The organism is Saccharothrix stipae, from assembly GCF_054781895.1.
In genome coordinates, this window is sequence record NZ_BAAGTN010000009.1 from 1 (window position 1) to 55,869 (window position 55,869).

Sequence of the window (55,869 nt, forward strand, 5' to 3'; positions counted from 1 at the left end):
TCCACCCCCACCCCATCCACCCCCACCCCATCCGCTCCGCTCCGCACCTTTCCGCTCCCCACCCTTCCGCTCTCCGCCCCTCGCCACTGCCATCGCCCATCCACCTCCGCCCGGCCCTACCCGCCGCGCCCACCCGGCCCACCTGGCCAACCTGCCACGCCCAACTCGCACCACACCGCACCCACCCCGCCACCGCTCGCCTGACACCGCCAGCCCGACACCGCTGGGCCGACCCGACGGGGCGTGCCGACCGGCCCGCCCGGATCCGGCCCTGCCCGACCTGCCTGGCTCGCCCGACCTGCCTGGCCCGCCTGGCCTGGTCCGACCCGCCTGGTCCGACCCGCTTGGCCCGCTTAGCCCGCCCGGCCCGGCGCTGTTCGGCCGCCCTGCCTGACCCGGCCCTGCCCGGCCCTGCGCGACCCGGCCCTGCCCGACCCGCCGGGCCAGGTCCGGCCCGCCTGGCCTGGCCCGCCCGGTTCGCCCGACCCTGACCCGCCTCGCCTGACTTGGTCCCGCCTGGCCCGTTTGGCCTGGCCCGCCTGGGCCGACCCGCTTGGGTGAGGCGCCTCGGGCCGCGCGATCTCGCCTGAACGGTCCGGCCGGACCCGCGCGAGTCCGCGTGGACGGGCTGCTCAACGCGCGAATTCGCCTGAGTTGGCCGACCGCCGGGTGAATCGGGCCGGAACAGCGCGAATCCGCGCGAATTCGTTGCCGAGACGGCGCGACGCGCGCGATACCGTCGGACGTCGGGCGTGTTCGACTTTGGCTTTTGCCTGGCCCGCGATTTGCAAGACCCGGCTTTGCACGACCCCGGCTTGCCCGGCCACCGAGGATCTGGAGCTGATCACGTGCTCATCGCCCACCTGAGCGACCCGCACCTGAGGACCGATGCCCTGGCCGCCGAGCCGGCCGCCTCGTTGCGCCGCGCGTTGGGGCGGGTGCTGGCGGTGGATCCGCGGCCGGATTGTGTGGTGATCACCGGCGATCTCACGGAGTTCGGGCAGGTTGACGCTTATGCGCAGTTGCGTGACCTGATCGGGGCTTTTCCGGTGCCCCTGCACTTGACCACCGGTAACCACGATGACCCGGCGGCGTTGCTGGAAGTGTTCGGTGGGACGCCGTTCGTCGGCGGTGGGGTGTCGGCGCACTACGCCGTGGCCCACCCCGGGTTCACCATCGTCGCGTTGAACTCGTGGCGGCCGGACGGGCCGGCCGGACGCCTCGGGGACGAGCAGTTGTCGTGGCTCGACGCCGTGCTCGCCCAGAGGCCCGACGTGCCGGCTTTCGTGTGCCTGCACCACCCGCCGGTCGCCGTCGGCATCCCGTACCTCGACGGCATGCGGCTGGCGGACGGCCCGGCGTTGGGCGCTGTCCTCGCCAACCACGGCAACGTCGCCCGCGTCCTGGCCGGGCACGTGCACCGCGCGATCAGCGTGCCGTTCGCGGGCACGGCGGTGTCCGTCGCACCCAGCACCTACCGGCAGACCTCGCTGACGCTGCGCGCCGACCAGCAGGTCGGGTACCTCGCCGAGCCGACCGGGTTCCTGCTGCACGTCGCCACCGAGTCCGGGTTCGCCACGCACACCGTGCCGGTCAGTGACGCCGGCGGGTTGATCGGCGCGTTCTGATCGCCGACTGCCCACGAACGGGTCAGGCGCCGAAGCACACGAACGGGCGGCGCAGGGGGTCGGCGGCGGTCGCCTCGGCCAGGGCGTGGGACAGCGGTTTGCCGTCGGCCAGCAGTTTGTGGAACGTCCCCATGGTCATCGCGGCGGCGCGGTCGCCCACCTGGTTGACGGCGGCGACGACCGTGCGCGAACCGCCGGCCAGCAGCGCGCCCGCGAAGCCCAGTGCCTCGTCACCCGGTCTGATGTGACTCAGCGCCAGGGAACAGGCGGCGAGAATCACCTGTTCGGGCGCGGTGTGGAGGCGGGCCGTGTCGTGGGCGAACAGCGGGCCGTCGATCAGCTCCAGGCGCGAGAACAAGGCGTTGTCGGCGACGTGCTCGCCGTGCGCCGCGATGTGCGCCAACCGGGCGCCGTCCAGCGCGGCCAGCACGTCGCCCACCGTCTCCGCCATCACCGCATCGGGGTACGTGCCGCGCAGGTCGCTCACCTCGGCGACCACCTCTGGCAGGTTCGGCCCACCCACCAGCACGACCCGCGTCGCCGCCGTCCGCGCCGAGATCGCGTTCAGCCACGCTGTCGCCGATGGGGTGACCACGATCGGGCGGCCGCGGAGCGACGGCAGGGCGTTCCACGGCACCGCGTACAGGTCACCGGTCGGCACGACGACCAACTCGCGCTCGCCGACGAGCCCCGCCAACGGCCCGATCAACACCTCGTCCAACCGCTCCGCCCGCCGCCCGGCCGACGCCGCCACGGCCGCGGCGGGCAGCGGCGACAGGTGGTCGGGCGCGAGCACGTCCACGTCGGCGTGCAACTGCCGGGCCGACTCGAACACCGCCTCGGTCGCGCCCAGTCGCACCAGGGTCGCGTCACCCGCCACCAGCACCACGGCCGACAGCACGCCACCGTGCGTCACGAAGCTCACCATCGCGCGATCGCCCAATGAGGTCCGCACGTCGGTGACCCCGCACACCGGTCGCGGCCGGCCCCACACGCTCGTGTGCCAACCGAGCCGCGCCACCTCCCGCTGCAACGCGTCCAGCCGATCCTCCAGCTCCGCCGCCGGCCGACCGTCCAACCGCGCCTGCTGCACCGCCCGCGCCAACGACCGCGCCTGCGCCACCCGCCGCGCCAGCACCGGGTCGTCGATCGCGGGCAACGGCTCGTACCGGTACACCTGCGCCCGCGTCCGCTCCAGCCAGTCGAACGCCGCCTCCGCGTCACCGCCGTGGTCCAGCACCAGCCCGATGGCCAGTTCGCCCAGCTCACGGCCGTGCACGGCGGTGCCGCACAGCAGGTCCAGACCACCCATCCGATCGCGGACGCGGCCCAGCTCGGCGAGCCCCTCCTCGGCCTCGCGCAACGCCGCACCAGGGTCGCCCACCGCCACCGCCAGCTCGGCACGGCACAGCCGCAGCAGCATCCGGTGGTCGATCGGCGTGATCGGACCGGGCGCCGGAACCTGTTCCAGCAACGCCCGGGCGGGCGTCAGGTGGCCGCGACGAATTGCCATCCGCACGGCGAGCAGCCGCGCGACGGCGGCCTCGTCGGTCAACCCCACGGCGGTCAACCGCTCGGCCAGCCTGGTCGCGCGAGCAGGGGTGATCCGGGTCGGCGCACGCCTCGCAACGGCCACCAAGGCCACGTCCGAGCGCGATTGAGCGGGGACGAACAGCCCTTCGACGGTCGCGGCGGCGCCGGACTCCACGCTGACGGCAGGAACGGGCACGGCGCCGGAGACGGCGGAAATGGCAGAGGCAGAAGTGGCGGCGGCCAAAGCGGCAGAGGCGGAAGTGGCGGAGGCGGGAGCGGCGGAGGCGGGAGCGGCGGAGGCCGGAACAGAGGGCGGAGTGGCAGAGGGCGGAGTGACGGTGGGGGGAGCGGCGGTGGGGGAGATGGCAGGAGGTGGGGTAGCAGGCGGGGCGGTGGCGGTGGCGAATTCGGCTCGCATGCGCATCAACGCCGCCAGTTCGGCCCACGACTTGCTGCCCCGCCGACGGAAGCGGCGTTGGGCTTGGGCGGACAGGCGGGCCGCGGTGGTCGGGTCGCCTTGCAGCAACGCCGCGGCGGCGCGTGCCAGTTCCGCCTCCGCCAGGTCCTGCCCCACCCGACGTCGCCGCAGCACGACCAGCGCCTCGTCCAGGTGCTTGGCCGCCTCGTCCGCCAACCCGCCGGCCAGCATCACCCGCGCCCGGTCGATCCGGGTGCGCGCCACCAGGTCCGGCGCGAGCACGCGGAACGCCCGCTCCGCCTGCTCGTGGTAGGCCAACGACCGGGGCACGTCACCGGTCAGGTGGGCGATGTCGCCGAGGTTCCCCAGCGCCTTCGCCTTCAGCAGCGGCAGGTCTTCGGCCTCGGCCAGGTCGATCGCGCGCCGCACGTCGCGCTCCGCCGCCTCGGGCAGGCCGAACGCGATGGTGGTCAAGCCGCGGTTCATCAGCGCGGTCGCCAGCGTGGCCGCGCCGACCACCCCGGCCGCCCACCCGGCCTCCAACTGGCGCACCGACTCGTCGTACAGGGCGATGGCCTCGGCGGTCCGCCCGGCCCGGTGCAGGATCAGGGCCTGCTGGTCCTTCACGATGGCCCGCAGCCCCACCGCGTCCGGCCCGTCGGGCAGCGTGGTGATCAGCTCGCCCGCCGTCAGCAGCCGCGCCAAGCCGCCCTCGACCGACTCGGTCTCCGCCTCGCCGTACGACAGGGTGATCAGGATGCGAATGCGGACAGTGGTCGACTCGACGCTCGGCGACGTCACCGGCAGTACCCGCAACGCCCGCCGCAGCAGGGTCACCGCATCCGCCGGACGGCCGCCCGACGCCGCCCGGAACGCCTTTTTGTGCAGGTCGACGGCCAGATCGACATCAGGGGAGGCAGGCGGGGAGACCGGCAAGGCGGCACGAGGCGCGGACACACCCTCAATGCCAGCACACAGAACGTGTCCGAGAAGCCGTCTTGTGGATGCTATCCGTGCGCCGAACGGGTTACTCTCCGTGAGTGCGCGGCCGGACGGCCCACCGGCCGGCTACAACATGATCGTCGGTGTCACGACCGTCCGCCCCGGCTCGCCCCGTGAGTTCACCAGGTGCACCACGATCTGCGTGGTGCCCGCGGGTACGTCGGACAGCACGAACCGGCCGCCGTCGTCGGCCTTGGTGGTGCTCGACTCGTGCTCGGCCACCCTCACCTCGACGGTGTGCTCACCCGCGGGCACGAGCCAGCCGTCGATGCGGTGCCGTGCGCCGGTCGACGTGAAGTTCACCATCAACGTCAGGTTGTCCACCGTGAACGTGATGGTGCCGGGGCTGCCACCCCGCACCCCCGCGAACGAGCCCGCGCGTTCCCAGCGGGCCACCTCGACGTCCAGGTTCTCCAAAGCCACCGCGAACTGGATGCGTTCGACGAGCCCCGCCGGGGGCGCGTCCAACTCGTACACCAGGCGGTTCAGTTCCGTGAGGACAGCGGTGTCCTCTTGGCCTCTGCGGTCATCGCGCGGGTCGATGTCGTTCACCGCGATCCTCCTTCCGCGTCGAGATGTGTGCGCAACATGGTCAGGCACCGACCCCGGGTGGGGCCGATGCTGCCGCGCGGCATGGACAGTGCTTCGGCGACCGCGCGGTACTCCGCCCGGCCGGCCAGCACGGTGAGTCGCAGGAGCTCCTGGCACTTCTGCGACAAACGGCCGAAAGCCCGCCACAGCCGGTGGTCCCGGTCGTCGACCAGGGCGGCGTCCTCGGGCAGGCCGTACTCGCTTTCCAGTTGGTCCGCCAGCTCGTCGCTCAGCGCCGCTTCGCGACGAGCCGGTGTCCAGGTCCGTTGGGCCTCGCGGCGCGTCGCGACGACGAGCCACCCGGCCAGGGCGCGGGGCTCGACCAGCCGGTCGAGGTGCCGCAGCAACGCGAGCCAGACCGTCTGCACCACGTCCTCCGCCGTGCTGCGGTCCAGCCCGTGCCCGCGCGCCACGTGCCACACCAGCGGCGTCAAGTCGGCGACCAGCACGTCCAGTGCGCGCCGGTCGCCGTCGCGTGCGGCGACGACGCAGGCCGCGTGCCGGTCCGTCCCGTCGAGACCCTCCCACGGTGGTCGCTCACCGGCCGTGCGCAGTTCTCCCACGTCGTCACCTCCTCCTCGACATCCCCCAGCCGGAGCTGATCGTCACACACCGCGGCCGTGCTCGGCGCGGCGGCGGTCCGCGATGCCCCCCTCGCACCGCGGACCGCCTCCCCCCAACTGCGATGACACCCGGTCGGCACCCCTCGAAGCCGACCGACCGCCACCTTCCTCCCCCCAGAGGTTCAGTTGCCGGTCACGGACGTGCTGTCGGTGCCCACCGGGTCGCCGTGCGTCTGGTGGTGGCCCTCCGGCGTGGCCGGCGGCGGGTCCTGCGGGTCGTCCTCCTGGTCGAGCTCGACGGTCGCCCCCTCGACGGCGGCGAACCGCTGCTCCAGCTCGGCGGTGTCGAGGTCGGCGGGGTCGAGCTCTTCGACGCCGGGCGGAGTGGCGCTCATGCGGCCTCCTCAGTCGGGGTTGAGGATCGGTCACTAGGTAAGGAGTGAGTAGTTCTACGGTGGATACATGCCGCGGTTTTAACAGTTCACGGTTGAGGCACGGGGGCTCACCGAGCGTGAGTATGGTCTAGACCATGCTTGAGGTCATCGCACTGGACGCCACCGACGCCGAGGCCGCGCAGGCCGGCGGCGCGGATCGGCTGGAACTCACCGTCGACATGGCCGCGGACGGGCTGACGCCGCCGGTCACCGTGCTGCGCGACGTGCTGTCCGCGACCGACCTGCCGGTCCGGGTCATGCTGCGCGACGCGCGCGGCTTCGCGCCCGGCGACCTCGACGGCCTGCGGCGCGACGCCGCGGCGCTGCGCGAGGCGGGGGCGTCGGAGTTCGTGTTCGGCTTCCTCGACGCCCACGGGTGGGTGGACGAGGCGGCGTGCGCGGCGCTGATCGCGGAGTTGGACGGGTGCGCGTGGACGTTCCACCGCGCGCTGGACAACTCGGCGGACCCCGAGGCGGCGTGGACCGCGGTCGGCGGGCTCGGCTGCGACACGGTGCTCGCGGCCGGCAGCGCACGCGGAGTCGCCGACGGGTTCGGCGTGCTGGAACGGCTGGCCGCACGCCAGGGCGCGGTGCGGCTGCTGGTCGGCGGCGGGCTCAAGGCCGAGCAGGTCGCGCCGTTGCGGGCGGTCGGCGTCACCGGGTTCCACGTCGGGAGCGCCGTGCGGCCAGGCGGGTGGGACGCCCCGCTCTCCGCCGACGCCGTCCGGACCTGGGCGAATTTGGTCTAGACCGCTTGCCGGTGCGGACATTAGCATCGCCGTTGCTTCCCGTGAAATAACTGTTGCGCCTGACGCAACGGTTCCTGGGTGTGACACACCTGAAGGGTGGGCGAGATGCGGTTCGCGGTAGCAGCGGTCGTGGGCGCCGTCGTGCTGGCCGGGTGCGCCCCGGTCCAGTCCGGCTCGGCGCCCGTCGGTGGTGACGAGCAGACCGGGCAACTCCGGGTCTGGCTGTTCGACGAGGTCAACCGGGGCCCGAAGGAGGCGGTCGTCAAGGAGGCGATCACCGGGTTCGAGCAGGCACACCAAGGCGTCACCGTCGACGTCCAGTACATCCAGGTGCAGACCCGCGCCGAGCGGTTCAAGGCCGCGTTCAGCGACCCCGAGAGCGCGCCCGACGTGGCCGAGTTCGGCAACACCGACCTGGCGGGCTACGTCGCGGGCGGCGGGTTCGCCGACCTCGACCTCGCCGGCTGGCCGGAGGCGAAGGACCTGCTGCCCGCCGTCCTCGACACCGGCAAGGTGGACGGCAAGGTCTACGGCGTGCCCTGGTACGTCGGCGTGCGCGCGCTCTACTACCGCACCGACATCTTCCAGGAGCTGAACCTCCGGCCACCGGCCACGTTGGACGAGATCGCGCCGCTCGCCCGCCGGATCCGCGCCGCCAAGCCGGACCTGCTCGGCATCTCCGCGGGCGGCAAGTACACCTACGGCGCGATGCCGTTCGTGTGGGCCAACGGCGGCGACATCGCCCGCGAGGACGGCGGCAGGTACGTGGCCACGATCGACAGCGCCGAGTCCAAGGCGGGCCTGCGCCAGTACACCGAGCTGATCGCGGACGACATCTGCCCGCCCGCCCAGTGCGCGGGCAACGGCGGCGACGCCAGCGTCGAGGCGTTCCGCGCGGGCAAGGCGGCGATGGTCGTGGGCGGTGACTTCAACCGCAAGTCGGTCGACGCCTCCACCGCCGCGGGCAAGTACGCGGTCGTGCCGCTGCCCGGCAAGAAGGCCGGCGAGATCGCGCCCGCCTTCGCGGGCGGCAACCTGCTCGGCGTGCTGAAGGGCAGCGAGCGCAAGACGCTGGCCAACGAGTTCGTTCGGTTGTTGGGCGGCAAGGAGTACCAGCGCAAGATGTTCGAGGCGATGGGCAACCTGCCGACGTTCGGCGACGTGCAGGACGAGGTGGCGAAGGCCAACCCGGTGCTGGAGCCGTTCATCGAGACGCTGGAGGCGGGCACGCGGTTCGTGCCGGTCACCCCGAACTGGGCCAAGATCGACGCCCAGGCCGTGCTGCCGACGTTGTTGCAGCAGGTCGCCGCCGGTGGCGAGGACCTCGACAAGGCCGCCAAGGACGCCGCCGACCAGATGAACGCCGCCTTCGGCTCATGACCACGCGGACGGCCAAGGGCGACGGGCGGATCGCGTCCGCCTACCTCGCCCCGGCGCTGCTGGTGCTGGTCGGGCTGATGGGCTACCCGATCTACCAGCTCGTGCTGATCTCCCTGTTCGACTACGGCCAGGAGCAGGTCAGCGGTGGCGCGCCGCTGACGTTCCTGGGCCTGGCGAACTACACGACCCTGCTGGCCGACGCGCGGTTCTGGGCCGTGCTCGGGCAGACGGTCGGGTTCGCCGCGGTCTGCGTGGTGGGCACCCTGCTGGTCGGCGCCGCGCTGGCGGTGCTGGCCACCAGGGTGCGCACGTGGGCGCGGATGACGTTGTTCCTGGCCGCGCTGGGCGCGTGGGCGACGCCCGCGGTGGCCGGGTCGACCATCTGGCTGTTCCTGTTCGACGCCGACTTCGGGTTCGTCAACGAGGTGCTGGGCACCACCGGGTTCTCCTGGACCTACGACAGGTGGGTGGCGTTCGGGCTGGTCGCGGCGCAGGTGGTCTGGTGCTCGTTCCCGTTCGTCATGGTCACCCTGTACGCGGGGATCAAGGCGATCCCGGGGGAGGTGCTGGAGGCCGCCGCGCTGGACGGCGCGGGCACGGCGAGGACCGCGACCAGCGTGATCCTGCCGCTGCTGCGGCCGTTGCTGGTCGTGGTGACGATCCAGTCGATCATCTGGGACTTCAAGGTGTTCACCCAGGTCTACATCATCACCAACGGCGGCGGCATCGCCGGCCGCAACCTGGTGCTCAACGTCTACGCCTACCAGCAGGCGTTCGCCGCCTCCGAGTACGGGCTCGGCGCGACCATCGGCGTGGTGATGACGGTGTTGCTGCTGCTCGTCACCGCCGGCTACCTGCGGGCGTTGCGGCGCGGCGGGGAGGTGCTGTGAACCGGCGGGTGTCGCGGGGTGTCGCCGAAGCGGTCACGGTCGGCATCGCGGCCGTGGTGGCGTTCCCCCTGTACTGGATGGTGTTGACGGCGTTCAAGCCGCAGGCGGAGGTCATCTCGGTCGACCCGCGGCCGTGGACGCTCGCGCCGACTGTCGACAGCTTCGTGCGCGCGCTGACCGTGCAGAGCTTCGGCCGCTACCTGCTCAACAGCGTGGTGGTGGCGGTCGCGGTGGTGGCGCTGAGCCTGCTGATCTCGTTCCTGGCGGCGACCGCGCTGACCCGGTTCCGGTTCCGCGGCCGCACCACGCTGCTGGTCATGCTGCTCGTGGTGCAGATGGTGCCGGTCGAGGCGTTGACCATCCCGCTGTTCTTCCTGATGCGGTCGGTGCGGGACGTGGCACCGGTGTTCGGGCTCAACCACCTGGGCTCGCTGGTGCTGGTGCACCTCGCGTTCAGCCTGCCGTTCGCGATCTGGATGCTGCGCGGTTTCGTCGCGGCCGTGCCGGTGGAGCTGGAGGAGGCGGCGACGCTGGACGGCGCGTCCCGGTTCCGGTTCCTGTGGCAGGTGCTGTTCCCGCTGGTGGCGCCCGGTCTGGTGGCGACGAGCGTGCTGTCGTTCATCCACGCCTGGAACGACTTCCTGTTCGCCAAGACGTTCATCATCTCGGCGGCGGAGAACCAGACGCTGCCGCTGGCGTTGCAGGTGTTCGTGAAACCCGACCAGAACGACTGGGGCGCGATCATGGCAGGATCGACGTTGATGACGATCCCGGTGCTGATCTTCTTCATCCTGGTGCAGCGGCGCCTGGTCGCGGGCCTGGCCGGGGCGGTGAAGTCGTGATGGCGGTGAGGTCGTGATCCTGCCCCGTCCGGTGTCGTTCACCCGGGGTGACGGCGAGGTGCCGTTCGACGGCACGTTCCAGGTCGAGCGCGTGGCCGGGCCCGCCGAGGGCTACCGGCTGTCGGTGTCGGCCGACGGCGTGCGGGTCCAGGCGTCCGACGACGCGGGCGAGTTCTACGCGCGGCAGACGTTGCGGCAGTTGAGCGGGCCCGCGGCGTTCCGGGCGGTGCCGCCGGGGGCGGTCACGCTGCCGGTGTGCTCGGTCGAGGACCACCCGCGGTTCGCGTGGCGCGGCGTGATGCTCGACGTGGCGCGGCACTTCCTGCCCAAGCACGACCTGCTGCGGTACGTCGACCTGCTGGCCGTGCACAAGCTGAACGTGCTGCACCTGCACCTGACCGACGACCAGGGCTGGCGGTTCGAGTCCCGCGCGTTCCCCCGGCTGCACGAGGTCGGCGGGTGGCGGCCCGACTCGCGGTTGGGCGACCGGCGGTCCGGCGGGATGGCCGGGCGACCGCACGGCGGCTACTACACCCAGGACGACCTGCGGGAAGTCGTGGCGTACGCGGCCGGGCGGCACATCACGGTGGTGCCGGAGATCGACGTGCCGGGGCACAGCCAGGCGGCCATCGCGGCGTACCCGGAACTCGGCGTGTCGGGTGGCGGCGTGTGGACGGACTGGGGGATCAACCCGAACGTCCTGCGGGCCGACGAGTCCACAGTGGACTTCTACCGGCAGGTGTTCGACGAGCTGCTGGACGTGTTCCCGTCCGAGGTGGTCGGGCTGGGCGGTGACGAGGCGGAGGGCGGCGACGGCCGGTTCGTCCGCCGCATCGCCCAACACCTGCACCGGCGCGGGCGGCGGCCGTTCGGGTGGGACGAGGTGCTCGGCGTCGGACCGCTGCCGACCCGCACGATCGTCGCGTCGTGGCGCGGCGAGGACGCCGGCCTGACCGCGCTGGACCGCGGCCACGACGTGGTGATGTGCCCGGAGGAGCACCTGTACCTGGACTACCGGCAGTCCGACCACCCCGGCGAGCCGATCCCGGTCGGGACCGTCACGACGCTTCAGGACGTGTACCGGTACGAGCCCGCCGCGGCGGACCGGGTGCTCGGCGCGCAGGCGAACCTGTGGACCGAACACCTCGATTCACCCAGGCGGCTCGACTACGCCGCCTTCCCCAGGTTGAGCGCGTTCGCCGAGGTGGTGTGGAGCCCCGCCGAACGCGACGAGGCGGAGTTCCTGGCCCGGCTGGCCGAGCACCACCTGCCGCGGCTCGACGCGCTGGGCGTCGAGTACCGCCCCCTCGACGGTCCCCGGCCGTGGCAGGTGTTGCCGGGCGTGCCCGGCTTCCCCCGGTAGGCCTCTTCGGGCCTCGTCAGGCCTCTTCGGGCATGAGGATCCAGCAGGCGAGGTAGAGGATCGCGCCGGCGCCGAACCCGAAGAGGGTGGCGGCGACCAGCAGGATGCGGACCAGTGCCGCGTCCACGCCGAGCAGCTTGGCGACGCCGCCGCACACACCCGCGACCATCTTGTCGGTCCGGCTGCGGCGGAGCTTCTTGACCTTGTCGGTGGCTTGGTTGAGCACGTCGTTCGTCATGTCCCAAGAGTGCTCCGCCAGGGCTTTCGGGACATCGGGGACGCACCCTGACTTCCCCCGGAGCGCCGTTCTCAGGGTTTCACGGCGTCACGAGGACCTTGCCCCTGAGGTCTCCGGCCTCGGCGCGGCGGTGGATCTCCGGCAGGGCGGCGAGGTCGTGCCGCTCGGACACGTCGACCACGACCACGCCCCGGTCGACCAGGTCGACCAACGCGGTGAGCTGGGTGGCGTCGAAGCGGGTGACGAAGTGGGCGGCGGGGGCGTCGCACAGGGTGGCCGAGACGACGACGCCGCCCAGCCGTGCCACCGGGGCGTCCGGGACGAGGTTGAGCACGACGTCGAACCGCCCGGTGGGGTCGTAGCCGACGACGTCGTCCGCGCCCAGTGCCCGGACCGCGTCGGCGCTGCGGGGGGATGCGGTGGCGGTGACGTGCGCGCCCGCGTGCTTGGCCAGCTGCACGGCGAACCCGCCGATGCCGCCGCCCGCGCCGTTGACCAGGACCCGGTGGCCCGGTCGGACGTGGCCGTGCTCGAACACCATCTGCCACGCGCTGAGACCGGCCAGGGGCAGGGCGGCGGCGTCGGCCAACGGGATCCGCCGGGGTGCCGGGACGAGCCGTCCGGCCGGTGCGACGGCGTACTCGGCCGCCGCGCCGTCGATCCAGCCGACCACCGGGTCACCGTCGACCGTGCCGGCCACGTCCCAGCCCAACGTGTGCGGCAGGGGCAGGTCGAACCGGCCCGACCGCACCGCCACCTCCGTCGGGTTGAACGACGTCGCCGCCACCTTCACCAGCACCTCGCCGGGTCCGGGCGTCGGGATCGGGACGTCGTCGGCGATGTCGATTACATACGGTCCACCGTATACAAAAACCCGCGCGCTTCTCACCTGGTCGAATGTATGCAGTCTGCTGAAGACGATCCATGCTCCCGGATCCTGCATTCATGTTTAATCGTCTCGTGGACGTGCTGAGCGACTTGATCGCCGTCATGCGCACCGGACAGCCGCTCGCCGCACGGGTGGCGTGGGAGAAGCCCTGGGGTCAGCGGTTCGCGCCGGTGCCGGGCGCGTCGGGGTTCCAGGTCGTGCTGGAGGGCACGTGCTGGCTCATCCGCGACGACGCCGACCCGGTCGAACTGCACGCGGGCGACGTCGTGTTCATGCCGGACGGCTGCGGCAGCGGCCACGCCCTCGCCGACAGCCCCACGACCCCGTTGACGGACCAGGCGTGCGACCCGCACGGCCCGGAGTTCGCCGTCGACCACCCCGCGCCCGAGCACCCGACCACCGTCACGCTGTGCGGCGCCTACGAGTTGGCGCACGTGCACCCGTTGCTGCGCGACCTGCCGGACACGGTGCTCGTCTCCGGCCCGGAACTGCGCTCCGCCGTCACCCTCCTGGCGGACGAGCTCCAACACCCGCGCCTCGGCTCGGACACCCTCGTGCCCGCCCTGCTCGACACGTTCCTGCTGTACCTGCTGCGCACCTGGTTCACCGGAGGAGACCAGGCCGCGGGGTGGGCCGCCGCGCTCAACGACCCGGTCACCGCCACCGCCCTGCACCACATCCACCGCGACCCCGCGCACCCGTGGACGGTGGCGAGCCTGGCCGCGACCACCGGCCTGTCCCGCGCGCCGTTCGCCAAGCGCTTCACCGCGCTCGTCGGCCAACCACCGCTGACCTACCTGACCTGGTGGCGGATGACCACCGCCGCCCGCCTCCTGCGCGACACCAACGCGCCCCTGGCCACCATCGCCCCCCAGGTCGGCTACACCTCGGAATTCGCCTTCGCGACCGCCTTCAAACGCGCCCACGGCACCGCCCCCGGCCACTACCGCCGCTCTCCCCGCGAAACCACTCCGACCACCCGCACCTGATCCGCCCCGACCGACTTCCGGGCGATCGAGCCGCCGTGTGCGGAGCAGCGGCAATATGACCCGGTGACCCAAGAGCTCGCCGCCCAGTTGGACCGCGTCGGCTACCTGCCCGACCGGGGCATCGCGACCGCCGCCTACCTGGCCCTGCACATGCGCCGCCCGCTGTTCTGCGAGGGCGAGCCGGGCACCGGCAAGACGTCCCTGGCCGTCGCGCTCGCCCAAGCCCTCGACCTGCCCCTGATCCGGCTCCAGTGCCACGAGGGCATCGACGTCAGCCAGGCCCTCTACGACTGGGACTTCCCCCGCCAGCTGCTGCACCTGCGCGCGCTCGAAGCCGCGGGCCCGGTCGACGTCGAGCAGGCCGAGGCCTCCCTCTACACCCGCCGCTTCCTGCTCGCCCGCCCGCTGCTCCGAGCCCTGGAGACCGCGCCGTGCGTGCTGCTGATCGACGAGGTGGACCGGGCGGACGACGAGTTCGAGGCGTTCCTGCTCGAAGTGCTGGGCGAGAACTCGGTGACGATCCCCGAACTGGGCCGCATCACCGCGAAGACCCCGCCGCTGGTCGTGCTCACCTCCAACCGCACCCGCGAGGTGCACGACGCCCTCAAGCGCCGTTGCCTCTACCACTGGCTGGAACACCCCGACCTGGCCCGCGAGGTCGCCATCCTCCGCCGCAGGCTGCCCGGCGTCACCGAACGCCTCGCCCACCAGGTCTCCTCCGCCGTGCGGCGGTTGCGCGACCTGGACCTGATCAAACCGCCGGGCGTGGCGGAGTCGCTCGACTGGGCCGAGGCCCTGCTCACCCTGGGCCGCACCGAACTGGACGCGGACACGGCGGCGATCACGCTCGGTGCCGTCCTCAAGTACCGCGAGGACGCCCAGCGCGCCCTTTCCGCCGGTGTGCTGACGGGGGTACCCGAGAGCACAATCGGGGGATGACCGCAGCCGGTGCGTCGACCGGGCTCGTGGGGTTCGCCCGCGCGCTGCGGCACGGCGGCGTCGCGTGCGGGCCTGACAGGGTGCACGCGTTCGTCGCGGCGGTCGACCGGCTGGGGCTCGGGCGGCGCGAGGACGTGTACTGGGCCGGGCGGTTGACGTTGTGCGGGGAGCCGGACGACCTGCCCCGCTACGACGCGGCGTTCGCGGCCTGGTTCGGGGGGATGCCGCCGGAGCCGCCTCGCCGGCGCGCCCGGCGGACCAGTCACCTGGCCGCGCTCGGCGACGGCACGACGGGGCACGACGGGCGGGCGTCGACGCTCAGGGTCGCCGCCAGTGACGTGGAAGTGCTGCGGCGCAAGGACATCGCCACGCTCAGCCCGGCCGAGAAGCGGCACCTGGACGACCTGCTGGCCCAGCTCCGGCCGGTGCCGCCCACGCGGCGCACCCGGCGCCGGGCACCCGCGCGCAGAGGCGCGATCGACCCGCGCGGGACGCTCAAGGACATGCTCGCCACCGGCGAACCGGTGCGGCCGCGCCACCGCCGCCGCACCACCCGCCCGCGCAAGGTCGTGCTGCTGGTCGACGTCTCCGGCTCGATGAAGCCCTACGCCGACGCGCTCCTCCGGTTCGCGCACGTCCTCACCCGCCACATGCCGGTCGAGGTCTGCACCCTCGGCACCCGGCTGACCCGCGTCACCCGCCAACTCCGCCACCGCGACCCCGGGCAGGCCCTGGCCGCCGCCGCCCGCGCCGTGCCCGACTACGAGGGCGGCACGCGGCTGGGCGAGACGCTCAAGGTCTTCCTGGACCGCTGGGGGCAACGCGGCGCCGCGCGCGGGGCCGTGGTGGTCATCTGCTCCGACGGCTGGGAACGCGGCGACCCCGCCCTGCTCGCCGAGCAGGCCCGGCGCCTGCGCCGACTCGCGCACAAGGTCGTCTGGGTCAACCCGCACGCGGGCCACGACGGGTACCGGCCGGTGCAGTCCGGGATCGCCGCCGCCCTGCCGCACCTGGACCGGCTGCTCGCCGGGCACAGCCTCGCCACCCTGCACGCCCTGCTGGAGGAGGTACGACTTGCGTGACGTTCTCGCCGACCTGGTCCACCGCGTCGACCGAGGGGAAACCGTCGGTGTCGGCACGGTGGTCGCCACGTTCAGCTCCGCGCCCCGCCCGCCCGGCGCGGCGATGCTGGTCGGCGCGGACGGCGCCGTCGTGGGCAGCGTGTCCGGCGGCTGCGTGGAGGGCGCGGTCTACGAGCTGGCGCAGGAAGTGGTCCGCAGCGGCCAACCGGTGCTCCAGCGGTACGGCGTGAGCGACGACGACGCGTTCGCGGTAGGCCTGACCTGCGGCGGGATCATCGACGTCTACGTGGAGCCGGTCGACCGGACCACCTTCCCCGAGCTGCCCGAGGTCCTGGAAGCGGTCCGGGCCCAGGAGCCGGTGGCCATCGCCACGGTCGTGGAACACCCCGAGTGGGTCGGCCGACGGGTGATCGTCCGGCCCGACCGCGCCACCGGCGACATCCCGTCCGCCCGGGCCGTGGACGCGATCACCGACGACGCGCGCGGCCTGCTCGCCGCCGGGCGCAGCGGCACCCTGCACTACGGGCCCGACGGCCAGCGGCGCGGCGAGGGCATGGCGGTGTTCGTGAACTCGTTCGAGCCGCCGCCCCGGATGCTGGTGTTCGGCGCGATCGACTTCGCGGCCGCCCTGGCGAGGCTCGGCGCGTTCCTCGGCTACCGCGTCACGGTGTGCGACGCGCGTCCGGTCTTCGCCACCGGCACTCGGTTTCCCGAAGCCGACGAGGTGGTCGTGGACTGGCCGCACCGCTACCTCGCCGCGCAGGCCGACGAGGGCCGGGTGGACGAGCGGACGGTGGTCGCCGTGCTCACCCACGACCCCAAGTTCGACGTGCCGCTGCTGGAGGTCGCGCTGCGGCTCAAGGTCGGTTACGTGGGCGCCATGGGCTCCCGCCGCACCCACGACGACCGGCTGCGCAGGCTGCGCGAGGCGGGCGTGACCGAGGGCGAGCTGGCGAGGCTCGCGTCCCCGATCGGCCTGGACCTCGGTGCCCGCACGCCCGAGGAGACGGCGGTGTCGATCGCCGCCGAGATCATCGCCCTGCGGTGGGGCGGGCAGGGCCGGCGCCTGGCCCGCACGGAGGGCGCGATCCACAAGTGAGGGGGTTGTCCGCCAGGACAACCGGGAGCAGGCTCGCTGTGACCCCCATCACCACCACTTCTGGAGGGTTCATGCGGATAACGGTCACCGTCGACGGGGTGGACTACAGCGACGACGTGGAACCGCGCACGCTCTTGGTGCACCACCTGCGCGAACGGCTCGGGAAGACCGGCACGGTCGTGGGCTGCGACACCAGCAACTGCGGCGCGTGCACGGTCCACCTCGACGGCCGCAGCGTGAAGTCCTGCGCCGTGCTCGCGGTGCAGGCCGACGGCCGCGAGGTCACCACCGTCGAGGGACTGGCCCGGGACGGGCGATTACACCCGGTGCAGCAGGCGTTCCACGCCAACCACGCGTTGCAGTGCGGGTTCTGCACCCCCGGCATGATCATGCAGGCCATCGACCTGCTCGCGGACAACCCCGACCCCGACGAGGACGAGGTGCGGCACGGCCTGGAGGGCAACCTCTGCCGCTGCACCGGGTACCAGAACATCGTGCGCGCCGTCCGTGACGCCGCCCGCGGGGGTGCGCGATGACCGCCACCGCCGAACCCGGAGCCACCACCGCCGAACCCGCGGCCGCCGAACCGGAAGCCGGCACCAGGGAGATCGGCCGGGCGCGAAGGCGCAAGGAGGACGCCCGGCTGATCACCGGCGCGACCCGCTGGACCGACAACATGCAGCTCACCGGGATGCTGCACATGGCGTTGCTGCGCAGCCCCGCGGCGCACGCCCGGATCACCTCGATCGACGTCACCGCGGCCGCGCGGATGCCCGGCGTGCTGCTCGTGCTCACCGGCCGGGACGTGGCCGCCGAACAGGGCAGCCTGCCGTGCGCGTGGCCGATCACCGAGGACATGGTGGCGCCGCCCGCGCCGTCGTTGGCCGTGGACCGGGTGAACTTCGCCGGCGAGGCGGTCGCCCTGGTGGTGGCCCGCACCGCGGCCGAGGCGCACGACGCGCTGCCCCTGATCGACGTCGACTACGAGGACCTGCCGGTCGTGCTCGACATGGCCCGCGCGATCGAGGACGGCGCCGACCTCGTGCACCCCGACCTGGGCACGAACAAGAGCGCCACCTGGGTGTACGACTCCGCCGAGGCGGGCAGCGGGTCCGATGTGGACCGTGCGATCGCCGAGGCGGAGGTGGTGGTCGAGCGCACGTTCCGCCAGCAGCGGCTGATCCCGGCGTTCATGGAGCCGCGCTCGGTTGTGGTCGACGCGTCGCCGGACTCGGTGACCATGTGGTCGTCCACGCAGGTGCCGCACATCCTGCGGTGGATGCTGGCGGCCGTGCTCGGCATCCCCGAGCAGCGGATCCGGGTCATCGCGCCGGACGTCGGCGGCGGCTTCGGCGGCAAGCTCCAGGTCACGCCCGAGGAGGTGCTGACCCTGCTGGCCGCGCGCCGGCTCGGCAAGCCGGTCAAGTGGACCGAGACCCGCACCGAGTCGATGCTGTCCGGCCACCACGGCCGCGACCAGGTGCAGCGGATCACCATCGCGGCCCGCCGGGACGGCACGGTCACCGGCCTGAAGGTGGACCTGCTCGCCGACATGGGCGCCTACCTGCGCCTGGTCACGCCGGGCGTGCCGATCCTGGGCGCGTTCATGTACAACGCGATCTACAAGTTCCAGGCCTACCGGTTCACCTGCACGAACGTGTTCACCACCAAGGTGCCGACCGACGCCTACCGGGGCGCCGGGCGGCCCGAGGCCACGTTCGCCATCGAGCGGATCATGGACGAGCTGGCCGCCGAACTGGGCGTCGACCCGCTGGAGCTGCGCCGGCGGAACTGGATCGAGCACGAGGAGTTCCCGTTCACCACGGTCGCGGGCCTCACCTACGACTCCGGCGACTACGAGGCCGCCACCGCCCGGGCCACCGAGTTGTTCGGCTACCAGGAGCTGCGCCGGGAGCAGGCCGAGCGGCGCGCCAACGGCGACGCGGTGCAGCTGGGCATCGGCATCTCCACCTACACCGAGATGTGCGGGCTCGCGCCGTCACGCGTGCTCGGCGCGCTGCGGTACGCGGCGGGCGGCTGGGAGCACGCGGCGATCCGGATGCTGCCCACCGGCAAGGTCGAGCTGATCACCGGCACCTCGCCGCACGGCCAGGGCCACGTGACGGCGTGGAGCCAGATCGTGGCCGACCGCCTCGGCGTGCCGTTCGAGGACGTCGAGGTGCTGCACGGCGACACGCGCGTCTCGCACCGCGGCATGGACAGCTACGGCTCCCGGTCGCTGGCCGTCGGCGGCGTGGCCGTGGTGGTGGCGGCCGACAAGGTGCTCGCCAAGGCCCGCGCGGTCGCCGCGCACCTCATGGAGGTCGCCGAGGACGACGTCGAGTTCACCGCCGGCACGTTCGCCGTGCGCGGCACGTCCACCACCATGGCGCTCGGTGACGTCGTGGTCGCCGCGCACGTCGCGCACAACCTGCCCGACGGCGTGGAACCCGGCCTCGACGCCGAGGCCACCTTCGACCCGGAGAACTTCTCCTACCCGCACGGCACGCACCTGTGCGCGACCGAGGTCGACACGCGCACCGGCGCGGTGAAGATCCGCTCGTACGTCTGCGTCGACGACGTCGGCAAGGTGGTCAATCCCCTGATCGTGGAGGGCCAGGTGCACGGCGGCCTGGCGCAGGGCATCGCGCAGGCCCTCTACGAGGAGGCCGTGCACGACGAGAGCGGCACGCTCACCACCGCCACCCTCGCCGACTACCTGCTGCCGTCCGCGGTCGACCTGCCGCACTTCACCACCGACCGCACCGAGACACCCGCCACCAGCAACCCGCTCGGCGTGAAGGGCGTCGGCGAGGCGGGCACGATCGCCTCCACACCGGCCGTGGTCAACTCGGTCGTCGACGCCGTGCGGCACATGGGCGTCTCCGACGTGGAGATGCCGTGCACCCCGATGCGGGTCTGGAAGGCCATCAACCGCGGGACGCCCGCAGGCGGAGCCGGCAATCGGACGACCGCGGGCGGAGCCGGCAATCGGACGACCGCGGACCTGCCGACCACGCCGGGCGCCGGCGGCGGTCTGGGCTCCATCGACTCGCGGGGAGGTGGCGCATGATCCCGGCCGCGTTCGACTACGTCGCACCCACCTCCGTGGAGGAGGCGGTGCGCGCCCTGGCCGAGGGCGGCGAGGACGCCAAGGTGATGGCCGGCGGGCAGAGCCTCATCCCGGTGCTGCGGATGCGGCTGGCCGTGCCGACCCTGGTGGTCGACCTGTCCGGGCTGACCGACCTCGCCGGCGTGCACGACGACGGCGACTCGCTCCGCATCGGGGCCATGACCACGCACCACGAGGTGCAGCGCGACCCGCTGGTGGGCGAGCACGCGCGGCTGCTGCGCCTGGCCACCGACACCGTCGCCGACCCGCAGGTGCGGCACCGGGGCACGTTCGGCGGCTCCCTCGCCCACGCCGACCCGGCGGGCGACCTGCTCGCGCCCGCGTTGGCGCTGGACGCGGTGATGGTCTGCACGGGGCCGGGCGGCACGCGGGAGATCGCGGCGGCGGAGTTCTTCGTCGACTACTTCACCACCGCGTTGGCGCCCGACGAGCTGCTCACCCACATCAGGGTGCCCAAGCTGACCGGCTGGGGCGCGCGCTACGAGAAGTTCAACCGGGTCGCCCAGGCCTGGTCGATCGTGGCGGTCGCGGCCGCGGTGCGCGTCTCCGACGGCCGGATCACCGACGCCCGGGTGGCCCTGACCAACATGGGGCCCACCCCGGTGCGGGCGCGCGGCGTGGAGGAGGCGCTGGTCGGGCGACCCGCGACGGCCGAGGCGATCACCGCGGCGGCCACCCGTGCCGCGGAGGGCACCGACCCGCCGGCTGACCACAACGCCGACGCCGAGTACCGGTCGCACCTGGCCCGCGTGCTCACCGAGCGCGCGGTGACGGCCGCGGTGAGCGCATGAAGCTGGAACACCGGTTCACCGTGCCCGCGCCCGTGCCGGACGTGTGGGCGGCGCTGCTCGACCCGCGGCAGGTGGCGCCGTGCATGCCGGGCGCCACCCTCACCGGGGCCGAGGGGCGGAGGTTCACCGGCACGGTCAAGGTCAAGCTCGGCCCCGTCACGCTGCTCTACCGGGGCAGCGGCGAGTTCACGTCCGTGGACGACCGGGTGCACGCGGCCGTGCTCAAGGCGTCGGGCAAGGACACCAGGGGCAACGGCACCGCCTCCGCGACCGTGTCGATCGCCCTGACCCGCGCGGCCGACGACGCCTCGGCGGGCACCGCGGGCACCCCGGCCGGCACCGAGGTGTCCGTGGTCACCGACCTGGCCGTCACCGGCCGTCCCGCCCAGTTCGGCCGGGGGTTGATCGCCGAGGTCGGCGGCCGGGTGATCGGCGAGTTCGCCGAATGCCTGGCGACGCGGCTCGCGCCGGCGGAAGCTGAGGAGGTGACTTCCACGGAGACCACCGCCAGGCCGCACCTGCGCGCCGTGCCGGACGAGCCGATCGACCTGGTCGGCACCGCGGGCGTGCCCGTGCTCAAGCGGGTGCTGCCGATCGTCGCCGGGCTGCTGGCGGTGGCGCTGCTGGTGCGCGGGCTCCGCGGGCGGCACCGCTGAACGCGCGTGGCGGGCGGCCGGTCCTCGGGCTGGTCGCCTGCCTCTGCCTGCTGGTGGCCTGCACCGGGTCGCCGGTGGTGATCACCACGGCCCGGCAGCCGGCCACCACGACCTCGTCGGCGGCGCCCGAGCCGCCGTCGTTCACGTTGGCCGCGGGCGGTGACATCCTGATCCACCCGGCGTTGACCGAGCAGGCCGACGCCGACGGCGCGCGCAACTTCGTGCCGCTGCTGGAAGGCCTGCGCGAGGCGATCGCCGCCGACGTGTCGATCTGCCACCTGGAGACGCCGCTGTCCGCGCCCGGCGCCCCGACCTACGGCTACCCGGCGTTCAGCGCGCCGCCCGAGGTCGCGTCGGCGTTGAAGGAGATCGGCTACGACAGCTGCTCCACCTCGTCCAACCACACCCTCGACCGGGGCGCGCCGGCGATCAGGACGACGCTGGACGTGCTGGACGCGGCCGGGTTGAAGCACACCGGCTCGTTCCGCTCGCCCGAGGAGTCGGCCACACCGCTGCTGCTGGACGTGCGCGGGGTGAAGGTCGGGCACATCGCGTTCACCTACGGGTTCAACGGCATCCCGCTGCCGCAGCCGTGGATGGCGAACCAGTTGACCACCGAGGGCGTGCTGGCGGCGGCGCGCGCGGCGAAGGCGGCCGGCGCCGAGGTCGTGGTGGCCAGCCTGCACTGGGGCAACGAGTACCAGCACGAGGCCACGCCGCAGCAGCGCGAGATGGCACGCGCCGTGCTCGCCGACCCGGCGGTCGACCTGATCATCGGCACGCACGTGCACGCCGTGCAGCCGATCGAGCAGGTCGGCGGCAAGTGGGTCGTCTACGGCATGGGCAACGAGGTGGCCCGCCACTCCGAGCCGCGCGGCATCACCGAGGAGGGCATCGTCACCCGGTTCAAGTTCGTGAAGGGACCGTCCGGGTGGGCCGTGCAGGAGGCGTCCTACGTGCCGACCCTGGTCGAGCTCGGCCCCCCGATCCGCGTGGTCGACCTGACCCGGGTGCCCGCCAACCCCCGCCGCACCGAAGCCCTCAACCGCACCGACGGCATCGTGCGCAGCCTCGGCGCGACCATCGCGCACCCCTGAGCGATTCCTTTCCGGTCGGTCGCCGGTCTGCACTCCCGACACCACTGATCGAGGAGGCAGGGCGATGGCGAGCAAGCAGTCGGCTGCGGTGCGCGCGATGTACGAGCGGTGGACGGCGGACCGGCTCAACGGGCGGCCGGTGGACCCCGAGAGCTGGGGCGACCTGACCGCCGAGCCGCGCGGCGTCGACTACGTCGAGACCACCGAGCCGGGCACGCCCGCGATGTGGCTGCTGCCGCACGGCGCCGCGCCCGATCGCGTGCTGCTGTGCATGCACGGCGGCGGGTTCGTGGCCGGGTCGACGTACACGCACCGCAAGCTGTACGGGCACCTGGCCAAGGCCGTGGGCGCGCGGGCGCTGCTGTTCCGGTACCCGTTCGCGCCCGAGCACGTCCACCCGGCGCAGGTCGAGGCGGCCACCGCCGTGCACCGGTGGCTGCTGCGGTCGTTCGCGCCGGAGCACATCGCGTTCGCCGGCGACTCGGCCGGCGGCGGCCTCACCATCACCACGCAGCTCAACGCCCGCGCGGCCGGCCTGCCGCTGCCCGCGGCGGTGATGGCGCTCTCGCCGTGGGTGGACATGGAGGTGGCCGGTGAGTCGTTCCGCACCAACGCGCTGACCGACGGCTTCTTCTACCGGGACCTCGTCGACGGGCTCGCGGCCGGCTTCCTGGGGCCGGCCGGCTCCCGCCGCGACCCGCTGGCCAACCCCCTGCACGCCGACCTGACCGGTCTCGCGCCGCTGTTCGTGCAGGTCGGGTCGCACGAGACGCTGTTGGACGAGGGTCGGGCGCTGGCCGACCGGGTCAGGGAGGCGGGGGTCGACGTGCGGTTGGACGTGTTCGACGAGCAGGTGCACACGTTCCAGATGGCCGCCGGGAGGTCCCCGGAGGCCGACGACGCCATCGCCCGGTTCGGCGCGTGGGCGCGACCGCTGCTGGGGCTGGCGTGATCGACTTCACCTGGACCGCCGAGCCGTTCCGGCAGGAGCTGCTGGCGCACTGCTACCGGATGCTCGGGTCGCGGCACGACGCCGAGGACCTCGTGCAGGAGACGTACCTGCGGGCGTGGCGGTCGTTCGACCGCTTCGAGGGACGCTCGTCGGTGCGGGTGTGGCTGTACCGGATCGCCACCAACGCCTGCCTGAACGCCCTGGAGGGCCGCCGTCGCCGCGCCCTGCCGTCCGCGCCGCTGGACCCCGACCTGCCGGGCGAGGCGTGGCTGGAGCCGATGCCCGACGCGCTGGTCACCCCGGAGTCCGCGGACCCGGCGGCCGTGGTCACCTCCCGCCACGACCTGCGCCTGGCGTTGATCGCGGGCCTGCAACACCTGCCGCCGCGGCAGCGGGCCGTGCTGATCCTGCGCGAGGTGCTGGACATCCCGGCCGCCGAGGTCGCGCAGATGCTCGACACGACGGTGGCGTCGGTGAAGAGCGCCCTGCAACGCGCGCGGGCCCGCCTGGCCGAGGTCGCGCCGACCGCCGACGACGTGGTCGAGCCGACGTCACCGCAGGCGCGGGCGCTGCTGTCGGAGTACATCGCGGGGTTCGAGAACTCGGACCTCTCGGCGTTGGAACGGGCGTTGCGCGCCGACGCGGCCCTGGAGGTGGCCGGCTCACCGACGTGGTTCGACGGCCGCGAGAAGTGCCTGGCGTTCCTGGCCACCGTCATCGGCTCACCCGGGGACTGGCGGATGACGCCCATCGTCGCCAACAACCAGCCGGCCGTCCGCGCCCACCACCACGGCGTTCCGTTCGGCGTGGCCGTGCTGACCACGACCACCACCGGCGTCTCGCGCCTGACCGTGTTCCCCGACCCGCGCCGTCCCGGAGCCGATCTTCAGAGCAATCGTGGAGAAGCGCCGGCCCGCCGTTTGCTGAAGCCTGCGAGTGAGTCCGAAAAGCGGTAGGGGAGAGACGTGCCCGCAGCGGCGGTGGTTCCGCCGGAGGAACACCGGTACGGGGGTGCCGGGAACCGCGCTGTGGTTCGGGCCGACATCGCGCGAAAGGACGGCTCTGCCCTGGATTTCCGCCTCGGTCTGCGAAATCCACTCCCGGTCGAGTTGTGCGGCGTCGTGGACGCCCGGCCGGGTTCCTCTGAGACGGAGCTGATGACGGATGACGGACCTGACGAACGGCGCCCCGACCAGACGCACGATCCTGAAGCAGATCACGGTCGGCGCCGCGGTGGTCGGCTGGAGCGCCGCGAGCGGGTCGTGGGCGCCCGCCGGCGCCGACACCGCCGGGGTGGCCGCGCTGCCCCGGCTGGACGGCACGCTGACGATCGCCCCGGAAGTGCTGGCCAAGTTCGGCAAGGACTGGGGCAACCTGAAGTCGGGCGCCCCCAAGGCCGTGCTGCGCCCCGGTTCCGTGCGCGACATCGTCGCGATGGTCCGGTACGCGCGGGCCAACAAGCTGAAGATAGCCATGAACGGCCACGGTGGCAGCGGCCCCGCGGCCGACCACGAGTCGCACTCGAACTACGGCCAGGCCCTGGTGCCGGGCGGTATCGCGATCGACTCGAAGGGACTGTCCACAATCCACAGCATCGGCACGACCAGCGCGTGGGTCGACGCCGGCGTGACGTGGGCGCAGCTGGTCGACGCGACGCTCGCGCGGGGCCGGACGCCCGCGGCGCACACCGGCTACCAGCACCTGTCGGTCGGCGGCACGGCCAGCATCGGCGGCATCGGCGGCATGGTGCAGAAGCAGGGCCTCCAGATCGACACGATCACCGAGATCGAGATCGTCACCGGCGAGGGCTACGTGGTCCGCGCCTCGGCCACCGAGCGGCCGGACCTGTTCAACGCCGCGCTCGGCGGCGGCGGCCAGGTCGGCATCATCACCAAGGCCAGGGTGAAGCTGGTGCCGGCGCCCGCGCGGGTGGCCGTGTTCACCCTGGTCTACCAGGACCTGGCGACGTTCGTGGCCGACAGCGAGATGCTGATGCGCGACGGCCGGTTCGACGCCCAGGACAGCGGTCCGCGGCTCAAGACCGACGGCACCGGGTGGTACTACCGCATCGACGGCGTCGCCTTCTACAACCCGGGCAGCCCGCCGGACCGGGCCGCGCTGCTCGCCGGGCTGCACGACGACCAGGCGTCGCGGGAGTTCGGCGACCTGCCGTTCCGCGACTGGTCGTTCCGGCTCGACGCGTTCGAGGTGTCGGCGAAGGAGGGCGGGTTCTGGTACCAGCCGCACCCGTGGCTGTCGCTGCTGATCCCCGGCTCCAAGATCGTCGAGTTCGCCCGGACGGTGCTCGGCCAGACCACCGCCGCCGACATGGGCATCGGGTTCTCCCTGATGTACCCGTTCTCCTCGGCGAAGCTGACCCGGCCGCTGTACAAGCTGCCGAACGAGCCGGTGGTGTACCTGTTCGACCTGCTGCGGATGCCGTACCCGAACGACCCGAACGTGCCCTCGATGATGGCGCAGAACCGGAAGATCTACGACCTCGCCGTCTCCATCGGGGGCAAGCGGTACATCATGGGCGCGATCCCGGGCATGACCGCGGAGGACTGGCGCCGCCACTTCGGCTCCGACTGGGACCGCCTGGTCGCGGCCAAGCGCCGCTACGACCCCGACCACGTCCTGACGCCCGGCCAGGGCTTCTTCGGCTAGGTCGCGCTCAGCGGCCCGAGCCGGACCGCTCCAGCACACCTCGGACCCGGTCGAGACGGGCGAGCCACCGGCTCGTCGTCGCCTCGTCGGCGGCGAAGTCGGCGAACCGACCGGGTACCGGGGCGTGCGCGAGCACGGGCAGCCTGCCGTCCACCGGGCGCAGGGAGTCGGCGGCCACGTCGCCGTCCAGCAGCGGCAGGGTGCCCAGCCCGCACGCGAAGTCCAGCTCGGGCAACGCGCCCGCCAACGCCAACCCGGCGGCCATCCCGACGGACGTCTCCACCGCCGAGGACACCACGCACGGCAACCCGCAGGCCTGGGCCACCGCCAACGCCCGCCGCACACCGCCCAGCGGCGCGACCTTGATCACCGCCACGTCCGCGGCGCCGGCCACGGCCACCCTCAACGGGTCCTCGGCCCGGCGGATCGACTCGTCCGCCGCGATCCGCACGTCGACCCGCCGCCGCACCGCCGCCAACTCCTCGATCGACGGGCACGGCTGCTCGACGTACTCCAACCCGCCCGCCGCCCGCTCCAGCTCGCGGATCGCCTTGACCGCGGTGTCGACGTCCCACGCCATGTTCGCGTCGACCCGGATCGCCCCGGACGGCCCCAACGCGTCCCGCACCGCCTCGACCCGCGCCAGGTCGTCGGCCGGCGGCGTGCCCGGATCGGCCACCTTCACCTTCGCCGTGGCGCAGCCCGACCGGGCGACGATGTCGTGCGCGCGTTCCGGCGACACCACGGGCACCGTGCAGTTGACCGGGATCGTGTCCCGCACCGGCGCGGGCCAGCCCTGCTCGGCGGCCTCCAGCGCGCACGCCAACCAGGGCGCGCACTCGTCGTCGGAGTAGTCGAGGAACGCGCAGAACTCACCCCACCCGGCGGGCCCTTCCAGCAGCACGCCCTCGCGCACCGTGATGCCGCGGAACCGGTTGCGCATCGGGATCGAGTAGACCAGCACCGGGCCAGCCTAGAGCGGGTCGAACGCGGCGACCCGGCGCAGCCCGCGGTCGGCCAGCTCCGGGTCCGACTCCTCCACCACGATCCGCAGCGCCGCCTCGAACTGGTCGAGGCGGCGGTCCAGCTCGGCCAGCTCCCGGGTCGGCTCGGCGATCTCGGCGGCCAACCCGGGCCGGTTCCGCGCCCGCCGCAACGACTCGCGCACCGCCTGGCTGGCCCGCAACGCCACCAGCGCCCGCCACAGCAACCGCTCGACGTGCGCGACCCGACGTGCCTCCAACCCGCGCACCGCGGCGAAGTGCGCGCACAACCGCCCGGCGCGCCGCCGCTGCACGGGATCGGTGAACTGCCCGCCGTGCACCACGTCCCGCTCGCCGGCCGCCGACACCACGTCCCACTCCGCCAACCGCACCGGCAGCACCGCGATCAGCACCACCACCAGCAGCGGGACGCAGGCCAACCCCGCCGACCACCACGGCGTCGGCGCGAGCACCGCCAACGCCGCCGCCAGGACCGCGGCCACCACCACGACCGGCCGCAGCCGGTCCCGCCTGGCCCGCCGTGCGGCGACGCGCCGGACCGTGCCCACGTCGAACTCCGGACGCCACAGCCACCAGCGGGACAACGGCACCACCCGGTTCATGTCCACCCGAATCGTCGCAACCGCAGAGGCCGTCAACCTATCGGCGCCCACCGACAACCGTGCCGACCGACAGCCGTGCCGACCGCAGCGCACGACGGGCCGGCTCAGCCGACCTCGGGCAGCTTCGGGCCGAGCAGGTCGTCGGCGTCCACGATCTTGTACGCGTAACCCTGCTCCGCGAGGAAGCGCTGGCGGTGCGCCGCGTAGTCGGTGTCCAACGTGTCCCGCGACACGACCGAGTAGAAGTGCGCCTGCCGCCCGTCACCCTTGGGCCGCAACAACCTCCCGAGCCGCTGCGCCTCTTCCTGCCGCGACCCGAACGTGCCCGACACCTGCACGGCCACCGACGCCTCGGGCAGGTCGATGGAGAAGTTCGCCACCTTCGACACCACCAGCGTGCGCAGCTCACCGCGCCGGAACCGGTCGAACAGCTCCTCGCGCTCCCTGTTCTTCGTCGAACCCTGGATGATCGGCGCGTCCAGCGCCTCGCCCAGCGACTCCAGCTGGTCCAGGTACGCCCCGATCACCAACGTCGGCTCGTCCGGGTGCCGGTCCAGGATGGCCTTCACCACCGGCAGCTTCGTCCGCGCCGTGGAGCACAGCTTGTACCGCTCCTCCGGCTCGGCGGTCGCGTACTCCAGCCGCTCGTGGTCGGTCAACGTCACCCGCACCTCGGTGCACTCGGCCGGCGCGATCCAGCCCTGCGCCTCGATGTCGCGCCACGGCACGTCGTACCGCTTCGGCCCGATCAGCGAGAACACGTCGCCCTCCTGGCCGTCCTCGCGCACCAGCGTGGCGGTCAGGCCGAGCCGACGCCGCGACTGGAGGTCCGCGGTCATCCGGAACACCGGCGCGGGCAGCAGGTGCACCTCGTCGTAGACGATCAGGCCCCAGTCCCGCGAGTCGAACAGCTCCAGGTGCTTGTACTCGCCCTTCGACTTGCGGGTGATCACCTGGTAGGTCGCGATCGTGACCGGCCTGATCTCCTTGCGCTCGCCGGAGTACTCGCCGATCTCGTCCTCGGTCAACGTGGTCCGCGCGACCAGCTCCCGCTTCCACTGCCTGCCCGCCACGGTGTTCGTGACCAGGATCAACGTGGTCGCGCCCGCCTCGGCCATCGCCGCCGCGCCGACCAGCGTCTTGCCCGCGCCGCACGGCAGCACCACCACGCCCGAGCCGCCCGCCCAGAACGCCCGCGCGGCCATCCGCTGGTAGTCGCGCAGCTGCCAGCCGTCCTCGACCAGGTCGATCGGGTGCGCCTCGCCGTCGACGTACCCGGCCAGGTCCTCCGCCGGCCACCCGATCTTGAGCAGCATCTGCTTGAGCCGACCGCGCTCGCTCGGGTGCACGACCACGGTGTCGTCGTCGATCCGCGCGCCCATCATCGGCTTGATCTTCTTGTGCCGGAGCACCTCCTCCAGCACCGCGCGGTCCAGCGAGTTCAGCACCAGGCCGTGCACCGGGTGGTTGGCCAGCTGGAGCCGGCCGAACCGGCCCATCGTGTCCACCACGTCCACCAGCAGCGGCTGCGGCACGGGGTAGCGGGAGAACCGGACCAGCGCGTCGACCACCTGCTCGGCGTCGTGGCCCGCGGCACGCGCGTTCCACAGCGCCAGCGGCGTGATGCGGTAGGTGTGGACGTGCTCGGGGGCGCGTTCGAGCTCGGCGAACGGCGCGATGGCGGTGCGCGCGTCGTCCGACAGCGGGTGCTCGACCTCCAGCAGCAGGGTCTTGTCCGACTGGACGATCAAAGGGCCGTCGGTCACGGGTGCGCGCTCCTGTCGCTTGGTGTCCTTCAAGTGTGCATACCCCGGGCAAATCGGTAGCGGGCGGTACTCGGCCGCGCACGCAACGCTTACGGACTCGGTTCGGTAAAGCCGTGTACGCCGGTGTTGCGCAGTCGATAGCTTCCCTGCGCCCCACCACGCGACCCTACGCGCGGACGTCAGGGGCTTCCCGGATGAAGAAGGTCCATGATGAGCACGGACATGCCCGCGTCCGCCCCGCAGTACCAGAACGGCCCCCAGCACCCCGGCGGCCCGCAGTACCCGGGCAACCCGCAGTACCAGAACGCGCCGCAGGCCCAGCAGATTCCACCGGCGCCGAAGAAGAAGCGCGGCGTCGTCGCGACCGTCGTGTCGGTGGTCGTCGGTCTCGCCCTGTTCGGCGCCGTGGGCTACGGGATCAACTACCTCACCAGTGACGCGGCGAAGTCCGAGGCCGGCCAGTGCGCCAGCCTGACCGGTACCACGTCCAAGCCCGACTTCAAGACCGTCGACTGCGGCTCGACCGAGGCGAACTACACCATCGGCAAGGTGCTCGGCTCCACCAGCGAGTCCTGCGGCGGCTACTACGACGAGTACACCGAGACCGGCCGCGGCCCCGACTCGAAGATCTGCCTGGTGCCGAACATGGTCGAGGGCAGCTGCTACGAGCTCGAGGGCAACCAGATGGGCTACCCGGTCGTGGACTGCGCCAAGTCCGGCGCCTTCAAGCTGGTCAAGCAGGTGAAGGGCAGCGAGGACGAGAGCGCCTGCACCGACGGCGCGCCGCTGACCTTCCCCGAGCCGAAGATGACCCTCTGCTTCGCGCCGGGCGAGAACGCCTGATCCGCCTCGCGGGTGCGCGTGGCGCTACCTTGCCCTGGCGCTACATTCCCAGGGCGGTCACGCGCACCCGTCCAGCGAGGATGATCATGAGCAACGAGCCGAGTCGACCCGGGGACGAGGCGCCTACCGGCGCCGCAGGCGATCCCGCCCGCCCCGTCGTGCCGCCCGCCGACGCCGAGCGCATCGCGGCGGCCCGGGACGCCGCCGCGTCCACCGGTGACCAGGACCTCTCCACGCCGGCGTCGTCCGGCCTCGGCTCCGGCGCCACCGAGCCCGACGCCACCCCCGAGCCGGGCGGCGGCGCCCGGGACCAACCGGTCGCGGGCAACGAGCCCACCACGCCCGCGGGCCCCACCGCCGTGCCCGGCGCCCGTCCGGTGCCCGCCGCCGACCCCACCGCCGCCGACCCCGTCGCGGGCGGACCGGCCTCCCAGGCGCCGGAGGAGGGGACGACCGCCGCGGGCCGCGGGAGCAGGTCGAGCGGCCGGGTGATCCTCATCATCGTGCTGGTGCTGCTGCTGGCGGGCGTCGTCGTCTACGGCCTGTGGCGGCTCACCAGCGGTCCCGCCAACGCCGAGGTCGGCGACTGCGTCAGCGTCACCGCCGAGGGCGACGACCCCGACCGGAACCGCGCGCAGGTCGACACCGTCGACTGCGACGCCGACAAGGCCTCGTACAAGGTCGGCAAGGTGCTCGACGCGGCCGACGCCACCTGCCCCGAGGAAGGCCTGTACACCGAGATCGCGCCCACGGTCGGCGACGGCTACAAGCTGTGCCTGCTGCCGAACATGGTCGAGGCCGCCTGCTACAAGCCCGACGAGGGCACCGGGTTCGTCAAGACCGAGTGCACCGGCCCGGAGACCATCAAGGTCACCAAGGTCATCCAGAACTCCACCGACCTGGAGGCCTGCCCGGACGGCGCGGGCATGGCCTACCCGGAACCGCCCGTCACGTACTGCCTGGCGCCCGCCGAGATGTGAACCCGTGCGGGTGAACCCGCTCAACCCGGCGCGCGGCCGTGCCGATGCCCTGATCCATGCGGAGGATCGGGTTGGGCGTCGGTGCGGTCGCGGTCGTGGTGGCCGGCGCGTTCGCGTTCACGCTGATCGGCGGGGGTCCCACCAGCCCCGAGCCAGGTGTCTGCGCGCACATCGAACGGGTCGACGAGGGTGCCCGGTACCGGGCGTTGGACTGCGGGTCCGAGCACGCCAACGTGCGCGTGGCCAAGGTGGTCGAGGACGGTTCGCAGTGCCCCAAGGGCGGCGCGCCGTACACCATCTTCACCCGCTCGGCCACGCTGTGCCTGATCCCCAACTTCGTCGAGGGCGCCTGCTACCAGGGCGACCGCACGGCGGGGATGCGCCGGGTCGACTGCACCACCGCCCAGGCGGTCCGCGTCGCCAGCGCCGCCCGTGAGCCCGCCGAGTGCGCGAACGGCCGCAAGGTGACCTACCCCGAGCCCGCCGTCACGTTCTGCCTGGTCCCCGCCGACATGCGCTGACACCGCCGCGCCCCGGGCACGGTCGCGTTGCCGCCACCGCCGCGCCGTGAAATCGCTGCGCCCGCTCGACGCCCGGGGGTAGGTTCCGCTCGCCGAAGTCGAGAGGAACGCCAGGTGACCACGCCCCCCAACCAGCCGCCCCACGGCCAACCGCAGGACCCTCCGCCTCCCCAGCAGCCGGGCTGGGGGCCGCCGTCGTCGCCGCAGGGGTTCCCGGCCCCGCCACCCGGCCAGCCCTACCCGCAGCAGCCCTACCCGCAACCCGGCTACCCGCAGCAGCCCGGCTATCAGCCGATGCCCGGCTACCAGGGCCAACCGCCGCAGTACGCCCAGCCGCAGTACGCCCAGCCCCAGTACCAGCAACCCCAGTACCAGCAGCAGGGCTTCCCGCAGCCGGGCCGGCAACAGCCGGGTTACCAGCAGCCCGGCTACCCCACCGGCCAGCCCGGTCACCCGCAGCAGCAGTTCCCACCGCCGCCGGCCAAGGGCACGTCCCGCGGTGCGAAAGCGCTGGTCGCCGTGGTCGCGCTGGGCATCGTGGGCATCGTCATCGCGGGCATCATCGCCAACGTCACCGGCCCCTCGGGCGCCGAGGCGGGCGACTGCATCAAGGTCATCTCGGCGAGCGTGGCCGACGCCGACGTGGAGAAGGTCGAGTGCTCGTCGCCGGACGCGGCCTTCAAGGTGGCCGCCAACCTCGACAGCAGCACCGACGCCTGCCCGGACGGCGACTACGCCGAGTACTCCGACAGTGGCGGACGGCGCAGTGACGGCTTCAAGCTGTGCCTGATGCTCAACGCCGCCGAAGGTGAGTGCTTCAAGCAGGAGGGCTCGATTGTCGCGGGCAAAACCACCAAGGTGACCTGCGATTCGAGTGCGACCTACAAGGTGGCCAAGGTCATCGCGGGCCGTGCGGACGAGAACGGGTGCGAGAGCGGCGACACCGTGTCCGTTTACTCACAGCCCGCTACCACGATCTGCTTGAGCGAGGTCTGATCGAAAGAAATGGGGGCCTTCCGCAATGGGAAGGCCCCCGAAGTCGAGCGGCTTCTCGCTAACGGTGAGTCAGTTCGTGGTTCCAGGCGGCAACAACCCGCCGACGTCCAACCGCTCGGGAAGCACCTCTTCGGTGTCCATCATGTCCGCGACCCGTTGCAACCGGACCGGGTTGAGCGACAGCGGGAACGTGCCGACCGACACCAGCGCGGCGGTCTGCTGGTCCACGTCCATGTAACCGGTCAGCGCGTTCTGCACGGACAGCTTGTCGTTGGACGCCGCCTCCTGCGCGTCCCGCAGGACCTGCCGGAACAGGGCCAGCGTGCGCGGGTTGCCGTCGGCGAACTTCTTGCTCGACGCGTACCCGGACATGGGGAAGTCCTTGGTCGGGCCGACCGCGGTGTCGGTGAGGATGCGGGCGCCGGTGCCGCTCTGCGCCTGGGTGATGTACGGCTCGGTCATCCACGCCGCGTCGACCTGCTTGGCCTGCATCGCGGTGACCATCTGCTCGAACGGCATCTCGACCGGCCGGATCAGCTGCTTCTCCACGCCGGCGGTCTTGAGCACGGCCTTCGTGGTCAGCGCGCCGACGTCGCCGGTGGACGGCACGGCGATGCGCGGGTTCTTGATCTTGCCGGGGCTGTCGTAGTTCTGGTCGAGCGTGACCAACGCCATCGTGTTCGCGCCCGCCTGGTACGCCTCGCCCTGCAACTGCAGCTGGGTGCCCTCGGCGAAGCTGCGGAACAGCGTGACGTGCGTCGCCCAGGTCAGGTCCAGCGTCGTGTCGAGCTGCTTGACGCCCTCGGCCTCGTTGTTCAGCGGGACGAGCTGCACCTGCAGGCCGGCCTTCTCGAACAGCTTGTTGTTGAACGCGAGGCGTAGCGGTGCCACGTCGACGACCGGCAGCACGCCGATGCGCAGTGTGTTGCGTTCCACTTGAGGGCGGGTGTTCCCGTCCGTTCCGGGGATCAGTCCGCACGCCGTCAAGGTCGCGGCGCAGGCGAACAACGCTGCCGCACGTCGCAGAACACGCGCTGGGGTAGGCATGGCACCTCTCGCCGGGATGACCTCGAGAGCGGGGTCTTTTTGATCAACGAATTTTTCGACGCAGTTGTCGATGCGGGGGATGGTAACCACCCAGAGGTATGAAACGACAGCCCTGCTCCGATACGGTGAGTGCTTCCGGAGTCTTCCCCGGGGCTGGTGTCGAGCACTACGCTCCCCGCCTGGTGGCACAGGTCGTCGCAGACCGTCGTGTCCCTGCGCGGGGTGGGGTGACTAGCCGGCACCACTGCTCCTGTGCTGCAATTCGGCCCGATTTCGTGTCCATGCTTCGGTCCGCGGGGGAGAGGCCGGGGAACACTGCTGCCGGAAGAGGAAGCCCAGGGTGGCCCGTCGAGAGAGAGGTCCCAGCCAGTCAGGCGTGGGGATTCCACCGCGCTCCGAAAGGCCCGGAACGGGTGACGGATTGGCTGCGCTGAGTGATGGAACTGTGACCGAGTCAACGGGGCCGACCAAGGCCGGATCGACCGCGACCGGACGGGTCCAGCAGACCCGCACGGCCGGCTGGCGGCTGCGCAACTGGCGGCTGCCCACCAAGCTGACCGCCGTCCTGCTGATCCCCACCATCGCCGCGGTCGCCCTCGGCGGCCTGCGGGTCAACTCGGACCTGGCCGACGCGGCCGACCTCAACCGCCTGGCCAACCAGATCCAGCTGGAGTCGGCGGTCGCCGACCTGGTGCAGCAGTTGCAGCGCGAGCGCGACCTGAGCGCGAGCCACGTGGCGTCCGGCAAGCAGCTCGACCGCGTGGTGCTGGACCGCCAGCTGCGCCGCGTCGAGGACACCGTGCAGGCGCTCAACGCCAAGATCGCCGACCTCAGCGCCGACCTGGACGACGAGGTGGTGACCCGGTTCCGGCGGGCGTCCAGCCAGCTCGACCGGCTCAACAGCCTGCGCAACGCGGTCCGCGAGACGCAGTACCCGTCCGACGCGGTGATGCGCACCTACTCCGAGTCGGTGGAGAGCCTCCTCGACCTCGGTGAGCAGGCCATCGCCGGCATCAACGAGCCCGAGCTGGTGCGGCTGCACCTGGCCACCAACGCGATCGCCCGCATCAAGGAGCAGGAGTCGCGCAAGCGCGGCATCATGCTCGACGTCTTCCAGGGCGGCGGCTTCGGACCGGGCCAGGAGCGCCAGCTGCTGGCCGCGAACGCCGAGCTGGACGCGGCGCGCAACGACTTCCGCAAGTCCGCGACCGCCGACCAGGCCAAGATCTACGACGACACCGTCACCGGCCTGATCGTCGACACCGCGAACGACATGCAGGAGACGGCGCTGAACCTGGCCGCAGCCGGTGCGCCGCTGACCTCGTTGCGCCCGGAGAAGTGGGACATCGCGTCCACGCTGACGGTGAACCTCACCCGTGACGTGGAGAACCTGCTGCTGGAGCAGCTGCAGAACCGGACCGACGAGCTGACCGGCGTGGCCCGGGCCGCCGCGTTCCGCGACTCCGGCATCGTGCTGGGCGCGTTGCTGCTGGCCATGCTGATGGCGTTGTTCGTGGCCCGCTCGATCCTCAACCCGCTGCGCACGCTGCGCCGCGCCGCGCTCGAGGTCGCCGACCGCGGCCTGCCCGATGCGGTCAACCGGATCCTCGCCGACCCGAACCCGCAGGAAGCGGCCAAGACGGCCATCGCGCCGGTGCCGATCACCACGCGTGAAGAGGTCGGCCAGGTGGCGCGGGCGTTCGACGCGGTGCACGGCGAGGCCGTGCGGCTGGCCGCCGAGCAGGCGCTGCTGCGCGACAACGTCAACTCGATGTTCGTCAACCTGTCCCGCCGCTCGCAGGCCCTGGTCGAGCGCCAGCTGAACCTGATCGACCGGCTGGAGCAGGACGAGCAGGACCCCGACCAGCTGGCCAGCCTGTTCGAGCTCGACCACCTCGCCACCCGGATGCGGCGCAACAGCGAGAACCTGCTGGTGCTGTCCGGCACGGACCTGTCCCGGCGGCTGACCCGCCCGGTCCCGGCGGCCGAGGTGCTCGGCGCCGCGGTGTCCGAGGTCGAGCAGTACGCCCGCGTGCAGGTCGGCCAGACCCCGGAGCTCACCGTCCAGGGCCGCGCGGTCAACGACCTCGTGCACCTGATCGCGGAGCTGCTGGACAACGCGACCGCGTTCTCCGACCCGGTGACCAAGGTCACCGTGCGCACCGCCCGCACCCGCAAGGGCGAGCTGGCGATCGAGATCCAGGACCGCGGCGTCGGCATGGGCGAGCAGGAGATCAACGACGCCAACCAGCGGCTGGCCGACCCGCCGGACGTGGACGTCGCGGTGTCCCGCCGGATGGGCCTGTACGTGGTCGCGCGGCTGGCCAAGCGGCACGACATCAAGGTGCGCCTGCGGTCGAACGAGGACATCGAGGGCGGCACCACCGCGCTCGTGCTGGTGCCCGACACGCTGGTCGCCTCGCCCGGCTCGATGGGGTCCCCGACCGGCGGCGAGCCCGCCACCGCGTTCGGCGACTCGGGCTTCGGCGACTCCGGGTTCGGTGACCCGGGCTTCGGCGACTCGGCCTTCGGGTCGACGGCGCAGCGGGCGTCCGGCATCGCCGGCGCGTTCGGCACCGGCACCATGTCCCGCCTCGACGAGGACACCAGCTTCCCGAGCATGCCCCGCATCGAGGACGAGCCGGCGTTCCCGGTGAGCTTCGTGCAGGGCCAAGGCGAGCAGGACCCGGCCAGGGTGCCCGCGTTCGGCGAGACGCCGACGTTCGGGCAGCCGCCCGCGGAGACGTCCGCCGAGGTGTCGCAGCCGTGGATGCGGGTCGAGGACGAGCGCGACGTCGAGCGCGAGCCGGAGGGCTCGTTCGGCGAGCCGACCCTGTTCACCGCCTACGAGGACCGTCCCGAGCAGGACAGCGACCACGAGCACGGCTTCGAGACGACGCAGTTCGCGCCCGCGCTGGACAGCGGCTTCGTCGTCGACCCGGAGCCGGTGCCCGCGCACCGCAACGGCTCGGTCCCGCCCGCCGCGCCCGCGGCCAGGGAGGTCGAGCACGACTTGGACGCCCCGACCGAGCGGCTGCCGATCTACGAGGCGGTCCTCTCGCAGTGGTTCCAGGCCGTGGGCAGCGAGACGTCGGCGGCGACCGCCCAGGCGGTGCCGCCCGCGCCGGAGCAGGCCGCGCCTGCGGAGTCCGGGCCGGTCGAGTCCGGGTTGCCGACCCGCAGGCCGCGTCCGATCCCGCCGATCGCGCCCACCACGTCCGACGACCCGCTGCCGCAGCGCGGGCTGCTCGACTCCGGTCCGAACCCCCTGCCCAGGCGCGAGCCCGAGGGCGCTTCGCTGCCCCAGCGGGGCGAGGCGGCGTCCGCGCGCGCCGAGGGCACTAGTCTGACCGAGGGCGGGCTGCCCAAGCGGCAGCCCGGTTCGCCCAACAACCTGCCCAAGCGCGCCGCGGAGGTGCCCCGCGTGACCGAGCCCGAACCGGTCGCCGAACCCGAGCAGGCCGAGCCCGCCGAGTCGGTGTGGGAGTCACCCGCCGACGCCGGGTGGCAGGCGGCACAGGCCTTGCTCAGCAAGGAACCAGAGACCACGACACAGGCGGGGTTGCCCAAGCGGGTGCCCAAGGCTCAGCTTGTGCCGGGATCCGCCGCACCGAAGCCGACGGCGACGGAGCGGCAACCGCAGCGGCCCCCGCTGCCACCACGATCGGCTGACGCGATCCGTGGACGCATGTCGAGTCTTCAGCAGGGCGTCCGTCGAGGGCGACACGCTTTGATCGACGCTTACGCTGGTGACATGTCGAGCCGGCAAGACGAGGAGCAGGAGTGACGACCGCAGCTCAGCCAGGCAGCTTTGGTTGGCTTATCACCGACTTCGTGCGCCGGGTTCCCGGTGTGGCACATTCCGTGGTCGTGTCGGCGGACGGGCTGCTGCTCGCCGGCTCCCAGGGCCTGCCCCGCGACCGCGCCGAACAGCTTTCCGCAGTGGCGTCCGGGCTCGTCAGCCTCACGGCGGGCGCGGCGCGGTGCTTCGAGGCGGGCACGGTCAACCAGACCGTGGTCGAGATGGAGCGGGGTTACCTGTTCCTGATGTCCATCAGCGACGGGTCGTGCCTCGCGGTGCTCGCGGCCCCGAACTGCGACATCGGCCTCGTCGCGTACGAGATGACGCTCCTGGTCGAGCGCGTGGGCCAGCAGCTCACCCCGGAGCTGCGCGCGCAGCTCCAGGGCGTGGTTCGGCGGTAGATCCTCATGAGATCGTGGGGGTGAAGGTAAATGGCTGAACGATCTGGCGCCGGCGGTCGACGCTTCGGTAGGAACTTCAACTACCAGGAGTGGGCGGCCGGGGGTTTCCAATTCGCTGAGCCGGATGCCGACCCCGCACAGCACGAGGAAGCCGAGGACGCACCCAACTCGTGGCCGGGCCGCCGGGCGGAACAGGCGCCGGGACCGCGGGTCGAAGGCACAGGGCAGGGGCAAGGCGATATGTCTCAGCGTGAGGTTGACGACTCGTCGTACGACTACGACGACGTTCCCAACCGGTTCGACATCGACGGGTACGGCAGCGGCCTGTTCGGAGGTCCGGGCGCCGACCTCTTCGGTAGCCACGGGCTGCCCGACAGCGTGCCGGAGCAGGTGCCCTACACGACCGGCCCGCAGCCGGTCGTGCGGCGCGAGGAGAACCCCGCGGCCGAGTCGGGTTCACTGGTCCGCCCGTACACCCGGACCGGCGGACGTACTCGACCCGACTACGACCTCGCGATCGAGGCACTGATCTCCACCAGCGAGAAGGGCATGGACCGGGACGCGGCGGTGCTCCCCGAGCACCGGTCGATCTGCGGGTTGTGCACCGACACCAGGTCGGTGGCCGAAGTCGCCGCTCACCTCCGGCTCCCGCTGGGCGTGGCCCGGGTGTTGATCGGCGACATGGCGAGCATGGGTTTGGTTTTGATTCACCAGGGTGGCTTGGTCGTGGGGGACCGGCCGTCCATTGATTTCCTTGAGAGGGTGCTCAGTGGGCTTCGCAGGCTCTAGCCCCAACGCGGCCGAAGGCGCCAAGAAGCCGACGACCTCCGCGAAGATCGTGGTGGCCGGTGGCTTCGGCGTGGGCAAGACGACGTTCGTCGGTTCCGTGTCGGAGATCGTTCCGCTGACCACCGAAGCGGTGATGACCGAGGCGAGTGCCGGGGTCGACGACCTCTCGGCGACGCCGAACAAGGTCACCACGACGGTGGCCATGGACTTCGGCCGGGTGTCGCTGGACCAGGACCTGATCCTGTACCTGTTCGGCACACCGGGTCAGCACAGGTTCTGGTTCATGTGGGACGACCTGGTGCGCGGTGCCATCGGCGCGATCGTGCTGGTCGACACCCGGCGGTTGGCGGACGCGTTCGCCTCGATCGACTTCTTCGACGACCGGCAGCTGCCGTACGTGGTCGGGGTCAACTGCTTCGACGGCCTGCTGCACCACCGCATCGAGGACGTCCGCGAGGCGCTCACGATCGACCAGTCCGTGCCGATAGTGACTTGCGACGCGCGCAACCGGCAGTCGACCAAGCAGACGCTCATCACGCTGGTCGAGCACGCCATGCGCCAATGGATGTCGGTCCGCGCGGGCTGATCGACCTCTCGGTCGACCGCTGCGCGCGCTGACGCGACGGCTTTCGCGCCGAAGGGCGGCCTCCTCGTAGGAGGCCGCCCTTCGGCGTGCGGTCGATCAAGCCGTGGCCGTGCTCCGGTCGTCGCCGCGGTCGACCTCGTTGGCCGACACCGTCACGTCGTGGTCGTCGAAGTCGGCCACCACCCGCAGGTGCCCACCCAAGGCGGCGATGTACCGGTGCAGCGTCTCGACCACCAACTGGTCGACCTCGCCACGTTCCAACTGGCTCACCCGCGGCTGGCTGATGCCCATCCGTGCGGCGACCTGGCTCTGTGAGAGCCCTCGCTGCTCGCGAAGTCGGGCCAGGCGAAAACCGAGGATGAAGGCCTGCGTGTGGGTGCGCGCGTCTTCTCGGGCCCGCGCCACGTCGCGGCCTGCTTCGACATCATGGCGAGCCTTGTCCGCCTTGACGTCCTTCCACGAACGAGTCATCGGTCAGTCCCTCCTCGTGTGCATGCCCAGCCCGGCGAGGTGCTCGTCGAACCGTCGGTCGGCCACCGGGACGTTGCGCTCGTACCAGCCCTGCCAATCGCCGGACTTGTCTCCTGCGACCAGGAGGATCGCCTGCCGCAGCGGATCGAACGCGAAAAGGATCCGCACCTCGCTCGACCCAGCCGATGCGGGCCTGAGCTCCTTCATGTGGTGGTGGCGTGATCCCCGGATCCGGTCCACCAGCGGTCGTCCCAGTCGTGGCCCTTCCCGGGCGAGGTAGTCGATCGCCTCCTCCACCAGGTCGGCGCTCTGCGGATCTTCCTTGCACAGTTGCGAGAACCACGCGTCGACGTCGGTGTGTAGTTGCACGTCCCAGTCTGCCATGGGGGACACCATAATGATAGCGTTATATCCGCAGGCGGCTGGCCTGACTCGTCGTTGAGTTTCAATCACGTTGCGTTATCGGATGGCGAGTGGGTAGATGTCGGATACTTGTCGACGGCTTTCGCGCCGAAGGGCGGCCTCCTCGTAGGAGGCCGCCCTTCGGCGTGCCCGAACGGTTGGGGTTCACCCGGCCGTTCGACGCCCGCGTGTGTTGCGGTGCGGCGGTGGGGCGCCGCACCTTGACGTTAAGGCGTGACAGGGGCACCGATCAGGTGATCAACGGTGCGGACGGGTGATCACGCGCCGTCGCCCTCGACCAGGGCGGCGGAGGTGATGCGGTGCAGGGGGAACCGGCGGACCTCGCCGTAGCTGACGTCGACGCCCTCCAGCACCCCGCCGCCCACGACCTGGGGCGTGATCACGCGGCGGGCGGCGGTGCCGTGGCCGTCCACGAAGTCGACCAGGACGCTGCGGCCCTCCCGCGCGGCCCGTTGCAGCAGCGCCAGCGTCGCCGACGGCCCCGCGCCCAGGTGACCCGGCACGGACACCCGCGCACCACCGGTGGTCGTCGCCGCCCGGTCGCCCGCCCGGACCAGCCGCACCAGCTCGCCCAGCTGCTCGTCCGACGGCGTGCTCGGCTGGGCCGGCCTGCGCCGCCCCTTGCCCGCGATCCGACGGCCACCGGCCCGCAGGTCGAGCACGTGGCCGTCCGGCCCCTCGGCGGCGGGCGCGAACCCGGCCGCGCGCAGCCCGTCCAGCACCTCCGCCAGCGGCAACGGGCTGACCAGCACGGTCGGCGCGATCTTGCGCAACCCCAGCCGCTCCGCCGCCGCGTGCACCATCACCTCGGTGATCAGCACCGGGTCGTCGCAGCGCAGGAACGACCCGGCCGCACCACCGCGCAGCCGACCGTGCCTGCGCGCCGCGTCGTCGATCAGGTAGGTCAACGACTGGGGCACCGGCGTGCGCGACCGGGCCCGGAACAGCTCGTGCAGGTCGGCGGCGCTGCGACCGGCGTCGAACGCGCGCCGCACCGAGCCCTCGCGCACCCGGTAGACCGTCGCGCTGCCCGCCGACTCGACGTCGGCCACCAGCGCGATCTCGTCGGCCAGCTCCGGGTCGAGCCGGCCGGGGGCGACGACGGTCAGGTCGGCCTGCACCAGCACGTGGTCGACCGGCGCGGGCAACGCGTCGCCGAGCCGCTTCGCCGCCGCGCCCGGCCCCTCGGTGAGCAGCGTGCGGCCCTGGGCGGTGATCGCGTTGTGCGCGAGGACGCCGACCTGCGTGCCCTCCACCACGGTCCAGCGCACCAGCTCGTCCCGCAGCCGCCCGCCACGCCGGGGCGCCCGCCACGCCAGCACGGCGGCCAGCTCGTCCGGGTCGGTCACGGCGGTGCCCGGCTCCAGCGCGGCCAGGGCTTCGAGGATGCGCTTGCGGTCACGGGGCGCGCCCGGCCGGTTCAGCTCGGGCGCGAGCGGGTTGAGCAGCCGGTCGCGGTCGTCGCGCTGCCCGATCAGACCGGGCAACCGGGGCAGGTCGAGCCACGCCTGGGCCAGCGTCGCCCACCGGTGCTCGGGCGCGGCGAGCAGCCACGCGTCGGTCTGCGTGGTCGGCACCCACTCGGGTTCGACGCCCTCGGTGTCGGCGACCAGGCCCGCGTTCACCACCAGCTCCACCAGCAGCGCGGCCCGGCGCTCGTCCACGTCGAGGTCCTTGGCGAGCTTGCGCAGCTCGCGCACGCCGACACCACCCGACCGCAGCACCGCGGGCGGCTCCTCCGACCAGCTCTTGAGCAGCGCTTCCACGTGCCGGGACAGCTCCAGCGCCTCGCCACCGCCGGTGTGGTCGACGTCGGAGGGGTCGCGGCGGAACGTGGTCAGCGGTGGTTCGGTGGTCTGGATCGCGCCCAGCGGCCGGTCGCCCCGGACCTTCAGGCCGATCTCCCGGGGCAGCTCGACGGTCTGCGCGTCCCGTCGCACCAGCAGGCCGCGGGCCAGCAGCTGCTGGATCGGCGTCTTGGCGTTGGCCAGCGAGACGACGTGCGCGGCGTCCTTGGTCTGCCCGACCGGCGGGCCCGCCGCGAGGGTGTGCAGCACGCGGTGCTCGTCGGGCCCCAGCTCGGACAGGTCGGCGTCGGCCAGCCGCGGCACCGAGCGGCCCAGGCCGCAGGGGAACGGGTTGACCGCGTCCCTGGTCGCGGGCGGGGTGCTGATCGCGTGGTCGCCGCCCCACAGCAGCGCGCGGGCGCGCAGCGCGTCGAGAGAGGGGCCGACGTCGGTCGGGCCGAACAGCCGCTGCACGGCGGTCCTGGTGACCGGGGCGAGGTCGGCGTCCAGCACGAGCAGCGCTTCCAGCGCGGTCAACGTCAGCGTGTCGAGGTCTTCGCAGGCCCGCGCCACGGAGGCCCGCGACCCGATGCGGGTCGCGAGCACGGTCGTATCGGCCGGTGGGGGCGTGGCCAGGTCCGGCCGGGCGCGCAGCAGTGCCACGAGCGCGGTGTCGTCCTGCGCCCGCAGCCACTCGGCGAGGGTCGTGCCGGACATCCTCACCACGGTATATGCCGACCGGACGGGTGGGGCCGCCCAGCCCCCGCCAAGCGCCCCACCGGTCCGGTCCGCACCGTCACGCCCGGGTGAACTCCATGGTCCAGTTCGGCTCCCACGTCCGCCCGCCGTCGGCGGAGAACTCCTGTGCCCACCGCGCCGAGGTGGACGTGATGTCGGACCAGGTGAAGTGGACCTTGACGGGCTCGCCGTCGTGGGTGTCGTCGCCGTAGAAGTCGCCGCGGCCGTCGGTGAAGGTGCCCACGACCGGTGGGGTGAGCAGGCCGGTGCGGCTGCTCGCCCAGTAGATCGACCACTCCTGCCGTTCGACGTCGAACAGGCGCAGGGTGAAGCCGCGGCTGCCCAGGGTCGGGAACACGATCTCCTCGGTGTTGCCGCCCCCGCCGAAGATCGGCCGGCACGTCGTGCGGCCGGGGAAGGTCTCCCAGTCGTCGCGGCCGGCGAAGAGGGTGGTGAGGCGGCGGTTGACCACGTGCCACGAGCCGGTGAAGAAGTCGAAGTCGTTCATGTCGACGATCCTGCGGGCGCACCCCTGACACCTCCTGTCAGCGGTCTGGCAGACTTCGCGGGGTGCGTGCCGGTCGGCTGCTGTCCCTGCTCCTGTCGTTGCAGAACCGGGGCCTGATGAGCGCCGCGCAACTGGCCGCAGAGCTGGGCGTCACCGCCCGGACCGTCTACCGCGACGTCGAGGCCCTCGCCGCGGCGGGTGTGCCGATCTACGCCGAGCACGGCCCCCGCGGCGGTTACCGGCTCATGGACGGCTACCGCACCCGGCTGACCGGGCTGACCGCCGACGAGGCCGGGTCGCTGTTCCTGACCGGCCTGCCCCAGCCCGCCGCCGAACTGGGCCTCGGCGCGCAGGTGGCCGCCGCGGAGCTCAAGCTGATGGCGGCGCTGCCGACCGCGTACCGGGAGGCCTCGACGCGCATCCGGCAGCGCTTCCACCTCGACACGCCCGGCTGGTACCGGGAGCCCGACGCGGTGCCGCACCTGCTCGCCGCGGCCGAGGCGCTGTGGCAGGACCGGGTCGTCGAGGTCCGGTACCGCCGCTGGTCGCCCGAACCCGGTGTGGTCACCCGGCGGCTGCACCCGCTGGGACTCGTCCTCAAGGCCGGGGTGTGGTACTTGATCGCGGGCGGGCGGGGCGAGCCGCGCACCTACCGCGTCTCGGCGGTCGAGGAGCTGCGGGCGTTGCCGGAGACGTTCACCCGGCCCGACGGGTTCGACCTGGTCGGGTTCTGGCGCACCCACGTCGAGCGGTACGAACGGGCCGGTACCGCCGAGCACGCGGTCGTGCGCCTGTCCCCGGCGGGCGTCGCCGCGCTGCCCGACGTCCTCGGCCCGAAGGCCGCCCGGGAGGTGCCGGCCTCGTTCGGACCACCGGACGCGGACGGGTGGCGGCGGGCCACCCTGCCCCTGGAGGGCGTGACCCACGCCGCCGCCGGGCTGCTGCGGCTCGGCGCGGACGTCCAGGTGCTCGGCCCGGAGCCGTTGGTCGCCCACATGACCGCCACGGTGCGGGCGATGGCCCGGCTCTACCCGACCGGATAGTCCTCGACCGGCGTGGTCGGGTCGGCGGGCCAGGCGTCGCGGCCGACCAGGTGCAGGACCAGCGCGGCGATGTTCCAGGCGTCGTCCTCGCCCCGGTGGTGCCTGCCCTCCAACGGCAGCCCGGCGACGGCCAGCGCCTGCGCCATGCCCGGCCGCTTGCGCAGGCCGTGCGCCTGTGTGAAGACGAGCTTCGCGTTCCAGTGCCGCCGCCCGAACGGGTAGCGCACACCGGCCGCCCGGCACTGCCGGGTGAACTGCTTGCGGTCGTAGTCGCCCCAGCTCGCCCACGGCCGCGTGCCCGCCTCGTGCTCGACCGCCAACAGCCGGCACGCCTCGGCGAAGTCCACCCCGGTGTCCACCTCGGCCTGCGTCAACCCCGTCAGCTCCGTGCAGAACGGGCTGACTGACGACCGCCGCGGCCGGACCAGGACCCGGTGCCTGCCGAGCCGCTCGCCCGCGGCCAGGTCGACCGGGGTGAGCCCGATCTCGATGATCTCGCTCACCTGGCCGGGCGGCGGGTTGCCCTCCCAGCAGGTCGCCTCGACGTCGACCACGTTCACCAGTTCCACCCGCACGAGGGTAGGGATCACACCGTGACCTGGCTCTCGGTTTTCGCCGCCGGGCGCCCCGAGCCGCCACCAGCGCCGATGAGGCACACTTGTGCCGACGAAGGCACCACCGAGGAGGAACCGTGGCCAAGGCCCGCCCCGAGCGCATCGACCCGCACTGGCCGGAGCCGCCGGCCGACGGCAAGTACGCGGTGTCCGAGCTGGCCAGCGACGTGCAGGGCGCGTTGTCCCCGTTCGGCACGGTCACCTTCCCGCTGCCGGTCGAGGAGCTGGGCTACCACCACCCCGTGACCGAGATCAACCGCTAGGCCGGATGCGCGCGACCGTCGAGTCGCGCGCGTTCCGCAAATCCGTGCGGACTAGGCTCGACCCCCTCTTGAGCTGTGCTGTTCTGGGAGGTTCGATGCCGGTCCCCGGCCCTGGGTACTCGATCACCGTTCGGCTGGAGGCCCCGCCGTCGGCGTCGGCCGCCGGCGACCTGACCTCGGCCGTGGGTCGAGCCGGTGGCGTGATCACCGCGTTCGACGTGGTCGAGTCGCACACCGACCGGGTGATCATCGACCTCACCTGCAACGCGCTGTCGGCCAACCACGCCAAGGACATCACCGACACCCTGGAGCTGCTGCCCGGGATCGTGGTCCGCAAGGTGTCCGACCGGACGTTCCTGGTCCACCTGGGCGGCAAGATCGAGATCGCGTCCAAGGTGCCGCTGCGCAACCGCGACGACCTCTCCCGCGCCTACACCCCCGGCGTCGCCCGGGTCTGCATGGCCATCGCGGAGAACCCGGACGACGCCCGCCGGCTCACCATCAAGCGCAACACGGTCGCCGTGGTCACCGACGGCTCCGCCGTGCTCGGCCTGGGCAACATCGGCCCCGCCGCCGCCCTGCCGGTGATGGAGGGCAAGGCCGCGCTGTTCAAGAAGTTCGCCGGCGTCGACGCCTGGCCGGTCTGCCTGGACACCCAGGACACCGAGGAGATCATCCGCGCGGTCGAGCTGATCGCGCCGGTCTACGGCGGCATCAACCTGGAGGACATCGCCGCGCCGCGCTGCTTCGAGATCGAGGCGCGGCTGCGGGAGAAGCTGGACATCCCGGTGTTCCACGACGACCAGCACGGCACCGCGATCGTCGTGGTCGGCGCGTTGCGCAACGCCCTGCGCGTGGTCGGCAAGAAGATCTCCGACTGCAAGCTCGTGGTGTGCGGCGTGGGCGCGGCGGGCAGCGCGATCATCCGGCTGCTGCTCAAGCAGGAGCCCGGTGACGTGGTCGCGGTCGACGTCGACGGCATCGTGCACCGCGACCGGCCGGGGTTGGACGACAACCTGAGGTCCATCGCGGCGGCCACCAACAAGGAGAACGTCAGCGGCAGGCTGCACGACGCGCTGGTCGGCGCGGACGTCTTCATCGGCGTGTCCGCGCCGAACCTGTTCGGCGCGGAGCAGGTCGCCACGATGAATTCCGACGCGATCGTGTTCGCCCTGGCCAACCCGGATCCGGAGATCGACCCGATGGAGGCGCAGAAGCACGCCGCCGTCGTGGCCACCGGGCGCAGCGACTTCCCGAACCAGATCAACAACGTGCTGGCGTTCCCGGGCGTGTTCCGGGGGCTGCTCGACGCGCACGCCCGCACGATCACCGACTCGATGCTGATCGCCGCCGCCAACGCGATCGCGGACGTGGTGGACGGCGAACGGCTCAACGCGTCGTTCATCGTGCCGAGCGTCTTCGACACCTCGGTCGCGCCCGCCGTGGCGGAAGCTGTGCGCAAGGCGGCCACGGAGAACGCCTGACCTGGGATGCCCCTAGCATCGGTGCATGAGCAACCAGTTCACCCACCTGGACGCCGCCGGTGCGGCGCGGATGGTCGACGTGTCCGAGAAGGAGCCGACCGCGCGCACGGCCGTGGCGTCCGGGGTGTTGCGCACGACGGACGAGGTGGTGGCGTTGCTGGGCAGCGACGGCCTGCCCAAGGGTGACGCGCTGGCCACCGCCCGGATCGCCGGGATCATGGCGGCCAAGCGGACCTGGGAGCTGGTGCCGCTGTGCCACCCGATCGCGCTGTCGGGGGTGAAGGTGGACCTGGCGCTGGGCGAGGCCGAGGTGCGCATCACCGCGACCGTCCGCACGACGGATCGCACGGGCGTGGAGATGGAGGCGTTGACGGCCGTGTCGGTGGCCGGGCTGACGCTGCACGACATGGTGAAGGCGGTCGACCCGGCGGCGACGCTGGACGCGGTGCGGGTCGAGCGCAAGGAGGGCGGCAAGTCCGGCCTGTGGGAGCGCCCGTGACGGCGGACGCGACGCCGCCCGTGACGGCGCACACGACGCCGGGCACGGCGGCCCGCAGGACCGCGCGGGTGATCACGGCGTCGAACCGGGCGGCCGCGGGTGTGTACGCCGACCGCGGCGGGCCGGTCGTCGTGCAGTGGCTGCGCGAGCGGTCCTACGACGTGCCCGACCCGGTGGTCGTGCCCGACGGCGAGCCGGTGGCCGAGGCGCTGCGGGCGGCCGTGGCGGACGGCGTCGCGGTCGTCATCACGACCGGCGGCACGGGCATCAGCCCCACCGACCGCACCCCCGAGGCGACCCGGTCGGTGCTCGACTTCGAGGTGCCGGGTGTGGCCCACGCCATCCGCGTGTCAGGCTGGCCACGCGTGCCGACGGCCCTGCTGTCGCGCGGGGTGGTGGGCGTCGCCGGCCGCACGCTCGTGGTGAACCTGCCCGGCTCGACCGGCGGGGTGCGCGACGGGCTGGACGTGCTCGCGACCGTGCTGGAGCACGCCGTCGACCAAATGGCCGGAGGTGACCACGCATGACCGAGGTCCTGCGCGCGACCGTCAGCGATCAGCCGCTGTCGGTGGACGAGCACGCCAAGCTCGTGGAACACGCGGCGGCGGGCGCGGTGGTGACGTTCGCCGGGGTGGTGCGCGACCACGACCACGGGCGTTCGGTGCGCGAACTGGAGTACGTCGGGCACCCGACGGCCGCGGCGGTGGTGGCCGAGGTGGTGGCGGACGTGGTGAGTCGGTTCGCCGGCGTGCGCGCCGTCGCCGTGTCCCACCGGGTCGGTCCGCTGGCGATCGGTGACGTGGCGCTGGCCTGCGCCGTGTCCGCCGAGCACCGGGGTGAGGCGTTCGCGGTGTGCTCGGAGCTCGTCGACGAGGTGAAGCGGCGGCTGCCGGTGTGGAAGCGGCAGGTCTTCACCGACGGCACCGACGAGTGGGTCAACATGCCCTGACCCACCAGGGGCGGGGCCTGACCCACGGGAGCGGGCCTAGACGACCGGACCGGGACGACGGGCCCGGACGACCGGACCGGGACGACCGGACCCCGGAAACGGGTTCGGGACCTCGGCCCACCGAGGGGGGTGGTCCGAGGTCCCTGCGCCGTCGTGAGCCGGCTCGCACCGGCTCACAAAGGTCACTTGGTGGCGATCTTGTGACCCGGCAGGATCAAGTCGGCGTTCGGGATGAACTGCTTGTTGAGCTCGTGGAGCTTGGCCCAACCACCCTCGACCTTCAGCTCCTCCGCGATCTTCGACAGGCTGTCGCCCGCCTTGATCTCGTAGTCGCCGTTCGGGTTGGAGGACGGCAGCGCCACGGTCACCGGGGCGGGCGCCTGCTGGACCGGCGCGGACTGCTGGACCGGCGCGGTCTGCTTCGGGGCGGCCTGCTGCACGGGGGCAGGCTTGGCCTTCGCGGGCGCCGGGGCGCCGCCGAGGCCCTTGGGGCCGCAGACGGGCCAGGCGTTGATGCCCTGGGTCTGCATCACGTTCTCGGCCACACGGATCTGCTCCTCGCGGGAAGCCTGGTGGGGCATGCCGGAACCACCGTGGGCGGTCCACGTGGACGGCAGGAACTGCAAGCCGCCGTAGTAGCCGTTGCCGGTGTTGATGCTCCAGTTGCCGCCACTCTCACACGCGGCGACCGTGTCCCAGTTGACGCCGGAACCCTGCGCGTTCGCGGTACCGGCGGCCATGGCCAGCGGGGCGCCCACGATGACGCCGGCGACGGCGACCTTCGCGATGCTCCGGGCGGTGGCACTGGTGGTCGGACGGTGCTTGCCTCGGTAAGAAGCCATTTCCCTCTCTGGCCACCCGCACCTGCACGACCGGCTCGGGTTCGGGCCCGGTACGCCGCTCGGCTTGATCCCTGTCCGGTGGTTGTCTCTCGCTCGGGGGACGTTCCGGGACACCGGTGGACAGGTTCGGTGCGAGGCGTCCCGGTCTAGCTCTGATTGGTCGGGGCCAACCGAGAAGCGACGGTACGTAACCGGGGGCGTCGCGCCAAATGATCGAGCATGTGATGCACGTCACTGTAACGCGGGAGAGTGACGCCCCGAGCGGTGCGTTTAGCCTGCTCAGGGCACCGTTATCGGTCTGTTTCCGTTCCGAGATTCACCGAGATCAATCACCGTCAGTGAGGTCTAGCTCACGTGTTAATACGCAAGAGTGGAGAAGGATCAGCCGCCGGCGAAGGGCGGCAACACGTCCAGTTGTGATCCGGGCAACACGGGCGTGTCATGATCACGAACGGCCACACCGTCGAGGAGGAAGCTGCACGCGGGCAGCACGCGGGTCAACCTTTCACCGTGTCGGTGGCGCACCGCCTCGATCGCGACCCCCACCGTGGCCGCCTCGCCGGACAGCTCGAAGCTCTCGTCGGGCACCCCGACCGCCGCACGCGCGCCCGCGAAGTACCTCACCGTCAGCCGCAACTCACCCTCCGATCGCGCTCATGGGCCGGTCGGGCTGGCTGAACCCGGCGGCGTTGATGCCGTGCCCGGCCGCCTTGGCCCACGAGTTGCCCCGCCACGCCCGCGCGACGTCCTCGTCCGACGCGCCACCGCGCAGCAAACCCCTCAGGTCCGTCTCCGACTGGCTGAACAGGCAGTTGCGCACCTGGCCGTCCGCGGTGAGCCTGGTCCGGTCGCACGCCGCGCAGAACGGCCGCGTCACCGACGCGATCACACCCACCACGGCCGGGCCGCCGTCCACCAGCCACCGCTCGGCCGGCGCGCCGCCGCGCTCGCCCGGCTCCGGCGTGAGCGTGAACTCGGCGCCCAGGGCGGCCAGGATCTCCTCGGCGGTCACCATGTCGTCGCGGTTCCAGCCGTGCTGCGGGTCCAGCGGCATCTGCTCGATGAACCGCAGCTGGTAGCCGTGGTCCAGGCAGTGGCGCAGCAGCGGCACGGCCTCGTCCTCGTTCACGCCGCGCATCAGCACCGTGTTCACCTTGACCGGCGTCAACCCGGCATCGCGCGCCGCGGCCAGGCCCTCGAACACGTCCGACAGCCTGTTCCGCCTGGTCAGCGCGAGGAACCGGGCCGGGTCGAGGGTGTCGAGCGAGACGTTCACCCGGTCGAGGCCCGCGGCCACCAGCCCGGCGGCGCGCCGGGCCAGGGTCAACCCGTTCGTGGTCATCGAGATGCGCGGCCTGGGGTCGAGCGCCGCGGTCGCCGCGATCACCTCGTCCAGCCCGGGGCGCAGCAGCGGCTCGCCGCCGGTGAACCGGACGTCGGTCACGCCGAGGCGGGTCACCGCGATGCCGATGAGCCGGGTGAGCTCCTGGTCGGACAGCAGGTCCGGCTTCGGCAGCCAGTCCAGGCCCTCGGCGGGCATGCAGTAGGTGCAGCGCAGGTTGCAGCGGTCCGTCAAGGACACGCGCAGGTCGTTGGCGACCCGGCCGAACCGGTCCACGAGCAGCGGAGAGTCCGGCCGCTCGGAGGTGTCCGGGTTGCCGCGCACGACGGGTAGCCCCAACTCGACAGCTGTCACCCCTACCAGGGTAATCGGCCGACACTTGTGGGTGCTCTCGAAACGGGCGCGGCGGCGGGCGGTGAGTTGGACGACGGCGGGCCGTGGGGTGGACGACGGTGCCGAACCCGTTGGGCGGAACGCTAAGTTGCCTGTCATGACCAGTGAGCACGAGGTGCCCGCCGACGTGCTGGAGCGGTTCAGCGCCTACGCGCGGGAGACCAGCGCGCTCACCGTCCTGTTCCACACCAGGGTGGCCGAGCAGATGGGCCTGTCGCCCACCGACGAGAAGTGCCTCGACCTGGCCATGCGCGCGGACGGCCCGATCACCGCCGGTCGGATCGCCGAGCTGTCCGGGCTCTCCACCGGCGCGGTGACCGGCGTGATCGACCGGCTCGAGCGCGCCGGGTACGTGCGGCGGGTCCGCGACCCGCACGACCGGCGCAAGGTGCTGGTCGAGGTGACCCTGCCGGACGAGGACAAGCTCGCCGACCTGTTCACCGGGGCCCAGGAGACGCTGCGCGAGGTGCTGGGGCGCTTCACCCCGCAGGAGCGGGACGTGCTGGAGCGGTACAACCAGGCGTTGATCGAGACGTTCCGCCGGCGCGTGATCGAGGCCTGAGCCGGCAGCATGTCGCCCATGGCCGCTCAGTGGAACTACCTGATGGACATGGACGGCGTGCTCGTGCACGAGGAGCACCCGATCCCGGGGTCGAGCGAGTTCGTCGCCGAGCTGACCGCGAACGACATCCCGTTCATGGTGCTCACGAACAACTCCATCTACACCCAGCGCGACCTGCGGGCCCGCCTGGCCCGCACGGGCCTGGAGGTGCCGGAGGCCGCGATCTGGACCTCCGCGCTGGCCACCGCGAAGTTCCTCGACTCGCAGCGGCCGGGCGGTTCGGCGTACGTGATCGGGGAGGCCGGCCTGACCACGGCGCTGCACGAGATCGGGTACGTGCTGACCGACCGCGACCCGGACTACGTGGTGCTCGGCGAGACCCGCACCTACAGCTTCACCGCGATCACCAAGGCGATCCGGCTGGTGGAGGAGGGCGCGCGGTTCATCGCGACCAACCCGGACGCCACCGGCCCGTCCCGCGAGGGCTCGCTGCCGGCCACCGGCTCGATCGCCGCCCTGATCGAGCGGGCGTCCGGGCGCGCGCCTTATTACGTGGGCAAGCCCAACCCGTTGATGATGCGGTCGGCGCTGCGCGCGTTGGGTGCGCACTCCGAGCACACGCTGATGATCGGGGACCGGATGGACACCGACGTGCGGTCCGGCCTGGAGGCCGGGTTGCGCACGATCCTGGTGCTCACCGGCATCTCGGCGGAGTCGACGGCCGAGCTGTACCCGTACCGGCCCACGCGGGTGGTCAAGTCGATCGCGGACCTGGTCGGCAACTCGGCCAACCCGTTCCCCGACGAGTTGCCGGACCTGGGCTGAGGCGGCCGGACCTGGGCTGGGCTGCGGGGACGTCGGATTGTCGGTGGGCGGGGCTAGCGTGGCCGGCCATGGGCATGGATCACGTGGCGGTCGTCGAGGAGTACAGCGAGGCGTTCACCGAGGCGGTGGAGGGCAACCTGGGCGCGCCGGTGCCCAGCTGCCCGGGCTGGACGGTGGACGACCTGGTCGCGCACCTGGCCGAGGTGCAGGCGTGGTGGACCGCGGTCGTGCTGGCGAAGGGCGCGTACCCGGACGAGGAGGCGGCGCGGCGGGCCGCCGACACCGGGCCGGACCGGGTCGAGGGCTGGCGGGAGATCAGCGCCCGCTACGCCGCCGTGCAGCGGGAGTACCTGCGTGCCGCGGGGCCGGACGCGCCGGTGTGGGTGTGGTGGAACGACCAGGAGCGGGACACGGCGGCGGCCCTGGCGTCCCGGCAGGCCCACGAGGCGGTCGTGCACTGCTGGGACGCGCAGCGGGCGGCGGGCGCGGTGAAGTCGATCCCGGCCGAGTTGGCGGCGGACGGGGTGGACGAGTTCCTGGAGCGCTTCCTGCACGGTTCGGCGTGGGAGGGCGGATCGGCGGTGCTGGAGTTGGCGGCGACCGACACCGGTGCCCGGTGGTGGTTGGGCACGGACGGGACGGTGAAGCCCCGGCGGCTGCCGGAGGGGGAGGGGACGGCGGACGCGCGGGTGACGGGGACGGCCGAGCAGTTGTACCTGCTGTTGTGGCGGCGGCTGGGGGTGGCGGAGGTGACGGTCACGGGTGATGACGCCGCGGTCGTCGCGCTGCTGGGTTGGCCGAACCTGGACTGACCGGCGGTGGGAGCGGGTCGGACCTGACTCACCCTCGTGGGGGAGCTGCGGCCGAAGCGACCGGGGCGGGGGCTGATCGACTTTTGCGCACCACACCTCCGCGTCGCTTATCGTCGCAGGTGTGGAAAGACCGCTCTTCGTGGTTGGCGACGTGCACGGGCACCTCGCCGAGCTGACCCGCGCCCTGCACGCCTCGGGCCTGGTCGACGCCGACGGTGACTGGTCCGGCGGCGACGCGGAGCTGTGGTTCCTCGGCGACTTCGTCGACCGCGGCCCCGACGGCGTCGGGGTGATCGAGTTCGTGATGCGGCTGGGTGAGCAGAGCGGCGGCCAGGTCGACGCCCTCATCGGCAACCACGAGGTGCTGCTCCTGGGCATGCACCGGTTCGGCGACCGCAACGTGCCCGGCGCGCCGACACCGCGCAGCTTCGCCCGCAGCTGGCTGCTCAACGGCGGCCTGCGCAGCGACCAGGACCGCCTCACCGACGCCCACATCGAGTGGCTGACCACCCGCCCGGCGCTCATCGAGGTCGACGGCCACCTGCTGATGCACTCCGACACGCTCGCCTACCTGGAGTGGGGCGACACGATCGACGAGGTCAACCAGGCGGTCCGCGAGGTGCTCCACGGCGACGACCTGGAGCACTGGTGGGAGTGCTGGCGCAAGATGACGACCCGCTACGCCTTCCGCGGCCCGGACGGCGCGGTGGTGGCGGACGAGCTGCTCGACGTGCTCGGCGGCCACGAGGTGGTGCACGGGCACAGCGTCATCGCCGACCAGCTCGGCGTGGCGCCGCAGGAGATCGACGGCCCGCTGCGGTACGCCGACGGCAAGGTGCTGGCGGTCGACGCGGGCCTGTACAGCGGCGGCCCGTGCCTGGTCGTCCAACTGGTTGCGGACCATTCGGAGTAGGCGCAGCATGGCTTCACCCGCAAGGAGGAACGCCATGCTCACAGCAACCCGGACCACCACGATCCTGCCCGTGTCCGACCCGGACCGGGCCTCGCACTTCTACGCCGACCTGCTGGGCCTCAACCCGCTCGGCGGCACCGACGACGGCACCCGCCTGTTCGAGCTCGGGCGCGGCGACGCGCTGGGCCTGATGCCCGCCGAGGAGGGCGCGCAGTCCGCTCACACCGTGCTCAGCTTCGAGGTCGACGACCTCGGCGCCGAGATGGGCGAGCTCGAACGGCGGGGCATCCGGTTCGAGGACTACGACCTGCCCGAGTTGAAGACCGTCGACCACGTGGCCGTGTTCGGCACGGAGAAGGCGGCGTGGTTCCACGACAGCGAGGGGAACGTGCTGTGCCTGCACGAGGTGACCGGCTGAGGTTGTGGAGGTGACCGGTCGGTAGGCGGGTCGGGGTCAGGGGAGGGTCACGATTTCCTTGCCCAGCGGCATCAGCGACACCGGCACCATCTTGAAGTTCGCCACGCCCAGCGGGATGCCGATGATCGTCACGCACAGCAGCACGCCGGTGACGACGTGGCCGATGGCCAGCCAGATCCCCGCGACGATGATCCACACGACGTTGCCGAGCAGCGACGGCGCACCGGCGCCCGGCCGGTCCACGACCGTGCGCCCGAACGGCCACAGCGCGTAGTTCGCGATGCGGAACGACGCCAGCCCCCACGGGATGGTGATGATCAGCACGCAGCAGATCACGCCGGCGACCACGTACCCGACGGCCAGCCAGAAGCCGCTCAGGACCAGCCAGATCAGGTTCAGGATGAGCCTCACGAGGCCATCTTGCCCGATTAAGCTGCCGACCCGTGTCGAACAAACTCCGTTGGGGTGTCGTGGCGACCGGCGGCATCGCCGACGTCGTCACCGGCGACCTCCGCCTGCTGCCCGACGTCGAGGTGCTCGCGGTGTCGTCGCGCGCGCTGCCCAAGGCCGAGGGCTTCGCGGCCAAGCACGGGATCCCGCGCGCCTACGGCGACTACGCGGACCTGCTGGCCGACCCGGACGTGGACGTCGTCTACGTGGCGACGCCGCACGTCCAGCACCACGAGGTGACCCGTGCGGCGTTGCTGGCGGGCAAGCACGTGCTGTGCGAGAAGCCCGCCACGCTGACGCTGCCGGACCTCCAGGACGTGGTGGACCTCGCGCGTGAGCGCGGGCTGTTCTTCATGGAGGCCATCTGGACCCGGTTCAACCCGCTCATCGTCCGGATGTCCGAGCTGATCGGCGAGGGCGCGATCGGGGAGGTCCGGTCGGTTCGGGCCGACTTCGGCTTCACCCTGGAGCACGACCCGGCGCACCGGCTGTGGAACAAGGCGCTGGGCGGCGGGTCGTTGTTCGACCTGGGCATCTACCCGGTGTCGTTCGCGCACCTGGTGCTGGGCGAGCCGGCGACGGTCCGGGCGCACGGCCGGATGGTCGACGGCGTGGACGCCGAGGTCGGCATGCTGCTCGGCTACGAGGGCGGCGCGCACGCGCTGCTGGGGTCGTCGCTGGTCAGCCCGCTGAAGTCGGGGGCGGTCGTGTACGGCACGAGTGGTCTGGTCGAGCTGCCGGAAGCGTTGTACAACCCGAGCCGGATCGTGGTGAACGGGGTGGAGCACCGGCACGAGCAGGAGGGTGCCGGGTACGTGCCGCAGTTGCGCGAGGTGGTGCGGCGGGTGCTGGCGGGTGAGACGGAGAGCCCGTCGATGCGGCACGAGGAGTCGTTGGCGATCCTGCGCACGTTGCTCAGGGCGGCGGAAGAGGTCGGGTTGACGTATGAGGACGTCAAGCCCTAGCGAGAGGTCAAGCCCCGGTGAGGGTGGGTTCTAGCTTTTGAGCAGGGCTTCCGTCACGTGCACCACTGATTCGACGCGGCGGTTGCCCGGGGTGAGCAGGTGGCTCAACGCCACTCGCACGATCGTGTCCGCGATCAGGTGCACGCGCGCGTCGGGCAGTGCGGGCCAGTGCCGGCGGATGTGCTGGGCGAACACCGAGGTGGCCAGCGTGAGCACCGGCTTCCCCCTGGTGGTCAGCAGCGGGAGCATGTCCTCGGCGTTCGCGCCGTCGAGGACGGACTTGGCCAGCGGGTCCCGGGCGGCCAG

58 protein-coding genes (1 of these 58 only partly in view) are annotated in these 55,869 nt (G+C 72.3%); 38 read left to right on the forward strand and 20 right to left on the reverse strand.

From position 1 onward, the window contains the following. The first annotated feature begins 848 nt into the window (after positions 1-848). Positions 849-1,628 (forward strand): phosphodiesterase, encoded by a 780-nt coding sequence (locus ACYVLT_RS23005; protein WP_461122275.1) that lies wholly within the window; start codon positions 849-851, stop codon positions 1,626-1,628. Positions 1,629-1,650: 22 nt separating this feature from the next. Here the strand turns inward: ACYVLT_RS23005 and ACYVLT_RS23010 are convergent, their stop codons facing one another. The 4 genes from ACYVLT_RS23010 to ACYVLT_RS23025 all read right to left on the reverse strand — a co-directional run bounded on the left by ACYVLT_RS23010 (position 1,651) and on the right by ACYVLT_RS23025 (position 6,130). Then, positions 1,651-4,536, reverse strand: a complete 2,886-nt coding sequence (locus tag ACYVLT_RS23010; protein ID WP_461122276.1) for a CHAT domain-containing protein — start codon at positions 4,534-4,536, stop codon at positions 1,651-1,653. A gap of 111 nt (positions 4,537-4,647) precedes the next feature. Further along, positions 4,648-5,070 carry a carboxypeptidase regulatory-like domain-containing protein gene (locus ACYVLT_RS23015; protein WP_461122781.1) on the reverse strand — a complete coding sequence of 141 codons (423 nt, stop codon included), beginning with the start codon at positions 5,068-5,070 and terminating at the stop codon, positions 4,648-4,650. 59 nt (positions 5,071-5,129) lie between these two features. Continuing rightward, a complete protein-coding gene (locus ACYVLT_RS23020; protein ID WP_230569746.1) occupies positions 5,130-5,735 on the reverse strand; it encodes an RNA polymerase sigma factor in 606 nt (201 codons plus the stop codon). A gap of 182 nt (positions 5,736-5,917) precedes the next feature. Continuing rightward, positions 5,918-6,130 (reverse strand): hypothetical protein, encoded by a 213-nt coding sequence (locus tag ACYVLT_RS23025; protein WP_461122277.1) that lies wholly within the window; start codon positions 6,128-6,130, stop codon positions 5,918-5,920. 134 nt (positions 6,131-6,264) lie between these two features. On the opposite strand from ACYVLT_RS23025, the gene ACYVLT_RS23030 reads away from it, so the two are divergent. The 5 genes from ACYVLT_RS23030 (at position 6,265) to ACYVLT_RS23050 (ending at position 11,393) form a co-directional block, all read left to right on the forward strand. Then, complete coding sequence (locus ACYVLT_RS23030; protein ID WP_461122278.1) at positions 6,265-6,918, forward strand: copper homeostasis protein CutC; 654 nt, start codon at positions 6,265-6,267, stop codon at positions 6,916-6,918. Positions 6,919-7,023: 105 nt separating this feature from the next. After that, positions 7,024-8,298 carry an extracellular solute-binding protein gene (locus ACYVLT_RS23035; RefSeq protein WP_461122279.1) on the forward strand — a complete coding sequence of 425 codons (1,275 nt, stop codon included), beginning with the start codon at positions 7,024-7,026 and terminating at the stop codon, positions 8,296-8,298. Then, positions 8,295-9,188 (forward strand): carbohydrate ABC transporter permease, encoded by an 894-nt coding sequence (locus tag ACYVLT_RS23040; protein WP_461122280.1) that lies wholly within the window; start codon positions 8,295-8,297, stop codon positions 9,186-9,188. Before ACYVLT_RS23035 ends, ACYVLT_RS23040 begins: the two co-directional genes overlap by 4 nt. Beyond that, positions 9,185-10,030 carry a carbohydrate ABC transporter permease gene (locus ACYVLT_RS23045; RefSeq protein WP_461122281.1) on the forward strand — a complete coding sequence of 282 codons (846 nt, stop codon included), beginning with the start codon at positions 9,185-9,187 and terminating at the stop codon, positions 10,028-10,030. Before ACYVLT_RS23040 ends, ACYVLT_RS23045 begins: the two co-directional genes overlap by 4 nt. A gap of 13 nt (positions 10,031-10,043) precedes the next feature. Next, on the forward strand, positions 10,044-11,393 hold the full coding sequence (locus ACYVLT_RS23050; RefSeq protein ID WP_461122282.1) for a beta-N-acetylhexosaminidase: 1,350 nt from the start codon (positions 10,044-10,046) through the stop codon (positions 11,391-11,393). Between the two features lie 16 nt (positions 11,394-11,409). Here the strand turns inward: ACYVLT_RS23050 and ACYVLT_RS23055 are convergent, their stop codons facing one another. After that, entirely contained in the window at positions 11,410-11,631 is a 222-nt protein-coding gene (locus ACYVLT_RS23055) for a PspC domain-containing protein (protein ID WP_053718672.1), read from the reverse strand. A 79-nt stretch (positions 11,632-11,710) separates the two neighbouring features. Beyond that, positions 11,711-12,520, reverse strand: coding sequence for an alcohol dehydrogenase catalytic domain-containing protein (locus ACYVLT_RS23060; RefSeq protein WP_461122283.1), 810 nt, complete (start codon positions 12,518-12,520; stop codon positions 11,711-11,713). 56 nt (positions 12,521-12,576) lie between these two features. On the opposite strand from ACYVLT_RS23060, the gene ACYVLT_RS23065 reads away from it, so the two are divergent. The 12 genes from ACYVLT_RS23065 to ACYVLT_RS23120 all read left to right on the forward strand — a co-directional run bounded on the left by ACYVLT_RS23065 (position 12,577) and on the right by ACYVLT_RS23120 (position 25,925). Beyond that, a complete protein-coding gene (locus tag ACYVLT_RS23065) occupies positions 12,577-13,509 on the forward strand; it encodes an AraC family transcriptional regulator (RefSeq protein ID WP_461122284.1) in 933 nt (310 codons plus the stop codon). Positions 13,510-13,572: 63 nt separating this feature from the next. Continuing rightward, the gene (locus ACYVLT_RS23070) at positions 13,573-14,448 is read left to right on the forward strand and encodes an AAA family ATPase (protein WP_461122285.1); all 876 of its coding nucleotides are present in this window, start codon (positions 13,573-13,575) and stop codon (positions 14,446-14,448) included. After that, positions 14,445-15,530, forward strand: a complete 1,086-nt coding sequence (locus ACYVLT_RS23075; RefSeq protein ID WP_461122286.1) for a vWA domain-containing protein — start codon at positions 14,445-14,447, stop codon at positions 15,528-15,530. Before ACYVLT_RS23070 ends, ACYVLT_RS23075 begins: the two co-directional genes overlap by 4 nt. Beyond that, positions 15,523-16,629 (forward strand): XdhC family protein, encoded by a 1,107-nt coding sequence (locus ACYVLT_RS23080; RefSeq protein WP_461122287.1) that lies wholly within the window; start codon positions 15,523-15,525, stop codon positions 16,627-16,629. The genes ACYVLT_RS23075 and ACYVLT_RS23080 overlap by 8 nt, the downstream gene beginning before the upstream one ends. Before the next feature lie 71 nt (positions 16,630-16,700). Next, complete coding sequence (locus ACYVLT_RS23085) at positions 16,701-17,165, forward strand: (2Fe-2S)-binding protein (protein ID WP_461122288.1); 465 nt, start codon at positions 16,701-16,703, stop codon at positions 17,163-17,165. Continuing rightward, positions 17,162-19,702: a xanthine dehydrogenase family protein molybdopterin-binding subunit gene (locus tag ACYVLT_RS23090; protein ID WP_461122289.1), complete on the forward strand. Its 2,541-nt coding sequence runs from the start codon at positions 17,162-17,164 to the stop codon at positions 19,700-19,702. Before ACYVLT_RS23085 ends, ACYVLT_RS23090 begins: the two co-directional genes overlap by 4 nt. Continuing rightward, the gene (locus ACYVLT_RS23095) at positions 19,699-20,553 is read left to right on the forward strand and encodes an FAD binding domain-containing protein (protein ID WP_461122290.1); all 855 of its coding nucleotides are present in this window, start codon (positions 19,699-19,701) and stop codon (positions 20,551-20,553) included. Before ACYVLT_RS23090 ends, ACYVLT_RS23095 begins: the two co-directional genes overlap by 4 nt. Beyond that, on the forward strand, positions 20,550-21,209 hold the full coding sequence (locus ACYVLT_RS23100) for an SRPBCC family protein (protein ID WP_461122291.1): 660 nt from the start codon (positions 20,550-20,552) through the stop codon (positions 21,207-21,209). The genes ACYVLT_RS23095 and ACYVLT_RS23100 overlap by 4 nt, the downstream gene beginning before the upstream one ends. After that, the gene (locus ACYVLT_RS23105; RefSeq protein WP_461122782.1) at positions 21,206-22,306 is read left to right on the forward strand and encodes a CapA family protein; all 1,101 of its coding nucleotides are present in this window, start codon (positions 21,206-21,208) and stop codon (positions 22,304-22,306) included. The genes ACYVLT_RS23100 and ACYVLT_RS23105 overlap by 4 nt, the downstream gene beginning before the upstream one ends. A gap of 64 nt (positions 22,307-22,370) precedes the next feature. Continuing rightward, positions 22,371-23,258, forward strand: coding sequence for an alpha/beta hydrolase (locus tag ACYVLT_RS23110; protein WP_461122292.1), 888 nt, complete (start codon positions 22,371-22,373; stop codon positions 23,256-23,258). Continuing rightward, a complete protein-coding gene (locus ACYVLT_RS23115; protein ID WP_461122293.1) occupies positions 23,255-24,214 on the forward strand; it encodes an RNA polymerase subunit sigma-70 in 960 nt (319 codons plus the stop codon). Before ACYVLT_RS23110 ends, ACYVLT_RS23115 begins: the two co-directional genes overlap by 4 nt. Positions 24,215-24,422: 208 nt before the next feature. Then, positions 24,423-25,925, forward strand: a complete 1,503-nt coding sequence (locus ACYVLT_RS23120; protein ID WP_461122294.1) for an FAD-binding protein — start codon at positions 24,423-24,425, stop codon at positions 25,923-25,925. 7 nt (positions 25,926-25,932) lie between these two features. Here ACYVLT_RS23120 and ACYVLT_RS23125 read toward each other — a convergent pair whose 3' ends face one another. The 3 genes from ACYVLT_RS23125 to ACYVLT_RS23135 all read right to left on the reverse strand — a co-directional run bounded on the left by ACYVLT_RS23125 (position 25,933) and on the right by ACYVLT_RS23135 (position 29,297). Then, positions 25,933-26,889, reverse strand: coding sequence for an o-succinylbenzoate synthase (locus ACYVLT_RS23125; protein WP_461122295.1), 957 nt, complete (start codon positions 26,887-26,889; stop codon positions 25,933-25,935). A 9-nt stretch (positions 26,890-26,898) separates the two neighbouring features. Further along, complete coding sequence (locus tag ACYVLT_RS23130; RefSeq protein WP_461122296.1) at positions 26,899-27,531, reverse strand: hypothetical protein; 633 nt, start codon at positions 27,529-27,531, stop codon at positions 26,899-26,901. Between the two features lie 104 nt (positions 27,532-27,635). Beyond that, a complete protein-coding gene (locus tag ACYVLT_RS23135; protein WP_461122297.1) occupies positions 27,636-29,297 on the reverse strand; it encodes a DNA repair helicase XPB in 1,662 nt (553 codons plus the stop codon). A 207-nt stretch (positions 29,298-29,504) separates the two neighbouring features. Here ACYVLT_RS23135 and ACYVLT_RS23140 point away from each other — a divergent pair, with 207 nt between their 5' ends. From ACYVLT_RS23140 to ACYVLT_RS23155, 4 genes are all read left to right on the forward strand, one after another. Then, positions 29,505-30,140: an LppU/SCO3897 family protein gene (locus ACYVLT_RS23140; RefSeq protein WP_461122298.1), complete on the forward strand. Its 636-nt coding sequence runs from the start codon at positions 29,505-29,507 to the stop codon at positions 30,138-30,140. A gap of 86 nt (positions 30,141-30,226) precedes the next feature. After that, complete coding sequence (locus tag ACYVLT_RS23145; protein WP_461122299.1) at positions 30,227-31,120, forward strand: LppU/SCO3897 family protein; 894 nt, start codon at positions 30,227-30,229, stop codon at positions 31,118-31,120. Positions 31,121-31,176: 56 nt separating this feature from the next. Next, the gene (locus ACYVLT_RS23150; RefSeq protein WP_461122300.1) at positions 31,177-31,641 is read left to right on the forward strand and encodes an LppU/SCO3897 family protein; all 465 of its coding nucleotides are present in this window, start codon (positions 31,177-31,179) and stop codon (positions 31,639-31,641) included. 114 nt (positions 31,642-31,755) lie between these two features. Then, positions 31,756-32,637: an LppU/SCO3897 family protein gene (locus ACYVLT_RS23155; RefSeq protein WP_461122301.1), complete on the forward strand. Its 882-nt coding sequence runs from the start codon at positions 31,756-31,758 to the stop codon at positions 32,635-32,637. A gap of 69 nt (positions 32,638-32,706) precedes the next feature. Here ACYVLT_RS23155 and ACYVLT_RS23160 read toward each other — a convergent pair whose 3' ends face one another. Next, positions 32,707-33,573: an ABC transporter substrate-binding protein gene (locus ACYVLT_RS23160; protein WP_461122302.1), complete on the reverse strand. Its 867-nt coding sequence runs from the start codon at positions 33,571-33,573 to the stop codon at positions 32,707-32,709. 556 nt (positions 33,574-34,129) lie between these two features. Between ACYVLT_RS23160 and ACYVLT_RS23165 the strand changes: the two genes are divergently transcribed. The 4 genes from ACYVLT_RS23165 (at position 34,130) to ACYVLT_RS23180 (ending at position 39,262) form a co-directional block, all read left to right on the forward strand. Beyond that, positions 34,130-37,471, forward strand: a complete 3,342-nt coding sequence (locus ACYVLT_RS23165; RefSeq protein ID WP_461122303.1) for a sensor histidine kinase — start codon at positions 34,130-34,132, stop codon at positions 37,469-37,471. After that, complete coding sequence (locus tag ACYVLT_RS23170) at positions 37,468-37,887, forward strand: roadblock/LC7 domain-containing protein (protein ID WP_033442969.1); 420 nt, start codon at positions 37,468-37,470, stop codon at positions 37,885-37,887. The genes ACYVLT_RS23165 and ACYVLT_RS23170 overlap by 4 nt, the downstream gene beginning before the upstream one ends. 240 nt (positions 37,888-38,127) lie before the next feature. After that, entirely contained in the window at positions 38,128-38,676 is a 549-nt protein-coding gene (locus ACYVLT_RS23175; RefSeq protein WP_461122304.1) for a DUF742 domain-containing protein, read from the forward strand. Next, positions 38,657-39,262: a GTP-binding protein gene (locus ACYVLT_RS23180; RefSeq protein ID WP_106617122.1), complete on the forward strand. Its 606-nt coding sequence runs from the start codon at positions 38,657-38,659 to the stop codon at positions 39,260-39,262. The genes ACYVLT_RS23175 and ACYVLT_RS23180 overlap by 20 nt, the downstream gene beginning before the upstream one ends. Before the next feature lie 96 nt (positions 39,263-39,358). Here ACYVLT_RS23180 and ACYVLT_RS23185 read toward each other — a convergent pair whose 3' ends face one another. The 4 genes from ACYVLT_RS23185 to ACYVLT_RS23200 all read right to left on the reverse strand — a co-directional run bounded on the left by ACYVLT_RS23185 (position 39,359) and on the right by ACYVLT_RS23200 (position 43,189). Continuing rightward, positions 39,359-39,733 carry an XRE family transcriptional regulator gene (locus tag ACYVLT_RS23185; protein ID WP_461122305.1) on the reverse strand — a complete coding sequence of 125 codons (375 nt, stop codon included), beginning with the start codon at positions 39,731-39,733 and terminating at the stop codon, positions 39,359-39,361. A 3-nt stretch (positions 39,734-39,736) separates the two neighbouring features. Next, complete coding sequence (locus ACYVLT_RS23190) at positions 39,737-40,117, reverse strand: type II toxin-antitoxin system RelE/ParE family toxin (RefSeq protein WP_461122306.1); 381 nt, start codon at positions 40,115-40,117, stop codon at positions 39,737-39,739. Between the two features lie 296 nt (positions 40,118-40,413). Beyond that, positions 40,414-42,660 (reverse strand): helicase-associated domain-containing protein, encoded by a 2,247-nt coding sequence (locus ACYVLT_RS23195; RefSeq protein WP_461122307.1) that lies wholly within the window; start codon positions 42,658-42,660, stop codon positions 40,414-40,416. A gap of 79 nt (positions 42,661-42,739) precedes the next feature. Then, complete coding sequence (locus tag ACYVLT_RS23200; protein ID WP_461122308.1) at positions 42,740-43,189, reverse strand: hypothetical protein; 450 nt, start codon at positions 43,187-43,189, stop codon at positions 42,740-42,742. Positions 43,190-43,251: 62 nt separating this feature from the next. On the opposite strand from ACYVLT_RS23200, the gene ACYVLT_RS23205 reads away from it, so the two are divergent. Beyond that, positions 43,252-44,232, forward strand: a complete 981-nt coding sequence (locus ACYVLT_RS23205) for a helix-turn-helix transcriptional regulator (RefSeq protein WP_461122309.1) — start codon at positions 43,252-43,254, stop codon at positions 44,230-44,232. Here the strand turns inward: ACYVLT_RS23205 and ACYVLT_RS23210 are convergent. After that, positions 44,217-44,801, reverse strand: a complete 585-nt coding sequence (locus ACYVLT_RS23210; RefSeq protein WP_461122310.1) for a 3'-5' exonuclease — start codon at positions 44,799-44,801, stop codon at positions 44,217-44,219. The genes ACYVLT_RS23205 and ACYVLT_RS23210 overlap by 16 nt on opposite strands. A gap of 122 nt (positions 44,802-44,923) precedes the next feature. Here ACYVLT_RS23210 and ACYVLT_RS23215 point away from each other — a divergent pair, with 122 nt between their 5' ends. From ACYVLT_RS23215 to ACYVLT_RS23235, 5 genes are all read left to right on the forward strand, one after another. After that, positions 44,924-45,109 (forward strand): hypothetical protein, encoded by a 186-nt coding sequence (locus ACYVLT_RS23215; RefSeq protein WP_360462333.1) that lies wholly within the window; start codon positions 44,924-44,926, stop codon positions 45,107-45,109. A 95-nt stretch (positions 45,110-45,204) separates the two neighbouring features. After that, on the forward strand, positions 45,205-46,593 hold the full coding sequence (locus tag ACYVLT_RS23220; protein ID WP_461122311.1) for a malic enzyme-like NAD(P)-binding protein: 1,389 nt from the start codon (positions 45,205-45,207) through the stop codon (positions 46,591-46,593). A 25-nt stretch (positions 46,594-46,618) separates the two neighbouring features. Beyond that, positions 46,619-47,092, forward strand: a complete 474-nt coding sequence (moaC, locus tag ACYVLT_RS23225; RefSeq protein WP_461122312.1) for a cyclic pyranopterin monophosphate synthase MoaC — start codon at positions 46,619-46,621, stop codon at positions 47,090-47,092. Then, positions 47,089-47,619 carry a MogA/MoaB family molybdenum cofactor biosynthesis protein gene (locus tag ACYVLT_RS23230; protein WP_461122313.1) on the forward strand — a complete coding sequence of 177 codons (531 nt, stop codon included), beginning with the start codon at positions 47,089-47,091 and terminating at the stop codon, positions 47,617-47,619. Before moaC ends, ACYVLT_RS23230 begins: the two co-directional genes overlap by 4 nt. Next, the gene (locus tag ACYVLT_RS23235) at positions 47,616-48,041 is read left to right on the forward strand and encodes a molybdenum cofactor biosynthesis protein MoaE (RefSeq protein ID WP_461122314.1); all 426 of its coding nucleotides are present in this window, start codon (positions 47,616-47,618) and stop codon (positions 48,039-48,041) included. Before ACYVLT_RS23230 ends, ACYVLT_RS23235 begins: the two co-directional genes overlap by 4 nt. Positions 48,042-48,223: 182 nt before the next feature. Here ACYVLT_RS23235 and ACYVLT_RS23240 read toward each other — a convergent pair whose 3' ends face one another. The 3 genes from ACYVLT_RS23240 to moaA all read right to left on the reverse strand — a co-directional run bounded on the left by ACYVLT_RS23240 (position 48,224) and on the right by moaA (position 50,579). Then, positions 48,224-48,883: a transglycosylase family protein gene (locus ACYVLT_RS23240; RefSeq protein WP_461122315.1), complete on the reverse strand. Its 660-nt coding sequence runs from the start codon at positions 48,881-48,883 to the stop codon at positions 48,224-48,226. Positions 48,884-49,264: 381 nt separating this feature from the next. Beyond that, a complete protein-coding gene (locus ACYVLT_RS23245) occupies positions 49,265-49,519 on the reverse strand; it encodes a MoaD/ThiS family protein (protein WP_461122316.1) in 255 nt (84 codons plus the stop codon). Between the two features lies 1 nt (position 49,520). Next, positions 49,521-50,579: a GTP 3',8-cyclase MoaA gene (gene moaA, locus ACYVLT_RS23250; protein ID WP_461122317.1), complete on the reverse strand. Its 1,059-nt coding sequence runs from the start codon at positions 50,577-50,579 to the stop codon at positions 49,521-49,523. Positions 50,580-50,715: 136 nt separating this feature from the next. Here moaA and ACYVLT_RS23255 point away from each other — a divergent pair, with 136 nt between their 5' ends. From ACYVLT_RS23255 to ACYVLT_RS23275, 5 genes are all read left to right on the forward strand, one after another. Further along, complete coding sequence (locus ACYVLT_RS23255) at positions 50,716-51,180, forward strand: MarR family winged helix-turn-helix transcriptional regulator (RefSeq protein WP_461122318.1); 465 nt, start codon at positions 50,716-50,718, stop codon at positions 51,178-51,180. Between the two features lie 18 nt (positions 51,181-51,198). After that, positions 51,199-52,005, forward strand: a complete 807-nt coding sequence (locus tag ACYVLT_RS23260) for an HAD-IIA family hydrolase (RefSeq protein WP_461122319.1) — start codon at positions 51,199-51,201, stop codon at positions 52,003-52,005. Between the two features lie 68 nt (positions 52,006-52,073). Then, the gene (locus ACYVLT_RS23265) at positions 52,074-52,817 is read left to right on the forward strand and encodes a maleylpyruvate isomerase family mycothiol-dependent enzyme (RefSeq protein WP_461122320.1); all 744 of its coding nucleotides are present in this window, start codon (positions 52,074-52,076) and stop codon (positions 52,815-52,817) included. Between the two features lie 121 nt (positions 52,818-52,938). Further along, complete coding sequence (locus ACYVLT_RS23270) at positions 52,939-53,730, forward strand: metallophosphoesterase (protein WP_461122321.1); 792 nt, start codon at positions 52,939-52,941, stop codon at positions 53,728-53,730. A gap of 34 nt (positions 53,731-53,764) precedes the next feature. Then, positions 53,765-54,148, forward strand: a complete 384-nt coding sequence (locus tag ACYVLT_RS23275; RefSeq protein WP_461122322.1) for a VOC family protein — start codon at positions 53,765-53,767, stop codon at positions 54,146-54,148. Positions 54,149-54,184: 36 nt separating this feature from the next. Here the strand turns inward: ACYVLT_RS23275 and ACYVLT_RS23280 are convergent, their stop codons facing one another. Further along, entirely contained in the window at positions 54,185-54,559 is a 375-nt protein-coding gene (locus tag ACYVLT_RS23280) for a YccF domain-containing protein (protein WP_461122323.1), read from the reverse strand. 32 nt (positions 54,560-54,591) lie between these two features. On the opposite strand from ACYVLT_RS23280, the gene ACYVLT_RS23285 reads away from it, so the two are divergent. Further along, complete coding sequence (locus ACYVLT_RS23285) at positions 54,592-55,563, forward strand: Gfo/Idh/MocA family protein (RefSeq protein WP_461122324.1); 972 nt, start codon at positions 54,592-54,594, stop codon at positions 55,561-55,563. 30 nt (positions 55,564-55,593) lie between these two features. Here the strand turns inward: ACYVLT_RS23285 and ACYVLT_RS23290 are convergent, their stop codons facing one another. After that, positions 55,594-55,869: the 3' portion of a TetR family transcriptional regulator gene (locus tag ACYVLT_RS23290; protein ID WP_461122325.1), read on the reverse strand. Its footprint extends 267 nt past the window's final position; the window shows 276 of its 543 coding nt (coding positions 268-543); its start codon lies off the right edge, out of view — the gene reads right to left on this strand; the stop codon is at positions 55,594-55,596.

Excerpts from the sequence above, each read along its gene's own strand:
- ACYVLT_RS23025 (WP_461122277.1), bottom strand. The coding sequence starts at position 6,130 with ATGAGCGCCACTCCGCCCGGCGTCGAAGAGCTCGACCCCGCCGACCTC.
- ACYVLT_RS23030 (WP_461122278.1), top strand. The coding sequence starts at position 6,265 with ATGCTTGAGGTCATCGCACTGGACGCCACCGACGCCGAGGCCGCGCAG.
- ACYVLT_RS23035 (WP_461122279.1), top strand. The coding sequence starts at position 7,024 with ATGCGGTTCGCGGTAGCAGCGGTCGTGGGCGCCGTCGTGCTGGCCGGG.
- ACYVLT_RS23040 (WP_461122280.1), top strand. The coding sequence starts at position 8,295 with ATGACCACGCGGACGGCCAAGGGCGACGGGCGGATCGCGTCCGCCTAC.
- ACYVLT_RS23055 (WP_053718672.1), bottom strand. The coding sequence starts at position 11,631 with ATGACGAACGACGTGCTCAACCAAGCCACCGACAAGGTCAAGAAGCTC.
- ACYVLT_RS23065 (WP_461122284.1), top strand. The coding sequence starts at position 12,577 with ATGTTTAATCGTCTCGTGGACGTGCTGAGCGACTTGATCGCCGTCATG.
- ACYVLT_RS23075 (WP_461122286.1), top strand. The coding sequence starts at position 14,445 with ATGACCGCAGCCGGTGCGTCGACCGGGCTCGTGGGGTTCGCCCGCGCG.
- ACYVLT_RS23085 (WP_461122288.1), top strand. The coding sequence starts at position 16,701 with ATGCGGATAACGGTCACCGTCGACGGGGTGGACTACAGCGACGACGTG.
- ACYVLT_RS23090 (WP_461122289.1), top strand. The coding sequence starts at position 17,162 with ATGACCGCCACCGCCGAACCCGGAGCCACCACCGCCGAACCCGCGGCC.
- ACYVLT_RS23095 (WP_461122290.1), top strand. The coding sequence starts at position 19,699 with ATGATCCCGGCCGCGTTCGACTACGTCGCACCCACCTCCGTGGAGGAG.
- ACYVLT_RS23100 (WP_461122291.1), top strand. The coding sequence starts at position 20,550 with ATGAAGCTGGAACACCGGTTCACCGTGCCCGCGCCCGTGCCGGACGTG.
- ACYVLT_RS23110 (WP_461122292.1), top strand. The coding sequence starts at position 22,371 with ATGGCGAGCAAGCAGTCGGCTGCGGTGCGCGCGATGTACGAGCGGTGG.
- ACYVLT_RS23120 (WP_461122294.1), top strand. The coding sequence starts at position 24,423 with ATGACGGACCTGACGAACGGCGCCCCGACCAGACGCACGATCCTGAAG.
- ACYVLT_RS23130 (WP_461122296.1), bottom strand. The coding sequence starts at position 27,531 with ATGAACCGGGTGGTGCCGTTGTCCCGCTGGTGGCTGTGGCGTCCGGAG.
- ACYVLT_RS23140 (WP_461122298.1), top strand. The coding sequence starts at position 29,505 with ATGATGAGCACGGACATGCCCGCGTCCGCCCCGCAGTACCAGAACGGC.
- ACYVLT_RS23145 (WP_461122299.1), top strand. The coding sequence starts at position 30,227 with ATGAGCAACGAGCCGAGTCGACCCGGGGACGAGGCGCCTACCGGCGCC.
- ACYVLT_RS23150 (WP_461122300.1), top strand. The coding sequence starts at position 31,177 with ATGCGGAGGATCGGGTTGGGCGTCGGTGCGGTCGCGGTCGTGGTGGCC.
- ACYVLT_RS23175 (WP_461122304.1), top strand. The coding sequence starts at position 38,128 with ATGTCTCAGCGTGAGGTTGACGACTCGTCGTACGACTACGACGACGTT.
- ACYVLT_RS23185 (WP_461122305.1), bottom strand. The coding sequence starts at position 39,733 with ATGACTCGTTCGTGGAAGGACGTCAAGGCGGACAAGGCTCGCCATGAT.
- ACYVLT_RS23190 (WP_461122306.1), bottom strand. The coding sequence starts at position 40,117 with ATGGCAGACTGGGACGTGCAACTACACACCGACGTCGACGCGTGGTTC.
- ACYVLT_RS23195 (WP_461122307.1), bottom strand. The coding sequence starts at position 42,660 with ATGTCCGGCACGACCCTCGCCGAGTGGCTGCGGGCGCAGGACGACACC.
- ACYVLT_RS23200 (WP_461122308.1), bottom strand. The coding sequence starts at position 43,189 with ATGAACGACTTCGACTTCTTCACCGGCTCGTGGCACGTGGTCAACCGC.
- ACYVLT_RS23220 (WP_461122311.1), top strand. The coding sequence starts at position 45,205 with ATGCCGGTCCCCGGCCCTGGGTACTCGATCACCGTTCGGCTGGAGGCC.
- moaC (WP_461122312.1), top strand. The coding sequence starts at position 46,619 with ATGAGCAACCAGTTCACCCACCTGGACGCCGCCGGTGCGGCGCGGATG.
- ACYVLT_RS23235 (WP_461122314.1), top strand. The coding sequence starts at position 47,616 with ATGACCGAGGTCCTGCGCGCGACCGTCAGCGATCAGCCGCTGTCGGTG.
- ACYVLT_RS23240 (WP_461122315.1), bottom strand. The coding sequence starts at position 48,883 with ATGGCTTCTTACCGAGGCAAGCACCGTCCGACCACCAGTGCCACCGCC.
- ACYVLT_RS23255 (WP_461122318.1), top strand. The coding sequence starts at position 50,716 with ATGACCAGTGAGCACGAGGTGCCCGCCGACGTGCTGGAGCGGTTCAGC.
- ACYVLT_RS23260 (WP_461122319.1), top strand. The coding sequence starts at position 51,199 with ATGGCCGCTCAGTGGAACTACCTGATGGACATGGACGGCGTGCTCGTG.
- ACYVLT_RS23265 (WP_461122320.1), top strand. The coding sequence starts at position 52,074 with ATGGGCATGGATCACGTGGCGGTCGTCGAGGAGTACAGCGAGGCGTTC.
- ACYVLT_RS23275 (WP_461122322.1), top strand. The coding sequence starts at position 53,765 with ATGCTCACAGCAACCCGGACCACCACGATCCTGCCCGTGTCCGACCCG.